We start from the raw sequence: 53,921 nt of genomic DNA on the forward strand, positions 1-53,921 counted from the left end.
TCGTGGTCCAGCGCGGGGTGTCCCGCGGGCTGAGCTTCGACACGCTGTACGCCCAGCCGGGGGACCGGCCCAGCCGGTTGCTCACGGCCGCGTTCTCGGTCATGAAGAAGCTGCGCCTGCCGTAGCGGCGTCGCACCGGCCGACACCCACGGCAGAGCGCCCGTCCCGTCTCCGGGACGGGCGCTCTGCCGTGGGTGTCAGGGCGTCGCGGAGCGCGACTCCAGGGCGTCGGAGACCGCGGTCTCCTTCGCGCCCAGGTGCACCGGCTCGCGGTGCGTGACGGCGTCCCAGGCCGCCTTGAGCGATGCGGGCACCTCGCGGACGCGGTACATCACGGCCTTCGCGGGCTCGACGCTCGTCGAGGAGACGCCCACACCCACGGCATCGATCCCCGCCCGCGAGCACGAGAACAGGGCGCGCGGCAGGTGGTAGTCCTGCGTCACGACCACGGCCTCGGTGACCCCGAAGATCTCGCGCGCCCGCACGCACGTGTCGTGGGTGTCGAACCCGGCGAAGTCGCGGACGACGTGCTCGGCCGGGACACCCTGCTCCACGAGCCAGTCGAGCATCGCGGTCGGCTCGTCGTACCCCTCGCGGGAGTTGTCGCCGCTCACGAGGACGACCTGGACCTTCCCCTGCTCGTAGAGCTCGCGTGCCGCGTCGAGGCGGCGACGCAGGAAGGTCGACGGCGACCCGTCGGGTCGCAGGCCCGCGCCGAGCACGAGGGCCACGGGGCGGTCGGGCGTCGAGGCGACGCCGGGGCTGACCCGGGACTGACCGCTGACCTGCACCCAGGCGAGCGGAGCCGCGACCACGAGCACGAGCGCGGCAGCGCCGAGCGCGAGCGCGCGCCGACGCCGTCGAGAGGTCGGGACGGGCGGGGCTGTCTGTTCCGTCGACTCCGTCGGTGCCGTGCTCCCCTGCAGTTCGCTCACGCGGGCGAGCCTAGCGGCCGGCCTCGGCTCCGGGGCCTTGCCACCGCGCGCCGCGCGGTCGAGGCCGGGCGGCCCCGAGAGGTCCCGAGATCCCGGGCGGGCGGTCAGACGGCTCCCGGGGCCCCGAGGAGACCCGCGAGCTCGGTCCGGAGGTTCTCCTCGGCGCGCGCGGCCCAGCGTTCGCGCCCGAGCGGCGTCCGGAAGAGCTCCGGCAACGCGAGGAGCTGCTCGAGCACCGCGGCGCGCCCCGTGCGGAAGAGGTCGTCGGGGACGTGCGCGTACTCCGCACGGACCTGGCGCACGTAGCGGGCGTAGCGGTCGGGCATGGCGCCGAGGATCGCGAGGTCCGCGTCGCACACGAGCGCGCCCGCGGTGTCACCGGGGGAGGGGTCGTGGCCCGCGGTGAGCCGGACGAGCCGCGCGACCTCCGCCACGTCGTCGGCCGTGAGGTGCGTGCTGCCTGCGGCGGGGTCCGCGCCCGGGCCGGGCGTCGTCGTCGGGCCGGTGACCAGCGGGCCGAGGCTCGCCACCGCGAGCGCGGCGGACGCCTCCTCGTCGTCGCCCGCGACGCCCTCGTGGACCGCGTCGTGGAACCACAGCGCGAGCTGTGCACGCAGCGACGTGCCCGACGGCGCAGGCTCGCCCGGCGTCGGCACGCCCGGTGAGCGTTCCTCGAGGACCGCGAGCGAGTCGAGCACGTGCACCAGGTGCGAGGGGCCGTGGTAGGCGCGGTGCGGCTCGTGCCACCGGCGCACGAGGTCCGCGCCGACCTCGCGCGCGCCCGGGACGCCCGGCAGGAGCGCGTCCCAGCGGGCCCCGAGCGCGGCGGCCTTCGCGGCCCCGCGCTCGCGCGCAGGGACGCGCAGGCCCGAGGCGCGCAGCCGCACGATGAGCTCGCGGCCCGAGACGTCGTGCGCCCCTGCGGCGACGCAGTCGGCGTGCCGGTCTGCCGGGACGTCGTAGTGGTCGAGGTCGAACGCGCGCCGCCCCAGCCCCAGGCGCTCGGCGAACGCGTGCAGCTCGTCGAGCGAGGAGTCGGACACGAGGTGGGACCAGAGGGTCCCGTGGGCCGGCCAGGTCGGCGGGTCGATGAGAAGAGCCACGCCTCGACCCTAGAGGGTCGAGGCGTGGCTCGGGTCGTGCGCCGGCAGTGCCGTGCCGGCGCACCGTCGTCGTCGGGTGGTGCTCCCTGCCCGACGGCGTCAGCGGGGTGGTGAGGTCAGCTCTCCTCGGCGAGGGTCGGCTCGGACGGGTCGTCGGACGGGACCTCGGGGGCCACCGCCTCGGAGGTTAGCGCAGCCGGCGGGAACGTGACAGGGCGACCCGCCTTCTCGGTCTCCTCGACGACCTCCACGCTCAGGCGGGCGATCGCGAGCTCCTCCATGGTGGGGACGACCATGACGAGCGTGCTCGTCCAGTCGGGCGAGATGACGCGCGGCTCCTTGCTGCGGACCGCGTTGCGCTCGGGGTCGACCGCGATGCCCAGACCTGCGAGCCCCTCGACGACCTGGGCGCGCACGATGTCGTCGTTCTCGCCCACGCCCGCCGTGAAGGCGATCACGTCGATGCGCCCCAGCACGGCCATGTACGCGCCGATATACTTGCGCAGGCGGTGGATGTAGACGTCCAGAGCCAGCCTGGCGTCCTCGTCGCCCGCCGCGATGAGCTCGTGCAGCGCACGGAAGTCGTTCTCCCCCGCGAGGCCCTTGATGCCCGAACGCTTGTTGAACAGGTCGTCGAGCTCGTCGATCGACATGCCCGCGTTGCGCGCGAGGTGGAAGATGACCGCGGGGTCGATGTCCCCGGTGCGGGTCCCCATGACCAGACCCTCGAGCGGCGTCAGGCCCATCGAGGTGTCGACCGCGATCCCGCCGCGCACGGCCGAGGCCGACGCGCCGTTGCCGAGGTGCAGGACGATGATGTTGAGGTCCTGCAGGCGGCGGCCCAGGACGCGCGCGACCTTGCCCGACACGTAGTGGTGGCTCGTGCCGTGGAAGCCGTACCGGCGCACGCCGTACTTCTCCGCGGTCTCCTTCTCGAGCGCGTAGGTCGAGGCGGCCTTCGGCAGCGACGAGAAGAACGCGGTGTCGAACACCGCGACGTGCGGGACGTCGGGCAGGAGCCGGCGCGCGACCGAGATGCCCGTGACGTTGGCCGGGTTGTGCAGCGGTGCGAGGGGCGCCAGGTCGAGGATCTGGCGCTCCACGTCGTCGTCGACCAGGACCGGACGCGAGAACGTCGCGCCGCCGTGCACCACACGGTGCCCCACGGCGTAGACGTTGGCGTCCGCGAGCCGCGGCCCGACCTCGTCGAAGAGCGAGAGCGCGATGCGCAACGCGTCGCCGTGGTCCGCGACGTGCTCCTCGCGCGTCGTCGTGTTCCCCGCGAAGCGGTGCTTGATGACCCCGCTCGACTCGCCGATGCGCTCGATCGTCCCGGCGGCGATGGCCTCGCCGCCCACCGGGTTGACCAGCTGATACTTGAGCGAGGACGAGCCCGAGTTCATCACGAGCACCGAGCCGTGCGCGCCGTACGCCGAGTACGGGTTGGTGCGCTCGTGCTCCGGGAGGACGGTCATGCGGATGCTCCGTTCGTGCTGGACAGGGCGGTCGACCCTGCCTGTGCCTGGATGGCCGTGATGGCCACGGTGTTGACGATGTCCTGGACCAGGGCACCGCGCGAGAGGTCGTTCACGGGCTTGTTGAGGCCCTGCAGGACCGGTCCCACGGCCACCGCGCCGGCCGAGCGCTGCACGGCCTTGTAGGTGTTGTTGCCCGTGTTGAGGTCCGGGAAGATGAAGACGGTCGCCTTGCCGGCCACGTCCGAGCCCGGCATCTTGGAGGCCGCCACCGAGGCGTCCACCGCGGCGTCGTACTGGATGGGGCCCTCGACGAACAGGTCGGGGCGACGGCTGCGGACCAGCTCGGTCGCCGAGCGCACCTTGTCGACGTCGACGCCCGAGCCGGACTCGCCCGTCGAGTAGGACAGCATCGCGACGCGCTGGTCGATCCCGAACTGCAGCGCCGTGGCCGCGGACGAGATGGCGATGTCCGCGAGCTGCGTGTCGGTCGGGTCGGGGTTCACGGCGCAGTCGCCGTAGACCAGGACCCGGTCCTCGAGGCACATGAGGAACACCGACGAGACGACCGAGACGCCCGGGACGGTCTTGATGATCTCGAACGACGGCTTGATGGTGTGCGCCGTGGTGTGCCGGGCGCCCGAGACCATGCCGTCTGCCAGGCCGAGGTGGACCATCATGGTGCCGAAGTAGGACACGTCCGGCACGATCTCGCGTGCCCGCTCGACCGTCATGCCCTTGTGGGCGCGCAGCCGCGTGTACTCCTCGGCGAACCGCTCGACGAGCTCGGGGTCGTGCGGGTCGATCACGGTCGCGGCGTCGATGTCGAGGCCCAGCTCGGTCGCGCGCGCCCGGATCGACTGCTCGTCGCCCAGGATCGTGAGGTCCGCGACCTGACGGCCCAGGAGCGTCGAGGCCGCGCGCAGGATGCGGTCGTCCTCGCCCTCGGGGAGCACGATGTTCTTGCGGTCCGCGCGGGCCCGGGACAGGAGCTCGTACTCGAACATGAGCGGCGTGACGACCTCCGGTCGCGGGACGTCGAGCCCCGCGAGGAGCGCCGCGCCGTCGACGTTCTGCTCGAACAGCGCGAGCGCGGTGTCGACCTTGCGCTGCGACTCCTTGGACACCCGGCCTCGCGCGCGCGACGCGGCGCTCGCCGAGCGGAACGTCCCCAGGTCCGTGCGGATGATCGGCAGGCTCGGGTCGAGGGCCTCCACGAGGCGCCCGGTCGAGTCGGGCGGGTAGAACCCGCCGTTGAGGATGATGCCCGCGAGCGACGGGAAGTTGCGCGCCTGCTGGGCGGCGAGCAGCCCGATGAGGATGTCGCTGCGGTCGCCGGGCGTGATGACCACGGCACCGTCGACCAGCTTGTCGAGCAGGTGCTCGAGCGACATGGCGCCCACGAGCACGTCGAGCACCTCGCGGCCGAGCAGCTCGGGGTCGCCCAGGGCGAGCTCGCCGCCCACGGCCTCCATGAGCGCGGCCACGGTGGGCGCGTTGAGGAACGGGTCCTCGGGGATGGCCCAGCCGGGCAGCGTGCCCGACGACAGCGTGGCCAGCTGGGCGCGCACGTCCTCGATGCTGGCCGGCAGGCAGCGGTTCGCGATGACCGCGATGGGCTGGGCGTGGTTCGAGCGCAGCTCGGACACGCTGACCTCGATGAGGTTCGCGATGGCCTCGGGGGAGCGCTCGCGGCCCGAGACGACCAGGAGCACGGGTGCTCCCAGGTTGGCGGCGATCCGCGCGTTGAACGCGAGCTCGGTCGGTCCCGCGACGTCGGTGTAGTCCGTCCCGACGACGACCACGAAGTCGCACTGCTTGGCGACCTCGTGGTAGCGCGAGACGATCTGCGCGAGCGCGGCCTCGGGGTCGGCGTGGACGTCGTCGTACGTGACGCCCATGGCCTCCTCGTAGGTGAGGTCGACGCCGTCGTGCGCGAGCAGGAGCTCGAGCACGTAGTCGCGGTCCTGCTCGCGTGCGCCGGCGTCGGCCGGAGCGGACCCACCCGGGGCGCCCGCGCCCTCCACGGGGGCCGTGGCCCCCGTGACGGCGCTGGGCGAGGTCCTGGTCACGGGGCGGAAGACCCCGACCCGCTGGACCCTGCGGGTCAGCAGGTCGAGGACTCCCAGGGCGATCGTCGACTTCCCCGTCTCACCCTCGGGTGAGGCGAGGTAGATGGATCGGGCGGTGCTGGTCACTCGTTGTCGCCTCCGGTAGCGGCGGCCGCGTCGTACGCCGGCCCGCCTTCTGCAGTTGCGGTGTCGCCCGCGTCGGGCCACACCCAGTCACGGACCGAGGGGATGTCCTCGCCGTGCTCCCTCGTGTACTGACGAGCCTCGAGACGCGCGTCCACCATCTTCTGGCGCAGCCCGGCCGCCTTCGACCGCAGCGAGGGCACGCGGTCGATCACGTCGATCACCAGGTGGAACCGGTCGAGGTCGTTGAGCATGACCATGTCGAACGGCGTGGTGGTGGTGCCCTCCTCCTTGTAGCCGCGCACGTGGATGTTCTCGTGCCCGTTGCGGCGGTAGGTCAGGCGGTGGATGAGCCACGGGTAGCCGTGGTACGCGAACACGACCGGCTTGTCCGTGGTGAACAGCGTGTCGAAGTCGCGGTCGGAGAGACCGTGCGGGTGCTCCTTCTCGTCCTGCAGGCGCATGAGGTCCACGACGTTGACCACGCGGACCTTGAGCTCGGGCAGGTGCTGGCGCAGCAGGTCTGCCGCGGCCAGGGTCTCGAGCGTGGGGACGTCCCCGGCGCAGCCGAGCACCACGTCGGGGTCCTCGCCCGGGACCTCGGTGCCCGCCCACTCCCAGATGCCCAGGCCGCGCGTGCAGTGCGCCACGGCCTGGTCCATGGTCAGGAAGTTCGGCGCCGGCTGCTTGCCCGCGACCACGACGTTCACGTACTGGCGCGAGCGCAGGCAGTGGTCGTAGGTCGAGAGCAGCGTGTTGGCGTCCGGCGGCAGGTAGACGCGGACGATCTCGGCCTTCTTGTTGACCACGTGGTCGATGAAGCCGGGGTCCTGGTGGCTGAACCCGTTGTGGTCCTGGCGCCACACGTGGCTCGAGAGCAGGTAGTTGAGGCTTGCGATGGGCCGGCGCCACGGGATGTCGTTGGTGACCTTGAGCCACTTGGCGTGCTGGTTGAACATCGAGTCGATGATGTGGATGAAGGCCTCGTAGCACGAGAAGAGCCCGTGGCGCCCCGTGAGGAGGTACCCCTCGAGCCAGCCCTGGCACTGGTGCTCGGAGAGCATCTCCATGACGCGACCCGCGCGCGCGAGGTGCTCGTCGACGTCGGGCCCGAAGAACTCGGCGTTCCACTGCTTGTCCGTGACCTCGTAGACCGCCTGGAGGCGGTTGGACGCGGTCTCGTCGGGTCCGAAGATCCGGAAGTTGTCCGGGTTGAGGCGGACCACGTCGGTGAGCCACTGCCCCAGGACCCTGGTCGCCTCGGAGAGGCCCGCGCCGGGGGCCGTGACCTCGACGCCGTAGTCGCGGAAGTCGGGCAGCCGCAGGTCCTTGAGGAGCAGGCCACCGTTGGTGTGCGGGTTGTCGCTCATGCGCAGCGTGCCGCGCGGGGCGAGCTGCGCGATGTCCGCGTCGAGCCGGCCCTTGTCGTCGAACAGCTCGTGGACCCGGTAGGAGTCGAGCCAGTCCTTGAGGTCCTGGAGGTGCTCGGGGGTGTCGCGCGCGCTCGCGAGCGGCACCTGGTGCGAGCGCCAGGAGTCCTCGGTCTTCTTGCCGTCGATGGACCTGGGTCCCGTCCAGCCCTTGGGCGTGCGGAACACGATCATGGGCCAGAACGGGCGCTCGTCGTTGCCCGCCGCGGCGTCGGCCTTGATCCGCGCGATGTGGTTGAGCACCTCGTCGAGCAGGGTCGCGAACCGGCGGTGCACCTCGTAGTGGTCCTCGCCGTCGAACCCGCCCGAGAAGAAGTAGGGCGTGTGCCCGTAGCCGACCATGAGGTCGTGCAGCTCGTCGTCGCTGATGCGGCCGAGGATCGTCGGGTTCGCGATCTTGTACCCGTTGAGGTGCAGGATCGGCAGCACGACGCCGTCGTTGACCGGGTTGACGAACTTGTTCGAGTGCCAGCTCGTGGCCAGCGGGCCGGTCTCGGCCTCGCCGTCACCCACGACGGCCGCGACCAGGAGGTCCGGGTTGTCGAACGCCGCGCCGTACGCGTGCGAGAGCGCGTAGCCGAGCTCGCCGCCCTCGTGGATCGAGCCGGGCGTCTCCGGGGCCACGTGCGAGGGGATGCCGCCGGGGAACGAGAACTGCCGGAACAGGCGGCGCAGCCCCTCGGTGTCCTGCGTGATGTCGGAGTACACCTCGGAGTACGTGCCCTCGAGGTAGGAGTTCGCGACGAGGCCGGGGCCGCCATGGCCGGGCCCGGTGACGTAGATCGTGGACTGCTCGCGCTCGACGATCGCCCGGTTGAGGTGCGCGTAGAGGAAGTTGAGACCGGGCGTCGTGCCCCAGTGGCCCAGGAGACGGGGCTTCACGTCGTCCCGGTCGAGCGGCTCGCGCAGCAGGGGGTTCGCGAGCAGGTAGATCTGCCCCACCGAGAGGTAGTTGGCCGCCCTCCACCAGCCGTCGACGCGGGCGAGGGTCTCCTCGGAGAGGGGGACGACCTCACCGGATCGCCAAGGTGTTCCTTCTGTCGGACGCGAGGTGGTCGTAGTCATCGCACGCTCCAGCTGTACCGGGGGATGGTGGCCCCTTCATACAACCCCATCGGCTGGGGCGACGCATGGTTTCGGTGGTCCCACGGAGTGTGAGGTGCGCCCGAAACGGCAGAAAAGGACGAAGGTCCCCGACCGGCTGGTCAGGAAGTCCCGATCGGGTCGTCGACGCGGCCGGCAGTGGTGTGGGTCACGTCTCCCCGCACGGATTCTCCGGGGCAACTCGCGCCCGGTTACCGTGGGGGCGTGTCCGACCAGGCCTCCCCTCGCCCAGGCTTCTGGGCCGTCGCCCGCAGCCCCCGCATGATCGGCTTCCTGCTGCTCTTCCTCCTCGCGGCGGGTGTGTGCGGACGGCTCGGGATGTGGCAGCTCGACCGCGCCTACGAGCGTGCCGAGCTCGCCGAGCAGCACGCCCTCGCCGAGGCCGAGGCCGAGGCGGAGGCTCAGGGGCCGGACGGGCTCGGTGAGCTCCTCCGCCCGCAGTCGACGTTCCCGGGCGAGCTCGTGGGGCGCAAGGTCTGGGTCGAGGGCGAGTACGAGGCCGAGGGGCAGCTCCTGGTCGCGGGCCGCGCGCTCGACGGCGAGACGGGCTTCCTCGTCCTGACGCCCCTGCGCGTGTCCGACGACGGGACGGGCGGCGAGTCCTGGGCCGACCTGTCCGGCCCGCCCGTCGTCCCGGTCGTCCGCGGCTGGGTCCCGACGGCGGACGCTGAGGACGACGTGGCCCTCGCCGTACCCTCCGGCCAGGTGCGCGTCACCGCGTACCTCCAGGCCTCCGAGGCCGACGGGATCGGAGGGCTGCCCGAGGGGCAGACCGACTCGATCTCGTCCGCGGCGCTCGCGAACGTGTGGGGCAACCCCATCTACGGCGGCTACCTCGTCCTGATCGACTCCGACCCGTCCCAGCTCGCGGCGTCCGCGGGCGGCCCGCAGGTGCTGCCCCGGCCCACGATCGAGGGCGGCACGGGCGTCAACGTCCAGAACGCGTTCTACGCGCTCCAGTGGTGGATCTTCGGGGCGTTCGCGGTCCTGCTGTGGGTCCGCCTGGTTCGCGACGAGGCGGCCGGTGGTCGCAAGCGCGGCGACGGCGTCTCGAGCGGGATCGCGGGGCTGCCCGACCTGCCGGCCGCGCCGCGGGGGACAGGCGAGGGGCCGGGGGAGACGGCAGGCGAGGCGGCCGGCGAGGCCCCGGACGGCCCCGTCAGGAACCAGAGGGCGTGAGCTCGAGCAGCAGCTCGACGGTCCCGGCGTCCTCGACCGTGACGAAGCCGAGGTTCGGCGCGCTCACGTCGTAGTCGGAGAACGTCACGGGGATGGACCCGCTGACCTGCGCCCCGCCGCCCACGGTCTGGGCGTCGAGGGTCACGGTGACCTCGTGCGAGACGCCCTTGATCGTGAGCGTCCCGGTCGCCTGGACGGTCGCGGTGCCGCTCGACAGGCCCGACAGGTCGACGGGCGAGGTGAGGACGAACGTCGCGGTCGGGTGCGCCGAGGTGTCGAGGATCCCGAGGAACTGTCGGTCGCGGCCCGAGTCGTCGGTCTCGATGGTCGTCATGTCGACCTCGATGCTGGCCGCCGTGAGCGTGCCGGCCTCGATCGTCGCCCCGCCGCGCACGTCGCTCGTGCGACCGACCACGGTCACGTCCTGTCCCGAGAGGACCTCGTCGACGCGGTAGCCGGCCTGCGACCCGGTGTCGACGGCGTAGGTGCCGTCGGCGACGGGGCCCGCGGTGCCTCCGGAGTCGTCCGCGGAGTCCGACGACGCGCTGGGCGCGACCGACGTCAGGGCGAGCGGGGCGGCCTCGGTCCCGGCCTGTGAGCGGGCGTAGACCCAGGTCCCGCCCAGGAGCAGGGCGCCGCAGAGCAGCACGATCCCGATGGTCAGCGCGACGGTCTTCTTCATGGCAGCCCTACTCCCTAGTTGAACGATCAACTAAGCCTTGTCGGGTTACCTGGGGATTGCCTGGGAGCAGGACGTCGCGAGCGCTGTGAACCTGGGTGCGTGCCGTGCCGTGCAGTCAGCGGCGGATGCTGACCACGGTCGTGTTCAGCTTGATGTTCATGGCGCGCTTCTTGACCATCTGGTCCCAGACGTCCTCCCAGCCCTTCTGCCAGGCCGTGACGCCGCTCGCCTCGCCGTCGGGCAGCGCCATGTCCGGCATGACCCACACGAGGCCGTAGTACGCGGGGATCTTGTCGAGATCGCCATAACCCTGCACCTGATAGGCGTACATCAGATAGCCCTTCAATGCGCCCATCTTGTTGTCGTCGAGATACTGCGCGAAGCTCTTCGAGAAGACGCCGTGCGGGTCGCCGACGGGCTTCGAGATCGGCATGACGCCGTCGAAGCTGCCGAAGATCTCGAAGCGCAGAGCGACGTAGATCGCGGCGGCCGCCGCGAGCTCGGCGTAGGCAAGGTCCTGTTCCACCTTGCTGCACGGCCACCCGAAACCAAGATATTGACAGGCGACCATGAGTCCGTAGTCGCTGAAAGCCATGACCGTCTCGTTCGGCGGCGTGCCGACGACAATGCCTCGTTCGGACCCGTGCGCGACGGCCACGCGCGCGTTGCCGACGGTGAACTCGGAGAGCGCCTGCACCATCTCGTCGTATGCCGGCGACAGGTAGCACGTGCCGAGCTCGGCGATCGACGTACCGCCCTGGTCCGGCACCTGCAACGAATGCGTCTTGCCGGCAAATCGATTCGTCTTCTCCAGCAGGGTGATGTTGGTGAAACCCGCGTCGATGAAGCGCTGCGCGAAGAGCAGTCCGCTCACTCCCGCACCGATGACGACGATGGCACTGTCCTTGGCTACCGACAGCAGTGCGGGCTTCGCGTCGAGCAGGAGGTTCAGATACGACCAGCAGTGCAGGACGGACTCGAAGCACGTCGACGCGTGGACGTACACCGTGTCGTTCGCGCCCTGCAGGTCGAGCCATCGCCACGGAGCTCCGGCCTCGAGCGCGCCGGAGAAGAACTGGTTGAAGTATGGCGTCTGCAACGGATTCACGGCGGGGTGGATCTCGCCGTTCTGATTCTCGTCGACCTGCACGATCTCGTACTGGCCGGGCCGGAACGGCCACCAGGAAGGCGGGTCGTCCAGGAATGCCTTTCGCTGGGCGGCGAGGGTGCCGGGACTGGAGTCGCCGTTGATCCCTACCATCTGATATATCGTGACGACGTTGGTCGCGGCGCGGTTCGCGGCAGGAAGGCCCCACTTTTTTGCTGTCTCGTTGCGATACCCCTGCACCAGGCCGGTCTGGGACTCGACGATGTCGGGAGCGAGGATGACGACCCGATCTTGCGCCCTGCGCGGAGAGACGCGCAGACAGGTCGTGTAGAAGGTGAAGCTGCGGAGCGAATTCAGCAGCGCTCGCTCTTGGCGCGTGTAGTCCATGACCGGCTCGAGCTCGCGCGGATCGCAGGCGATCACGAGAAGCGCCGGATTGACGACGACGTGGTTTCCGCCGGTCTGATAGACCAGTTCCATTGACCCCACCTCCGCGCTCACGGTATCACCGGGCTGGGTCCTTGGCGCGAGAAAGCATTCCGGTCAGGTCATGACGGCGACGGTCTTTCGACAGGCCGCAGAATGCTGTCCGTCATGGCGGGCCCAGGTGTTCGGGTCGCTGATGAAATGGACCATTTCCGGCACGCCGGCGTGCAGGGTTGAGCGCGCAGCACAAAGGGGATCAGCCTGAGGCCCCGTGAGTTGCTCGTCCGCCCCGCGAGCTGCCGTCGCGGTGGGAGGCGACTCAGCGCGCTCGCGCGGCTACTCCTGCTGCCAGGAGTGCCAGAGGCGCGCGTAGTCGCCCCCTGCGGCGACGAGCTCCTCGTGCGGCCCGATCTCGGTGATGCGGCCCCCGTCGACGACCGCGACCCGATCGGCGTCGTGCGCGGTGTGCAGGCGGTGCGCGATCGCCACGACCGTACGCCCCTCGAGCACCGCGTTGAGCGAGCGCTCGAGGTGCCGGGCCGCCCGCGGGTCGAGCAGCGAGGTCGCCTCGTCGAGGATCAGCGTGTGCGGGTCGAGCAGCACGAGCCGGGCGAGCGCGACCTGCTGGGCCTGCGCCGGGGTCAGGACGTGGCCGCCCGAGCCGACCTCGGTCGCGAGGCCCTCGGGGAGGGACTCGACCCAGCCGCGGGCGTCGACCGCGGCCAGCGCGGCGAGCAGCTGCTCGTCGTCCGCACCCTCGTCGGCCAGGCGGAGGTTGTCCGCGAGCGAGCCCACGAACACGTGGTGCTCCTGGGTGACCAGGGCGACGTGGCGGCGCAGGTCGTCGAGCGGCAGGTCGACCAGGTCGACACCGCCCACCTGCACCGATCCACCCGTGGGTGGGTGGATGCCCGCGAGCATGCGACCCAGGGTCGACTTGCCCGCGCCCGAGGGGCCGACCACGGCCAGGCGCTCACCGACGCGAAGGTCCAGGTCGATCCCGTGCAGCACGTTGTGCCCCGCGCGGTACGCGTACTCGACGTCTCGCGCCACGACGTGCTCGTCGGTGGGGACCCGGTCCCCGGCCTCGCGGTCGCTGTCGACGAGCTTGACGCCCACGATGCGGGCGAGCGAGGTCGCCGCGACCTGGATCTCGTCGAGCCAGAAGATGAGCTCCCACACGGGCCCCGCGAGCTGGAACGCGTACATCGCGATGGTCGTCACGGCGCCGAGAGTCGCGTGCCCCGTGGAGATCATGTAGCCGCCCCACACGATGACCGCGACGGGCGCGAGGACGAACGTGAAGTCGACCGCGGGGAACAGCACGGTCCGCAGGTTCAGCGTGTACCTCTCGGCGGCGAAGGCCTCGCGCAGGTCCGCCTGGACCCGTGCCCGACGGCGTGCGCCCAGCCGCAGGGCGTCGACCGTCCGGGCGCCCTCGACCGACTCGGTGATGGTGCCGTTGAGTGCCGCGTACGCGGCCGACTCGCGCTGGTACCCGGGCGAGGCCCGGCGCAGGTACCAGCGGGAGACGACGACCATCAGCGGCACGCCGACGAACAGCGAGACCGCGACGAGCGGCGACGTGAGCAGGCTCGCGACGACCGTGAGCAGGATGGTCACGACCGCGACGATCAGGCGCGGGACGCCGAACCGGACGGCGTGCTGGATGCGGTTGACGTCGTTCGTGGTGCGCGCGACGAGGTCGCCCGTGCCCGCGCGCTCGACGGTCGACAGCGGCAGGGTCGTGACGGTCTCGAGGAAGTCCTCGCGGAGCTCGGCGAAGACGGCCTCACCGAAGATCATCGAGGCCTTCTGGGCGTAGCGGATCAGCACGGCCTGGACGATGACCGCGACCACGCCGATCGCGATGACCTGGTTCACGTAGGTGGCCGTGGTGCCCTGGGTGACCGCGTCGACGAGCCGGCCCAGGATCCACGGGCCCGCGAGCCCGGCGACCGCCGCGACGGTGTGCAGGACCGCGAGCCCGATCAGCGTCCCGCGGTGCTCGCGGACCAGGTAGGCGGTGTGCTTGCGGACGGTGGGGCCGTCGGCGATGGGCAGCTTCATGACACGCCCTTCGAGGCGTCGGAGAGCTCGGGGGAGCTCGAGGTCAGGTGGTCGGTCCCGTGCGCGTCCTCGGTGACCTCGCCGGGCGGCGTGGCCGCGGGCTCGTCCATCGAGCGCCCGACGACGGCGCGGTAGCGCGCGGCCTGCTCACCCTGGTGCGCGCCGCGCGGGCGGTGCAGGAGCTCGCGGTGCGTCCCGTGGGTCACGACGCGGCCGTCCTCGACGAACAGGACGTCGTCCACGTGGTCGAGCACGAGCGGGCTCGCGGTCACGACGAGCGTGGTGCGACCGCGCCGGACCTCGGCGAGGCGCTCGGCGATGCGGGCCTCGGTGTGGGCGTCGACCGCGCTCGTAGGCTCGATGAGGATCAGGATCTCCGGGTCGGTGAGGATCGCGCGGGCCAGCGCCACGCGCTGACGCTGGCCGCCGGACAGGGACCGGCCCTTCTCCGGGAGGTCGCCCGCGAGGCCGTCCGGGACCGAGTCCAGGACGTCGTGCGCGTCGGCGATCATGATGGCGCGCATCAGCTCGGCCTCGAGGTTCCCCCCGCGCACGTCGAGCTCCTCGCCGAGCACGCCCGAGAACAGGTGCGGCGTGGCCTCGGCGACGACGATGCGCTCGCGCACCACGTCCTTGTCGAGGTCCGCGAGCCGGACCCCGCCCAGGTGCACGGGCGTGCCCGCCTCCGCGACGTCGTCGAACCGGCCCATGCGCGTGGCGATGCGCGCCGACTCGTCCGGGTCCACGCTCACGAGCGCGACGACCCGGCCGGGTGCGAGCTCGACGCCGCTCGCGTCGTCGACCAGCACCGAGCCCACGGGCGGCGTCGTGGCCGTGCCGGGCGTCGCGCCCGTCGCGGGGACGACCGAGAGGACCTTGATGAGCTTCTTCGCGGCGACGTGCGCGCGCGTCGTGGCCTGGAGCGTCTGGGTCGCGATCTGCAAGGGCCACGACAGGAACGCCGCGTAGCCGTAGAACGCCACGAGCTGCCCCGGGCTGATCTCACCGCGCACCGCGGCGTGCGCGCCCAGGTACAGGACCAGGGCCACGAACAGCCCGGGCAGCAGGACCTGGAGCGCGTCGAGGTAGGACTGCGTCGTCGCGACGCGCACGCCCGTGCGGCGCACGTCCTGCGACTGGGTCCGGTACCGGTCCGTGAAGACCTTCTCGCCGCCGATGCCGCGCAGGATCCGCAGGCCCGAGACGGTGTCCGCGCCGAGCGTCGTGAGCCGGCCCGAGGCCTCGCGCTGGGCGGCCTGGCGCTGCTGGAGCGGCTTGACGAGGAACGCGAGGATGCCCGCGACGACCGGCAGGCCCAGGACGACGACGAGCCCCAGCTGGAACGAGGTGCTCAGCATGATGCCCGCGACGACCGCGTACGCCATGAGCGAGCCCGCGAACCGCGCCGCGATCGCGTAGACCTCGCCCACGCGCAGGGCGTCCGACGCGACGGCCGAGACGACCTCTCCCGTGGGGAGCTCGTCGGTGATGGTGTGCCCCGAACGGGCCACGGTGTCCCCGACGAGCTGCGACGTGGTGAAGGCCGAGCGCAGCCAGTTCTCGATGTCGAAGCGGTGCCCCACCGCGGCGGCGGCCACCTGGACCACGCCGATCCCGAGCATGACCGCGGCCCAGCCCAGCAGGACCGCGCCGAAGCCCTCGCTCAGTCCTTCGTCGAGGGCTCGGCCGAGCACGTAGGGCATGACGGCCTGGCACCCGAACGTGACCATGCCGAGCAGGACGGCGATCGTGAGGATGCCCCACTGGCGGCGGGCGAGCCACCAGAGGAGGGCGCCAGGGCCGGTGAGCGGAGGGGTGCCCGGGTCGGGGAGGGGGAGGGGTCGCACGGTCACTAACATTAGGTGTGGCCACCGACACCGAGCCACGGATTTTCGCACAGCGTAAGGAAACCTTCCCATGACCACGCCCGACCCCGCCGGCACGCAGCAGACCTCCGACGCCGTGGCGCAGGCCCCCACGCAGGAGGTCGTCGACACCGCGGTCCGCAAGGCCCGCGGCGCGCTCGCGCGCTACCGCGTGATGGCTCTCATCACCGGTGTGATGCTCCTGATCCTGTGCGTCGAGATGATCGTCAAGTACGGCGTGGGCGCGTTCGTCGACGTCGACGGCGTGATGCGCTTCGTCGGCTGGATCCCGTTCGCGCACGGGTGGATCTACGTGGTCTACCTCGTCACGGTCCTCGACCTGTGGTCCAAGATGCGCTGGAGCTGGGGCCGCCTGACCAGCATGGTGTTCGCCGGTGTCGTGCCGGTCATGTCCTTCGTCCTGGAGAAGAAGGTCCACCGCGAGGCCGAGGCCAAGCTCGACGCGCTCGTGGAGCAGTACGCACGATGACCTCGCTGCCGCCGCTGGTCGCGCCCTCGACCGAGCCGCTCAGCCCTGAGGAGCTCGCCCGGTACTCGCGGCACCTCGCGCTGCCGGGCATCGGGATCGAGGGCCAGCAGCGGCTGCGCGCCGCGCGCGTCCTGGTCGTGGGCGCGGGCGGGCTGGGCAGCCCCGCGCTGCTCTACCTCGCGGCGGCGGGGGTCGGCACGATCGGGATCGTCGACGACGACCGCGTCGAGGTCTCCAACCTCCAGCGCCAGGTGATCCACGGCGGCTCGGACGTGGGACGGCCCAAGGTCGCCTCCGCGCGGGCCGCGATCGCCGAGGTCAACCCCCACGTGACCGTCCGCCTGCACGAGCAGCGCCTCGACGCGGGCAACGTCCTGGACGTCCTGGCCGGCTACGACCTGGTCCTCGACGGGACCGACAACTTCGCGACCCGCTACCTCGTGGGGGACGCCGCGGAGATCGCGGGCATCCCGTGCGTGTGGGGATCGATCTTCCGGTTCCAGGGCCAGGTGAGCGTCTTCTGGGCGACGCCCCCCGGGGGCGAGGGCGTGGTCTACCGCGACGTGTTCCCCGAGCCGCCGCCCCCCGGCACGGTCCCCGACTGCGCCACGGGCGGTGTGCTCGGCGCCATGTGCGGGACGATCGGCTCGGTCATGGCGACCGAGGCCGTCAAGCTCGTCACGGGCGCGGGTCGTACGCTCCTGGGACGCCTCGCGGTCTACGACTCGCTCGAGCTCACGTGGCGCCACCTCACGGTCCGTGCCGACCCGCAGCGCGAGCCGGTCACGGGCCTGCTGTCCGGGGACCAGGCCTATGAGGCGTTCTGCGGGCTGGCGCCGGTTCCCGCGGGCGCCGGCGCGGCGCGTCCTGCGGTCGCGGGGGGCCTCTTCGAGAGTCTCTCCGGCCCGACGGCGGAGGGGCGCCTCGCGGTCGACCTCGCCGGGGTCCCGGGGGAGTCGGGCGTGCGCGGGCTGCCCGGGGCGGGCACGGTCCTCGGTGCGCCGGTCCGCGGGCCGGGCGTGGCGTCGTCGGGCGCCGTCGGCGCTCCGGCCGGAGCCGGCCCGGCGCCGACGAGCCTGACCCCCCGCGAGCTCGCCGCCCGCCTCGCCGACCCCGACGACGACCTGCTGCTGCTCGACGTGCGCGAGGACTGGGAGACGCAGATCGTCGGGATCGACGGCGCCCGCGTCGTGCCGAGCGGGGTCTACGCCGGGCCGGACGCGCGGGCTGCGCTCGCGGACCTTCCCCGGGACCGGACGGTCGCGGTGCTGTGCAAGGTCGGGGGCCGGTCGGACCGGGTCGCGGGGCTCGCACGAGCGGTGGGCGTGGACGCGCGCAACGTCGAGGGCGGGGTCCTGGCGTGGGTGCGGGACGTCGAGCCGGGGCGCCCGACGTACTGACCGCTCCGCCGAGGTAGAGGCCTGCCGTCGAGGTAGAGGGCCAGAAGCCTCTACCTCGACGAGAAGCCTCTACCTCGGTGAACCGGTCACAGCGCCAGGTCGAGGTTCCCGCCGCCCAGCACCCCGGCCCCCGTGAGACCGGCCGCCGGCCCGGCGCCGCCCGACCCGGTCCGGCCCACCATCCCGTCGACCGGTGAGCTCGCGAGCGCCTGCTCGCGTCGCGGGATGCGGCCCGCGAGCGCGGCGAGACGCCCGGCCTCGACCGCGAGCCGCATGGCCGTGGCCATCCGCACGGGGTCGGCGGCGCGGGTGACCGCGGTCGCCAGGAGAACCCCGTCGCACCCGAGCTCGAGGGCGTGCGCGGCCTCGGACGCGGTCCCGATCCCCGCGTCCAGGATCACGGGCACCCGGGCGGCCGACGCGATGGCCGCGATGTTGCGCGGGTTGAGGATGCCGAGCCCCGACCCGATGGGCGCACCGAGCGGCATGACGGCCGCGCACCCCACGTCCTCGAGGCGGCGCGCGAGGATGGGGTCGTCGTTGGTGTACGGCAGCACCGTGAAGCCGTCGCGGACCAGGGTCTCGGCGGCCTGGACGAGCCCGATCGGGTCGGGCAGGAGCGTCACGTCGTCGGCGATCACCTCGAGCTTGACCCAGTCCGTGCCGCAGGCCTCGCGCGCGAGGTGGGCCGTGAGGACTGCCTCCTTGGCCGAGAAGCAGCCCGCGGTATTGGGCAGGGCGCGGATGCCGAGGCGGTCGAGCAGGCCCCAGATGCCGGTCTCGCCCGCACCCCCGTCGCCGCCCGCGCCACCCGACGGACGCACCCGCGCGACGCGGCGCATCGCGACGGTCGTGAGCGCGGTCCCGGACGCCACGAGGGCGTCCTCGAGCGTCAGCAGGTTGGCCGCGCCGCCCGTGCCCATGACCAGGCGGGAGCCGAGGGGGACGCCCGCGACGACCAGGGAGTCGTCGGGTGCGCGGTCCGTGTCCTGCCTGGTGTCAACCACCCTGCACCGCCGTGACGACCTCGACGCGGTCGCCGTCGCGCAGGGTCGTGGACGACCACGTGCTGCGGGGGAGCACGGCGTCGTCGATCGCGACCGCGACGCCGCGGGGGACGTCCCCGGTGTCCCCGACGAGCTCGGGCAGGAGCGCGGCGACCAGCGCTGCGACGGTCGTGGGGGCGGTGAGCGGGTAGGGCTCGCCGTTGACGAGGGGGCTCGCGGTCGAGCGCGGGTGCACGGTGGTGCCCGCGGGAGGGTTCGTCGGCCGCGCGCCGGTCGTCGTGGACGAGGGAGTCGGGTGGGTCATGTGGTCCTCCGGGAGGTGGGAGCCGAGGTAGAGGTCTGCCGTCGGGGTAGAGGGCCCCACCCCGCTACCTCGACGCGAGCCCTCTATCTCGCGGGGGTAGGGGTGGGCGAGAAGCGCAGGGGGTCGATCGCCGCGACCGCGGGCGGCAGCGGCTGGCCGGTCAGGACCGCGTCGATCGCTGCTCCCGTCACGGGGGCGAGCAGCACGCCGTTGCGGTAGTGGCCCGTGGCGAGGACCAGGCCGGGGACGGTGGTGGGCCCCAGGAACGGCAGGTTGTCGGGCGTGCCCGGGCGCACGCGCGGGGTGACCTCGACGAGGGCCAGCTCGTCGAGCCCGGGCAGCAGGGCGCGCGCGTCGCGCAGGAGCGCGAAGACGCCGCCCGCGGTCGCGCGCCGGTCGTCGGGGTGCTCCTCGCTCGTCGCGCCGACGACGACCTCGCGGTGCCCGTCGGGCCCGGGCGTACGCGGTACGACGTACACCGGACGCCCTTGCACGATCCCGCGCACCACGTGGTCGAGCGTGAACCACGAGGGGGCGTCGAGCCGCAGCGTCTGCCCCTTCACCGGACGGGTCGGGGCGCACACCTCGGGGACGTCCGCGAGCAGGTCCCCCGAGTTCGCACCCGCCGCGAGGACCACGGTCCCCGCGCGGTGCTCGACGCCCGTGTCGTCGAGCGCCCCGGTCACGGGAGAGCCGGGTCCGGACGCGCGCAGCAGCCGGACCGCCCGGCGGCGCACGACGGCGGCGCGCGGGTCCCGCGCGAGGGCCGCGGTCAGCGCGCGGTGCACCGCGCGGGGATCGACCTGATGGTCGCCCGGTGCCCAGAACGCACCGGCCACGCGCGGCCCGACGAGCGGTTCGCGCTCGCGCGCCGCCGCGACCGAGATCTCGGTCGAGTCGAGCCCCCAGGCCTCCTGGAGCGCGCGCACGCGGCGCCCGAGCGCGAGGTCGTCGCCGTCGTAGGCCAGCGTGAGCGTGCCGGTGGGGCGCAGCCCGACGTCGAGCCCCGCGTCCGCCTCGAGCTCGGCCGCGAACGCAGGCCACCGTGCTGCCGAGTCGGCGCCCAGGCGCAGTGCGGTCTCCTCGCCGAAGTCGGCCTCGGTCACGGGCGCGAGCATCCCGGCCGCGGCGTGCGTCGCGCCGTCTCCGGGCGCCGGGTCCAGGACGGTGACGCGCCGACCCGCGCGAGAGGCCCGCCAGGCCGCGGTGAGCCCCACGATGCCGCCGCCCACGACGAGGACGTCCGTGGCGCCGTCGGGCGTGGTGATCGTCCGGTCGCCGGGCGCGGCACGCCCCACGAGGCCCGACGGCGCCGCGCCCCCCGGGCTCCCCTCGCGCCCGGGCGGACGCGCGGGCAGGGCGGGGCGGTCGGTGGACAGGGCTGCGCACATGCGCTCGCTCCCTTCGCTGGCATGACCCAGATCAGGTTCGACGGTCGGCTCTCGCCCTCTCAGCCCCGTGCGGGGCTCCCGTGCTTCGCGGCCACCCTACAACGCACGCCGGCCACGCTCGGGGCGTGCCCACGGGCTGCGCCGCGACCGTGTCCCGGACGGGCCGCGCCTATCCTGGGCGCCGTGACCACTGCTCCGACCGGCGACGCCGAGCCCCGACAGCACACCTCGCCCCAGCGCACCAGCCCCACGGCTCCTGCCGGGCGGGCCCGCCAGGCGGCCGTCGAGCGCCTGCGGGCGGCCCGGCTGTACCTGTGCACCGACGCCCGCGAGGAGCGCGGCGACCTCGAGGACTTCCTGCACGCGGCGCTCGCGGGCGGGGTCGACGTGGTCCAGCTCCGCGACAAGGGGCTCGACGTCGCGCGCGAGGTCGAGCTGCAGGAGGTCGTCGCGCGCGTCGCGACCGAGCACGGGGCGCTGTGGGCGGTCAACGACCGGGCCGACGTCGCCCTCCTGACGGGAGCCCCGGTGGTGCACATGGGTCAGGGCGACCTGCCCGTGCCCGCGGTCCGGTCGCTCCTGGGCGAGAGCCCGCTGCTGGGCCGCTCGACGCACTCGCTCGCCCAGGCCACGGCCGCCGAGGCGGATCCCGAGGTCGACTACTTCTGCGTGGGACCGCTCTGGGCGACGCCGACCAAGCCGGGGCGCGACGCCGTCGGGCTCGACCTGCTGCGACAGGTCGCCGCGACGGCGCCGACCACGCCGTGGTTCGCGATCGGCGGTGTCGACGCCGCGCGGCTCGACGAGGTGCTCGACGCGGGGGCCGAGCGCATCGTCGTGGTGCGTGCGATCACGGGCGCGGCCGACCCCGAGCGGGCCGCTCGCGAGCTGCGCGGACGGCTGCCCGCCTGACGCGCGCAGTGATCCCCGTCGCACGTCGTGGACCGATGCCGGGGATCGGCGCCGAGCCAACTATCCTGGGCTGGTGACACCCACCCCCTCAGCCCCCCGGCCCGTATTGGTCGTCGACTTCGGCGCACAGTACGCCCAGCTGATCGCGCGTCGCGTGCGTGAGGCCAAGGTGTACTCGGAGATCGTCCCCCACACCTTCACCGTCGAGCAGATGCTCGCCAAGAACCCGGCAGCGATCATCCTGTCCGGTGGTCCCTCGTCCGTGTACGCGCAGGGTGCGCCCTTCGTGGACCCCGCGCTGTTCGACGCCGGCGTGCCCGTCCTGGGCATCTGCTACGGCTTCCAGGCCATGGCCAAGGCGCTCGGTGGCACGGTCGCGCAGACCGGCCTCAGCGAGTACGGCGGCACGGCCGTCGAGGTCTGCCAGGCCGGTGCGCTGCTCGCGGGCTCGCCCGACCAGCAGACCGCCTGGATGAGCCACGGCGACGCCGTCCACGCGGCCCCCGAGGGCTTCGAGGTCCTCGCGACCTCGGCCGGCTCCCCGGTCGCAGCGTTCGAGGACACCGGGCGCCGCCTCTACGGCGTGCAGTGGCACCCCGAGGTCAAGCACTCCCCGCTGGGCCAGAAGGCTCTCGAGAACTTCCTGTACCAGGGCGCGGGCCTCGCCGGCGACTGGACCCCGGGCAACGTCATCGCCGACCAGATCGCGCTCATCCGCGAGCAGGTCGGCGACGCGCGCGTCATCTGCGGCCTGTCCGGAGGCGTCGACTCCTCGGTCGCCGCGGCACTCGTCCAGCAGGCCGTGGGCGACCAGCTCACGTGCGTGTTCGTCGACCACGGCCTGCTGCGCGCGGGCGAGGTCGAGCAGGTCGAGCGCGACTTCGTCGCGGCCACGGGCGTCAAGCTCGTCGTCATGGACGAGAAGCAGCGCTTCCTCGCCGCGCTCGCGGGCCACTCGGACCCCGAGACCAAGCGCAAGATCATCGGCCGCGAGTTCATCCGCGCGTTCGAGCAGGCGGCGCGCGACATCGTCGCGGACGCGGGCGATCACGGTGGTGAGGTCAAGTTCCTCGTCCAGGGCACCCTGTACCCGGACGTCGTCGAGTCCGGCGGCGGCGAGGGCACGGCCAACATCAAGAGCCACCACAACGTGGGCGGCCTGCCCGACGACCTGCAGTTCTCGCTCGTCGAGCCGTTGCGGGCCCTGTTCAAGGACGAGGTGCGCGCCGTGGGCCGCGAGCTCGGCGTGCCCGAGGTCATCGTGGCCCGTCAGCCGTTCCCCGGCCCCGGGCTCGGCATCCGCATCGTCGGCGAGGTCACGGCCGAGCGCCTGGAGATCCTGCGCGCAGCGGACGCGATCGCGCGCGAGGAGCTCACGAAGGCCGGCCTGGACGACGAGATCTGGCAGTGCCCCGTGGTGCTCCTGGCCGACGTCCGCTCGGTCGGCGTCCAGGGCGACGGCCGCACCTACGGTCACCCGATCGTGCTGCGCCCCGTCTCCTCGGAGGACGCCATGACCGCGGACTGGACGCGCCTGCCGTACGACGTCCTCGCGATCATCTCGACGCGCATCACGAACGAGGTCAAGGACGTCAACCGCGTCGTGCTCGACGTGACGAGCAAGCCGCCGGGCACCATCGAGTGGGAGTGACCTCCCGCTGAGCCGCGAAGGGCCGGCCGCGCAGAGGAATCTGCGGGGCCGGCCCTTCGGCGTCCCCGAAGGCCTGCGACCGAGGTGACCCTCCACCCACCCGGTACGTTCGTGCGGTACCTTGCCCGTCATGGAACCGCACGCGACTCGTCAGCGCTTCGTCGGAGAGCCCTGATGTTCGGTCGGTCCCGGCGGCCTCAGGTCCCCGCTCCTGACGATCTCGTGGTCTCGAGCGTCGAGGTCCTGGAGAGCGGCCTCGCCGTGACACGGGTCGTCCGGTGGCCGGACGGGTGGACCTACCTCTCCGCGGTCGAGTCCGACGAGTCCCAGCCTGTGGTCGCGCACTTCCACGACGTGCTGGCGATCGATCCTGGGCTCGCGAGGCTCCCGCTCCGCCGAGCACAGCTGGCGATCCGGGCTGCGAGTCACGACAGGGTGGGGCCGTGGACCCTCCTCGGGCCGTACAACACTCGAATCCTGGAGCAGATGCTCGGCGACGGGACGCTCGACCGGAAGCAGGAAGGGATGCTGCGAGACCTTCCGGAGCACGACCGCGGAGGCCATCGACCGGAGCCCGAACGGTGGTCGCTCCGCGACGTCGTCGAGTGGAACGCGCAGCACCCGCAGACCTATCCCGTCCCCGGGGACACGTCGGGGGTGGTCCCGGGACGTCTCGTCAAGCTCGTCTTCGTCCCCGACGCGGGGATCGGCGAGCGCATGTGGGTGCTCGTGACCGAGGTCGAGGGCGATCGCATGGTGGGTCTGCTCGACAACGACCCGGCGGGTATCGCCGGCCTGCTCGCCGGAGACCGCGTCGAGTTCGAGCGTCGACACGTGCTGGAGCTGGAGACCCTGTCCCAGGACTGAGCCTCGGTCGGCCGTGCGGCCGGGAGCTTTCGGCCCCGGTTCTACCCCCGCGCGGCCTTCTCCTCGCGGTACGCCGCCGCCTTCTCGTACGCCTTCTCGACGTCGGCGAGCACGCTCGGCCAGCCGCTCGACGGCCGGACCTCGCGGTTGTGCGCGACGATCCGGTCGAGCAGGCCGTCCTGCGTCACGAGCCGCACGATCTGGTCCGTCATCTCGGCGTCGTCGGCGGCGAGCAGCCCGTCGACGCCGTCCGTGAGCCGCTCGGCCACACCCGACTCCTTGCGGGTCACCACGGCGAGCCCCGCCGCCTGCGCCTCGAGCGCCGCGATGCCGAACGACTCCTGGACCGCCGGTGCCAGGAACACGTCGGCGCGCGAGTAGAGGCGCTTGAGCTCGTGCGCGCCGAGGCGCCCCGGGAGGCTGACCGTCGACGAGAGCCCGTGCTCCTTGACGAACCGTCGGGCCGCGTCGAGCTCGGGTCCCTCGCCCGCGATCGTCGCGAAGAGCGCGTCCTGGGGGAGGCGCTCGACGGCCTGCCGGATCGACTCGAGCAGGGGGAGCACCCGCTTGCGCGGCGCGAACCGGGTCGCGGCGACGACGTGCACGGCCTTGCCCTCGCCGCGCGCGCCCCGCTCGACGCGCGGTACTGCCCACTCGTCGAGGTCGAGCCCGTTGTGCAGGATCTCGACGGGCACGCCCGGCCCCGCGATGCGTCGCAGCGGGGCCGCGGTCAGCTCGCTCACGGCCGACAGCAGGATCGGGAGACGCGACCAGTGCGTGACGCGGTCGAGCGCCGCGAACCAGCGTTCGGCCGAGCCCCACACGCTGTGCACGGTCAGGACCGCGGGCAGGCCGAGGCGCGCGACGGGCTTCAGCGACGCCTGCACGGACGGCGTCAGGACGCCCATGTGCAGGTGCACGACGTCGGGCCGTGACGCGCGCAGGCGGCGCGTCACGTGGTGGGCAGCGCGAGGGTGCACGGGATAGCCACCCGGGATCCGGGCCGCGACGCGGTGGATCGTGACGCCGTCGTGCACCTCGGTGCTCACCCCGTGCTCGCCGCGCGCCGAGGGCGTCGTGGTGATCACCTCGACGACGTGGCCCGCCGCGGCCTGCTGGGCCGCGAGGCGGCTCACCTGGGTCTCGATGCCGCCGAGAAGGGGCAGGTAGCAGTCCGTCACATGGGTGATCCTCACCCCCGGATTCTCCCATCGACTGAGTGTCCGACCTGCCCGTGCGTGCGCCGTTTCGACGTCGAACAGACCTTTCGTCCGGCGGAAACGACGAAACGTCGCTACGTTGACACCAAAGATCCGGCTCGGGGAGGGATACCGCAATGTCCAGCACTGTCACGGTTCGGCCCGCGAAGGGCGTAGGAGTCATCGGACTCCTCAGCGTCATCGCAGGGATCGTCATGATCATCGCGGGTGGTGTCACCTGGGGTGTCGTGTCCTCGCAGCTGTCGGCCGAGGACATCACGGTGTCCGACGACGCGTCGTTCCTCGCGGGGGCCCACGTCAGCGGTCCGTTCTCCGCCTATGCGCAGGCCGAGGTCATCAACAAGCACGCGCTCGAGATGAGCGACGGCCAGACCTACGCCGAGCTCCCGCAGGACGACGAGCGCCGCGCCACGGTCATGAACGCGTCGTTCCTGCGTGCCTCGCTCTTCACGTCGGTCGTCGCGTTCGGCGTCGCTGCCCTCGTGATCGGCCTGGGCATCATGTTCATCCTCATCGGGATCGCGCTCCGCAAGATCGCGAGCGGTCCGGCGGTCGCGGTCGAGACGCCGGGCGGCTACACCTCGGGCGGCGGTCTCTCGTCCGCGGCACCCCCCGCGCACACCCCTGCGCACGCGGCGCCGGCAGCGCCCGTGACGCCCGCCCCGACGACGCCCACGACGCCGGCACCCACGACGCCGGCACCCACGACGCCGCCGGTCACGCCGCCCACCCGCACGTCGACCCACACGGCTCCCGTCGAGGAGCCCAAGAGCCCGGGCGTACCGCCGACCGGTACCGACACGCCTCCCGCAACACCCCCGACGGAGGGCACGCCCCCGCGCTGAGGCACTCTCGCACGGAAGCACGACGGCGGCGCACCGGTCCTTCGACCGGTGCGCCGCCGTCGTGCTCACCTCTTCCGGTGCCGAGTGCATGGTTCGGCTGCGACACGCCGGGCGTGTCGCAGCCGAACCATGCACTCACGCGAGGACGGTCACCGGTGGGCTCGTTCACGGGCGCTGCGCCGGCTGCTCGACACGATCGAGCCGACCACGAGCACCAGGCCCGCGACGCTCAGCAGGGCGATGAGCGCGACGTCCAGGTCGTACGTCGCGCCGAGGGCCAGGGCGAGGATGCCCGCGCCCACCGCGACGATGATGAAGCCCCACACGACCGTGCCCACGCGCAGGCCCCGGTTGCGCGGGTCCTCGCCGGGGACCGCGCTGCTGGGGGCGAGGTTCGCCTTCTGCTGCGCCGTGGTGTTCCACTGCGCGGCCGGGTCGACCGCAGGGGCGGGTGCCGGGGCCGCGGCGGGAGCTGCTGCCGGGACGACCGGCTCGGGCGCAACCGGCGCGTCCTGCACCGGGTAGGCCTGCGTGTGCGTCGGCGCAGCCTCCCAGACGGGCAGTGCCTGAGTCGGGGGAGTCACGGGGAGAGCCTGGGTGGGCTCGGCGGCGGGCAGCGCCTGGGTCGCCTCGGTCCGGAACAGCTCGTCGGCCAGGTCGGCCTCGGACGGAGCGGCCGCCTCCAGGACCTGCGTCGCGTCGGGGTCACCGTCGGCTTCGTCGGCCCCGGCTCGCGCCTCCTCGGTGGCCTCGCTCGGCGTGACCGCGAGCTCGATCGTCGGGTCGACCGGGGGGAGGGCCTGAGTCTCGTCGCTGTCGTCGGACTCGTAGGGGGTCTTCTCGGTGGTCATGATTCCTCCCGGATGGTGACGTCTCCCGCGGCGACGTCGACCTCGAGCAGGAGCACGGGGTCGGCGCCGTCGGAGACGGAGTCGGTGGTGAAGGTGTACGGGCGGGTGTTGACGCCGTTGACGCTGCGGCGCTCGCCGTCGACGGTCCAGGTCGCGTTGCCAGCGAGGACGCGGACCTCGGCCTCGACCGGGACGCCCGAGGGGACGATCACGGTCAGGTCCCCGGCCCGCAGGTCGACGGGGACGACGACGGGGTCCTCGCCGACCGCGCTCAGGTCGAGCCGGCTCAGGTCGACGACGGGGTCGCCGAACGTGAAGGCGAACCCGTTCTCCGCGTCCTCGACCGAGGTGACCGTGTAGGTCGAGTCCGACGCGCGGCCCTGGAGGTTCACGTCGAAGCGGTCGACCGAGCTCCAGCCGGCGATCGGGAGCGCGATGATCGTCGCGACGATCGCGAGGCCACCCAGGGCTCCGCTCGTGCGGCCACGCAGGCCCGAGATCACGACGCCGAGGCCGAGGAGGATGATCGTCGCGCCGATCCACGTGTAGAAGAACGGCACGTCGATCACGTCGCGACGCTCGAGCAGCATGAGGACCGCTGCGCCGAGCAGGCTCACGCCGAGCGTGATCCCGACGATCGCGGTGCCCGGGCCGCGCGGGCGCCGGGCGGCGCGGGCGCGCTGCTCCTCGAGGCGGCGCAGCCGGTCGGCCTCGCGCTGGGCCTGGCGTCGGGCCTGCTCCTGGGCGCGCGCGGCCTGCTGGGCTGCGGCCTGCTGGGCGGCGTAGGCCTGGGGCGGGACGGGCGGGGTGGGGCGCTGGCCCGCATAGCCCTGCGGGGGCAGGGGAGCGGAGGCGGTGTACGCGTGGCCCGACGGCGCCGCGGGGGTCGCGGGGTACGTCACCCCGGGTGCGGCGCCCGGGGCGGGAGCTCCGTACGGGGGGCGTGCCTGCGTGGGCTGGCCGGGGCGGCCGTGCTGCCAGGCGTTCCCCTGGTGGCCCTGCTGGGAGGGCGCGACGCCCGGTCCGAACGGCTGAGCGGGGTAGGGCTGGCCGGGCTGGGCGACCGGCGGGGCCTGCTGCTGCGTGTGCTGGGCCGCGGTGTAGGCGGCGCGCTTGTCGTTGCGACGGTTGACGACCAGCACGATCACGACGACGACCGCGGCGGTCCAGAACAGTCCGTTGAGCCACTCGAGCCCTGCGAAGTGCCACCAGGACGACCAGCCGGTGCTCCAGCTCAGGCCGACGATGGTCGTCGCGGCCGCCCCGAGCATCGCGACGTCGAAGTCGCCGCGGATCGTCTGCTGCAGGTGGATGCGGCCGTCCCGGGACTCGGGGAGAAGGGCCCAAGCGACGCCGTACAGGACGAGGCCGGCTCCCGAGAGGAAGACCGAGACGACGAGGAGACCACGCACGATGAGGGGGTCGATCCCGAACCGGTCGGCGATCCCGCCCGCGACGCCACCGATCCAGCGGTCGTCCGAGCGGGAGATGCCGAGACGTCGGACGGCGTCGAAGAAGCTGTCCATCCCGGTGGACTGGGCCGGCGGGTTCGCGGGCGGACCGTCGGGACCCGCGGGCGCCGGACCGTTCGTCGGGTAGGGCGTCCCGGCGGTCTGCTGGGACGCCCCGGTCGGTGCGGAGCTCCCGGCCGGGGGTTCTGGGGAGGTGTCCTCGGTGTTCATGGCTCCAGCCTGCCGCGCACCTCCGCCGGACGGTATCGGGTGTTCCCCTGAGCCGACCCTGAATCGTGCGCCGCGGGACCCTGATCTTCCGGTCAGGGATGGGACCAAGGGGGCGTTTCGCCCGGTGGGGTCGCCGGGACGTGTGACCATCAGAGGGTGACACAGACCGCGCAACCAGCCAGGCGACTCCCGCTCCGGCGCCCCGAGCAGGGACGCTGGGTCGGTGGTGTGTGCCGAGGGCTGTCGCTGCACCTCGACCTGCCCGTGGGCGCGATGCGCCTCGTGATGGTCCTGCTCGCCCTCGCGGGCGGCGCGGGGATCGTCCTGTACGTCTTCCTCTGGGTCACGGTGCCCGTGGGCGACCCTGCGCAGGCCGCCGACGAAGAGCGCCCCGCCTCGCTCCGACGGATCGCGCCCCGTCTGCAGGGGCGCGTGCGCAAGCTCCCGGTGCGTGACGTCGCGATCGGCGTGGTCCTGCTGAGCGGGGCCGCTGTCCTGCTGGCGGCCCGTGCCGGGGTCGACGTCGAGGTCTCCTGGGTCCTGCCCGTGCTCATCGCGCTCGCGGGGACGGCCCTCGCGTGGTCGCAGCTCGACGCCGCGCAGCGGGGCCGCTGGCTCTCGCGCGCGGGGGGCAGGACGCCCGCCGGGGTCCTGCGGCTCGCGGGCGGTCTGGTCCTCGTCCTGGTCGGGGTCCTGCTCCTGGTGGGTCAGGACTCGACGGCCTCGGACATGGTCCGGGCGACCGTGGCGTCGCTCGCCGTGCTCGCGGGCGCTGCGATCGTGCTCGCCCCGTGGTGGCTGCGGCTCGTGCGCGAGCTCGGCGACGAGCGCGCGGCCCGGGCACGCGAGGCCGAGCGGGCGGACATCGCGGCCCACCTGCACGACTCGGTCCTGCAGACGCTCGCGCTCATCCGGGCCAGCGCCGCCGACGCGGACACCGTCGCGCGCCTCGCGCGGGCCCAGGAGCGCGAGCTGCGCGAGTGGTTGTACAACGACCGACCGGCTCCTGGTACGTCGCTCGCGGCCGAGCTCCGGACGCTCGTGGGCGAGGTCGAGGACCGCCAGAGCTGGCGGCTCGCGGCCGGCGCCGCGAGCACCGCGGGCATGAGCGCTGCGGGGACGGTCGGCGACGGCGGGTCGGCCGGGACGGCCGCGGTCGTGGTCGACGTCGTCGTCGTGGGGGACTGCGTGCCGACCGACGAGACCACGGCGCTCCTCCAGGCCACGCGCGAGGCGCTCGTCAACGCCGTCGCGCACGGGCGTCCGCCCGTCTCGGTCTACCTCGAGGTGTCCGACGACATGGTCGAGGTGTTCGTGCGCGACCGCGGCGACGGGTTCGAGATGAAGGACATCGCCCAGGACCGGTTCGGCGTGCGCGAGTCGATCATCGGGCGAGTGACGCGGCGCGGAGGGCAGGCCGAGGTCGTGTCGCGGCCGGGGTGGGGGACCGAGGTGCGGCTCAAGGTGCCCCGGGCGGCCGAGGCCGAGGGCGAGTCGACGGCCTCGACGGCCGCCACGGGTGCGACCGCACCTAGGATGCCGGGGGAGCCCGACGCGGGCACGACGCCCGTCGGACCGGCCCGGAACGGGGCGCGGCCTGCGCCGACGCCCTTCACGGGACCCGCGCCGCAGCCCGAGCCCATCGCCCGCACGACCCAGGAGCGCACGTGACCACCATCCCGAACCCCGAACCGGCCACGCTCCCGGGCGCGCCCGTCCCGGTCGTGCTCGTCGACGACCACCACATGTTCCGCGCGGGGGTCCGTGCGAGCCTCGACGGGCGCGTGGACATCGTGGGCGAGGCCGACAGCGTCGACGGCGCCGTCGAGGCCATCCGCGCCCTGCGGCCACCGGTCGTCCTGCTCGACGTGCACCTCCCGGGCGGCAACGGCGGAGGCGGGGCCGAGGTCATCACCCGCTGCTCCGACCTCCTGGGCTCCACGCGGTTCCTCGCCCTGTCCGTGTCCGACGCGGCCGAGGACGTCGTGGCGGTCATCCGGGCGGGAGCCCGCGGCTACGTGACCAAGGCGATCTCGGGTCCGGACCTGGCGGGCGCGGTCGTCCAGGTCGCGAGCGGCGACGCGGTCTTCTCGCCGCGGCTCGCGGGGTTCGTGCTCGACGCGTTCGGCACCGGGCAGGCCGACGTCGCGGTCGCCGACGACGAGCTCGACCGGCTCTCGGCCCGCGAGCAGGAGGTCATGCGGCTCATCGCGCGCGGCTACGCCTACCGCGAGGTCGCCTCGGAGCTCTTCATCTCGGTCAAGACGGTCGAGACCCACGTGTCGTCGGTGCTGCGCAAGCTCCAGCTCTCCTCGCGCCACGAGCTCACGCGGTGGGCCGCCGCCCGGCGCCTCCTCTGAGCCCGTCGGTCCGCTCCGGGGACACGCGACGAACCGCGAGATCTGGGCGTATTAGCAGGTGAGAAGCGGTTCGCCGCAGCCAGGTGGGGCGATAGCCTGGAGGGAGCCGGGTGAAGCCCTCCGGCCCGACGAAAAGGACCTCCGACGTGACGTACGTGATTGCTCAGCCTTGTGTGGACGTGAAGGACAAGGCGTGCATCGAGGAGTGTCCGGTGGACTGCATCTACGAGGGCAAGCGGTCGTTGTACATCCATCCTGACGAGTGTGTGGACTGTGGTGCGTGCGAGCCGGTGTGTCCGGTGGAGGCGATCTACTACGAGGACGACGTGCCCTCGGAGTGGAGCGACTACTACCGGGCGAACGTGGAGTTCTTCGATGACCTGGGGTCGCCGGGTGGTGCGGCGAAGATGGGCATGATCGAGAAGGACGACCCGATGATCGCTGCCCTGGCCCCCCAGGCCTGAGCGCAGCCACTCCCGAACCCCGAGGGGCCCGTCATCCTGCGGATGACGGGCCCCTCGACGTTCTCGCGTTCTCCGGGCGACCCGGCCTGCTCGAGCGGGTCCCCGGCCGACCGCGGGCCTCAGTCCAGCCCGGCCGCCCGCCAAGCGGGGCTGACGCGGACCACGTCCCCGATCACGGTCACGGCCGGGGCGCGGACCCCGGCGGCCGCGGCGACGTCGGCGATGGTCTCGAGCGTGCCGACGGTCGAGCGCTGGCGCGGGCCGTAGCCGTCCTCGACCACGGCGACCGGCGTCCGCGGTGACCGCCCGGAGGCCACGAGGGCCGCGGCCGAGTCGCGCAGCCGCGAGACACCCATGAGGAGGATCACGGTGTGGTCGGCCGCCGCCGGGACCTTGCCGATGTCCTCGTGCCCGGTCAGCACCGTGAACCCGCGCGACCAGCCGCGGTGCGTGACCGGGATCCCGACCGCAGCGGGCACCGAGACCGCGCTCGTGACGCCCGGCACGACCTCGACGGGGATGCCGTGCTCCTCGCACGCGATGAGCTCCTCGCCCCCGCGCCCGAACACGTACGGGTCGCCGCCCTTGAGTCGTACGACGCGGCGCCCGGCGAGCGCGTGCTCGACCAGCAGCGCGTTGATCTCGTCCTGCGGGACCGGGTGGAACCCCGGCGTCTTGCCGACGTCGACGATCACGACGTCGTCCCCGAGCTCGTCGAGCAGGGCACGCGGGCCCAGCCGGTCGGTGACCACGACGTCGGCCTGCGCGAGCAGCCGCCGCCCGCGCGCCGTGATGAGCCCGGCGTCGCCGGGGCCGCCGCCGACCAGGGCGACCGTCCCGACGCCGCCCGCGCCCGGGCGGACCTGACGCAGGGGGAGCTCGCCCGTCGCGAGCAGGGCGTCGATCGCGTCACGGATGCGCTGCGCCCGTCGCGGGTCGCGCCCCGCGTTGACGGCCACGGTGATCTTGGTGCTGTTGGTGCTGTTGGTGCTGTCGGTGCTCGGCGCGTCTGCCGCGGCCGACGTACCGGCCGACGAGCCGCCCACCGTGACCCGTGCGACCGCGGGCACCCAGGCGGTCCCGGCCTCGGCGTCGCCCGCGTTCACGCAGAAGATGCGCAGCGCCTCGGCCTCGGCCGCGACCTGCGCGTCGACCTCGGGCGATCCCGTCGCGGTGTGCACGAGCCACGCGCCCTCGAGGTCGCCCGGGCGGAACGCACGCGCGTCCCACCCGACCACGGGCCCGGGCGCGCCGGACCCGTCGAGGGGACGCGCGCCGTCGGGCAGGCGAGCCGCGCTGCCGGGCCCGGGGAGGGCGACCAGCGCCGCCAGGTCCTCGCAGACCTCGGGAGCCACGACGCGCACGTGCGCGCCCGCACCCACGAGGGACCGCGCGCGCCTCGCGGCCACGGGCCCACCGCCCACGACGACGACCGGACGGCCCGCGATCCGCAGGCCGAGAGGGTAGAGCTCAGAGTTCATGCGCCCATCATCGCCCGAGAGCGGCCGAAGCCAGCTCACGCCGGCGCAGCAGCCACCCCGAGCCCTTGCTCGTGGACGTCTCGGGAGCCAGGCCGCGGCGACGCAGCATGGTCTTCTCGACCGGAGCGAAGAACAGCAGCTCGATGACCATGCCGACCACGAGGATCAGCAGGATCGCGGTGAAGACGAGCGCCATGTCGGACAGCTCGCGCCCCTGCTGGAGGAACGCGCCCAGGCCGAACCCGATCCCCCCGCCGACCGCGATGATCTCCGCGGCCATGAGCGAGCGCCACGAGAACGCCCAGCCCTGCTTGAGGCCCGCGAGGTAGCCGGGGAACGCCGCGGGCAGGATCACGTCCTTGATCATCTGGAAGCGGCCCGCGCCCAGGACCTGGCCCACGCGCCGGTACAGCGGCGGCACCTGGTCCACGCCGGACACGATCCCGTTGATGATCGACGGGACCGCGCCCATGAGGATCACGAAGTACACCGTGGCGTCCGACAGCCCGAACCAGATGATGCCCGCGGGCACCCAGGCGACCGACGGCAGCACCTGCAGGCCCGTGATGATGGGCCCGAACGACACCCGCACCCAGCGCACGCGCGCCACGAGGATGCCCAGCGGGGTACCGATCGCGACGGCTGCGAGGAAGCCCAGGACACCGCGCGAGAGGCTCGTGCCGAGCGCTTGCCAGAGCGTGCCGCTCGCGGCGGCCCGGGTCACGGCCTCCCAGACCTGGGTGGGGCCGGGCAGGTTGTAGATGGGCTGGACCTCGAGCCACACCAGCACCTGCCAGACCGCGAGCAGGATCGCGATCGCGAGCACGGGCGGGTACACGGCCTGGAAGACCGTGGACCACCGGCTCGCGGTGGGCGCGACGCTCGTCTGGAGGGCGTCGAGCCCCGCCTCGATGTCGCCCACGTCCTTGGCGTGCCCGACGGCGGCGCTCGCCTCGCGGGGCGTGCTCACCTCGTCCTGGGGCCGGGTGGTGGGACTCTCGGCCGGGCCGGCGCCGGAGCGGGCCTCGTCGCGCGGGGTCAGGGTCTCAGACGGCATGGCGGCGGATCTCCTCACGGAGGTCGTTGGTGATCTCGGTCGCGAGGCGCGACGCGGCGGCGGCCTCGATGCTGCGTTGCTCGTTCGCGCCGTACACGTCGACGTCCCACTCGCGCACGATGCGTCCGGGGCGTGACGACATGAGCAGCACGCGCTGCCCGAGCCGTACGGCCTCGCGGACGTTGTGCGTGATGAAGACGATGGTGCGCCCGGTCTGCTCCCAGACGCGCTCGAGCTCGTCGTGGAGCAGGTCGCGCGTGATCGCGTCGAGCGCGGCGAAGGGCTCGTCCATGAGCAGGACGTCCCGTTCCTGGGCGAGCGAGCGGGCGAGCGCGACGCGCTGGCGCATGCCGCCCGAGAGCTCGTGGACGCGCTTGTCGCCCGAGCCGTCGAGCCGGACGAGCGAGAGCAGCTCGGCGGCCCGCTCACGGCGCTCCGCGCGCGGGACGCCGCGGAACTTCAGCGCGAGCTCGATGTTGCGGCTCGCGGTGAGCCAGGGGAACAGCGCGGACTCCTGGAACATCAGGGCCGCGCCGCCCCCGGCGACCTCCACGTCCCCCGTGGTCGGGCGCTCCAGACCCGCGACGATGTTGAGCAGCGTCGACTTGCCGCAGCCCGAGGCTCCGAGCAGGCAGACGAACTCGCCCTGCGCGATGTCCAGGTCGATCCCCTCGAGCACCGGGGCGCCCGCCGGGGAGAACCGCTTGGACACGCCGCGCAGGCGGACGCCGGTCGTGGGGCCGGTGCCCTCGTCGAGAGGGGTGCCGGCCGGGGAGCCCGTGCGGGCGGGGGACGTGGTGGTCATGGTGCTACTCCTTGCCGAGACCGGCGGCAGAGACGGTCGGCTGACCGGCCTCCGTCAGCACCTTGTTGAGGAGGCTCAGGTCGTAGATGCCGTTCAGGTCCGCCTCGGTGGTGGTCCCGGCGGTCACGCCGTCCTCGAGCAAGGTGTTGAGCGTGCCCGCGAGCGGGTCCGTCGTGAAGGTGATGTTGGTGAAGGCGCGGTCCAGGACGGCGTCCGACAGGGGCTTGCCGGCGATCTTCTCGATCTCGCCGTTGACGAGCGTCTTGGCCTCGTCGGGGTTGGCGTCGAGCCAGTCGATCGCCGCGACCTCGCCGCGCAGGAGCGCCTCGACCGTCTCCGGGTGCTCCTCGAGGAAGTCGGTGCGGACGATCAGGTGCGTGGTGAGGAACTGGCCGTCGTCCCACAGGTCCTTCTCGTCGACCAGGACGTGCGCACCGGCGTCGAGCACGAGGCGCGAGGCCCAGGGCTCGGGCAGCCAGCCGCCGTCGAGCTCGCCGTTCTGGAACAGCGTGAGGGTCTGGGCGTTCTCGGTCGGGGTGACCGCGACGTCCCCGCCGCCCTGGATGTCGTTCTCCAGGCCGTTCTCGGTGAGCCAGGCGCGCAGCGCGACGTCCTGGGTCCCGCCGAGCTGGGGCGAGGCGATCTTGGTGCCCTTGAGGTCGGCGGCCGTGTCGATCCCGTCGCGCACGACGAGCTGCGCGCCGCCCGACGTGGAGCCCGCGATGATGCGCACGGCCTCGCCGTTCGACTTCACGAAGTTGTTGATCGCGGGGTTGGGGCCGATGAACGTGGCGTCGATGGCCCCCGCGTTGAGGGCCTCGATCGCGGCGGGGCCGGCGTTGAAGACCTGGGTCGTGAGCGTGGTGTCACCCAGCGCCTCCTCGAACTGGCCCCCCGCGACCCCGACGAGCGCGGGGGCGTGGGTGACGTTCGCGAAGTAGCCGAGGCGCAGCTCGTCGGCCGGGCCGGAGGACGCGGCGGGGCTGTCGGCGGCGTCGGACGTGCCCGTCGAGCAGGCGGCGAGCAGGAGCAGGGGCGCGACGGCGAGCGCCGCGACCGCGGAGCGGGTGCGGGCGAAGCGGTGTCGTGACGTGCCGGCTCGGGTGAGGCGGGTCGGGCGGGACGACGTGTTCATGGAGTTTCCTTCGGGATGGTCGGTGGTTGCCTGGCGGTGGACGTGTCGTGTCCCGGCAGCGCCGATCCATGCAGTACGCGATCCGAGGGCCCGGTGGTCCGGGCCCGACCTGCGGTGGTCGGGGGACCTCAGATCGCGTACTGCACGGGACGCTGCGAAGGACATCGCACGGCCGCCAGAGCGTCTCCGACCATTCCTGCTGCGAGGGTGCCGCCGTCCTGACCGTCGATCAGGAGGAAGGCACCGGTGCGACGCGAGGTGATGTACTCCTCGGCCGCGACGGGGGAGGCCAGGCGCAGCGTGACGCGCCCGATGTCGTTGAGGTCGAGCGCCTCGGCGGGCTCGAGCTCGGCCGTGTCGAGGTTCAGGCGCCCGACGACGTCGCGCACCACGGCCTGCACGGTGCGGGTCGTGTGCTTGAGCAGGACGCGGGTGCCGGGGCGCAGCGTCTTGTCGCTGAGCCACGCGACGGTGCCCTCGACGTCCTGCGTGACCTGCGGGGCGTCGGCCGCGGCCGCGATGAGGTCACCGCGGGCGATGTCGATCTCGTCCGCGAGGCGGATCGTGACCGACTGGGGGGCGAAGGCCTCGGCGAGCGTGCCGTCGGCCGTGTCGATGCCCTCGACCGTGCTCCTCTTCCCGCTGGGCAGGACCACGATCTCGTCGCCCACGCGGACGACGCCCGAGGCGATCTGACCGGCGTACCCGCGGTAGTCGCGGAACCGCTCCTCGAGCGCCGCACCCTGGGGGCGCAGGACGACCTGGACGGGGAACCGGAACGCCTCGGTGTCCGGGGTCTCGGCCGGGGGGAGCTCCTCGAGCAGGTCGAGCAGGCTCGGTCCGTCGTACCAGGGGGTCTTGCCCTCGGGGCCGCCCGAGCGGTCGACGACGTTGACGCCCTCGAGCGCCGAGACGGGCAGCGTGAGGATGTGGGCGACGCCGAGCGAGGCCGCGGCCTCGCGGATCTGGTCGGCGAGCTCCTCGTAGCGCTCCTGGCTGTAGTCGACGAGGTCGATCTTGTTGACGGCCACGATCACGTGCGGGACGCGCAGGAGGCTCGCGACCGCGAGGTGGCGGCGCGTCTGCTCGAGCAGGCCCTTGCGGGCGTCGATGAGCAGCACGACGACGTCGGCCGTCGAGGCGCCCGTGACGGTGTTGCGCGTGTACTGCACGTGCCCGGGGCAGTCGGCCAGGATGAACGAGCGCTTGGCGGTCGCGAAGTAGCGGTAGGCGACGTCGATCGTGATGCCCTGCTCGCGCTCGGCGCGCAGGCCGTCGGTCAGCAGCGCGAGGTCGGCCGTCGCGAGGCCGCGGTCGCGCGAGACGCGTTCGACGGCGTCGAGCTGGTCCGCGAGCACGGACTTGGAGTCGAACAGCAGGCGGCCGACGAGCGTCGACTTCCCGTCGTCGACGGATCCGGCGGTCGCGAGGCGCAGCAGCGTGCTCGTGGGGAGCACGGGCGACTCGTCCGTGGTCTCGGTGGGCGAGGCGCCCTCGGCGGGCAGCGGGTGCGTGGTGGCGGCGCTCACTAGAAGTACCCCTCCTTCTTGCGGTCTTCCATGGCGGCTTCGGAGATCCGGTCGTCGGCGCGCGTCGCGCCGCGCTCGGTGATGCGGGTCGCAGCGACCTCGGTGATGACGTCGTCGACCGTGTAGGAGTCGGACTCGACCGCGCCCGTGCACGACATGTCGCCCACGGTCCGGTAGCGCACGGTCTCGGTACGCACGTCCGCGGCCTCGGCGTCGTTGCGGGGCTGGGAGTACGGCCCGACGGCGAGCAGCATGCCGTCGCGCTCGAAGACCTCTCGCTCGTGCGCGTAGTACAGGCTGGGCAGGTCGATCTTCTCGGCGGCGATGTAGCGCCAGATGTCGAGCTCGGTCCAGTTGCTCAGGGGGAACGCGCGGACGTGCTCGCCCGGGCGGTGGCGGCCGTTGTACAGGTTCCACAGCTCGGGGCGCTGGTTGCGCGGGTCCCACTGCCCGAACTCGTCGCGCAGCGAGATGACGCGCTCCTTGGCGCGCGCCTTCTCCTCGTCGCGGCGGCCGCCACCGAACACGGCGTCGAACTTGTGCCCCGTGATGGCGTCGAGCAGGGGCTGGGTCTGGAGCGGGTTGCGTGTGCCGTCGGCACGTTCGAGCAGGCGGCCGTCGTCGAGGTAGTCCTGGACGCTCGCGACCTCGAGGCGGGCGCCGAGGCGGGCGACCGTCGCGTCGCGGTAGGCGAGCACCTCGGGGAAGTTGTGGCCCGTGTCGACGTGCAGCAGCGGGAACGGCACGGGGGCGGGCCAGAACGCCTTGGTCGCCAGGTGCAGCATGACGACCGAGTCCTTGCCGCCGCTGAAGAGCAGCACGGGGCGCTCGAACTCCGCGACGACCTCGCGGATGATGTGGATGGCCTCGGACTCGAGGGACTCGAGCTGGGTCAGGCGGTACGTCTGGGCGGTATCCGCTGGGGAAGCCACTGGGGCGGTCACGGCGTCGCTCTTCTCGTCGGTGTGCGTGGGGGGTGCGGTCGCGGTGGTCGGTGCGGTCGGCAGGGACGCCGCCGTGGTCGTGGTGGGCGCGCTCATACGTGGAGCCCGCACTCGGTCTTGTCGAGCCCCGACCAGCGGCCCGCGCGCGGGTCCTCGCCGGGGGCGACCCGCCGCGTGCAGGGCGCGCAGCCGATCGAGGGGTACCCGTCGTTGAGAAGCGGGTTGAGGACCACCTGGTGGTCGGCCGCGTAGCCGAGCAGGTCGTCGAACGACCACGCGGCGAGCGGGTTGATCTTGACCAGCCCGTTCTTCTCGTCCCAGGTCACGAGCGGGGTGCTCGTGCGGGTCGGTGCCTCGTCGCGGCGCACGCCCGTGACCCAGACCTCGTACCCGCCGAGCGTGCGGGTCAGGGGCTCGACCTTGCGCATCGCGCAGCACGCGGCGGGGTCGCGCGACCAGAGGTCCTTGCCGTGCGCCTCGTCCTGCTGGGCCACGGTGAGCTGCGGCAGGACGTCGACGATCGTGACCTCCATCTGCTGCTCGACGGCGTCGCGCGTCCCCGTGGTCTCGGGGAAGTGGTAGCCGGTCTCGAGGAACAGGACGTCGACCCAGGGTGCCTGCTGCGCGACGACGTGCGGCAGGACCGCGTCGGCCATGGAGCACGCGACGGCGATCGAGTCCCCGAACTCGCGCACGGCCCACGCGACGACCTGCTCGGCGGTCGCCTCGGGGTGGTCGCTGTCGACGACGCCGGGCGTACCGCGCCCGTGGAGCTCGGCCTGGCCGCGCTCGACGATCGCGCGCAGCTCGTCGGCAGACCGCTTGGGGCGGGCGTCCTGTGCCCGGCGGGCCGCGTGCGCGGCCTTGGACGCCGTGCGCGCCTCGGCGCGCGCCTTGGCGGCGGCTCGCAGCGCGGCGAGCGGGTCGTTGCCCGTCGTGGCGACCGGGACGCCCGACGGCGTCGCGCCCGTCGCGTCGAGGGCGCCGCTCGGGGTCGTGGTCGTCCCGCTCATCGCAGCGACTCCTCGTCCGCACGGTGCGCCCACTGGGCGAAGGTCTCGGTGCCGTCCTTCTCCTTCTCGAACTGGCGCACGACGCGCTCGACGTACTCGGGCAGGTCGTCGTTGGTGACCTTGAGGCCACGGACCGTGCGACCCATGCCCGCCTCGGCTCGGTCGTCGGAGGCGAGCCCGCCACCGAGGTGCACCTGGAAGCCGGGGACCTGGTTGCCCTCGTCGTCCAGCACGAGCTGACCCTTGAGACCGATGTCCGCGGTCTGGATGCGGGCGCACGAGTTGGGGCAGCCGTTGATGTGCAGCGAGAGCGGCTTCATCGCGGAGAGGTCGCCCAGGCGCTTCTCGAGGTCGTCGATCGCGCGGCTCGCCGAGGCCTTGGTCTCGACGATCGCGAGCTTGCAGTACTCGATGCCCGTGCACGCGATGGTGCTGCGGCGGAAGGGGCTCGGGTTCGCGTCGAGGCCCTGCTCCTTGAGCCCCGAGACGACGCGCTCGAGGTGCTCGTCGGGGACGTCGAGCACGAGCAGCTTCTGGTGGGGAGTGAACCGCACGCGCTGCGATCCGGCCGACTCGGCGAGGTCCGCGACGGCCGCGAGGATGCTGCCCGAGACCCGACCCACGTACGGGGCCGCGCCGACGTAGTTGAGGCCGTCCTTCTGCTTGTGCACGCCCACGTGGTCGCCCGGCTGGTTGGGCTGCGGGGCGGGCGGGCCGTCCGGGAGCGCGTAGCCCAGGTACTCGGTCTCGAGGACCTCGCGGAACTTCGCGGGCCCCCAGTCCGCGAGCAGGAACTTCAGGCGCGCCTTGTTGCGCAGCCGGCGGTACCCGTAGTCGCGGAAGATCTGGACCACTCCGTGCCACACGTCGGCGACCTGCTCCTCGGTCACGAACGCGCCGAGGCGCTCGCCCAGGCGGGGGTTCGCGGACAGGCCTCCGCCGACCCACAGGTCGAACCCGACGCCCAGCTCGGGGTGCTCGAGCGCGACGAACCCGACGTCGTTGATCTCGTGGACCACGTCCTGGGACGGGTGGCCCGTGACGGCGGTCTTGAACTTGCGGGGAAGGTTCGCGAGCTCGGGGACGCCGATGTACTTGTCGGTGATCTCCTTGATGACGCGGGCGGGGTCGATCAGCTCGTCGGCCGCGATCCCGGCCACGGGGCTGCCGAGCACGACGCGCGGCACGTCGCCGCAGGCCTCGGTGGTCTGCAGCCCCACGGACTCGAGCCGGCGCCAGATCTCCGGGACGTTCTCGACCTCGACCCAGTGGAGCTGGATGTTCTGGCGGTCGGTGATGTCGGCGCTGTCGCGGCCGAAGTCGCGCGAGATGTCCGCGATGACCCGGAGCTGCTCGGTGCTGACCGCGCCGCCGTCGATGCGCACGCGGAGCATGAAGTACTTGTCCTCGAGCTCGTGCGGCTCGAGCTGGGCCGTGCGCCCGCCGTCGATCCCGGGCTTGCGCTGCGTGTAGAGGCCCCACCAGCGGAAGCGGCCGTGCAGGTCGTCCCCCGAGATCGAGTCGAAGCCCTCGCGCGAGTAGACCTCCTCGATGCGTTGCCGCACCGAGAGCCCGCCGTCCTCCTGCTTCCACTTCTCGTTGCCGTTGAGCGGCTCCTTGCCGTCGACGGCCCACTGGCCGTTGGGCCTGGCGACGCGTGCGGGGCGGGCCGGGCGCGCGGGGGGAGCGGCGCCGTCGGGCGTCTGCGCGGTGGTTCCAGCGGCCGTTCCGGCGGGGGCGTCCGCCGGGGTGGCCGGGCTGCTGCCGGCCGACCGGTCGGCGACGGGGGTCGCCTCGGTGGTGGTGTGCGGCGGCGTCATCGTGCTCCTCATGGGGGGACATGGGCACACGGGGCCAGAGGTCTCAGCGCGACGAGGGGAGTGGCTGAGGGCCGACCACGCGCGCCCTCGGCTCAGAAAGATGGCGAGCGGTCGGCGAGGACGGCTCGGGCTGAGTCAGGCGCGGGTCAACAACAACAGCAGAAGCTGTTGCGGGCGCACGCCGTCGACTCGTGACGTGCCGTCACGAGGAGGAGGTGCGCTGCCGTGGTCATGGCGGGAACGCTACAGAGGCCGCGACCGTATGGGTAGCCCCTGTCCGCATGGTGGATGGGTGTCTCAGACTTCGGCCCCCGGGGCCGAGCAGGGCCGGGGTGCCGACGGCCCTGCTCGGTGCGCGCGTCAGGTGGTCGGCGGCGGCCCGGCGAGGCCGGACCGCCTATCGCGCACGGACGCCGCCGCGGATGCCGCCGTGGTCGCCGCGCGCGGCGTCCGGACGCCGGACGGCACGCCAGAGCGTGACCCACTGATCGGCGGTGAGGTCTCGGGGGAGGGCGGTCGCGGCCCGGTGCGAGGCGAGCCAGGCGCGCACCGCGTCGTCCAGCAGGCCGCGTCGCCGCAGGACGTCGCACAGGCCCCTCCCTCGGCCCGTGAAGACCTCTGCCACGAACCGCTGGTAGGCGGCGCGCTCGCTCGCGGGCAGGGAGCTGCGGCGGGAGATGCTCAGCAGGCCCCCGTCGGTCGACGGTGCCGGGCGGAACGCTCGCGCCGGGACGCGGGCGCACAGGTCGAACGAGTACCAGGGCCACCACTGCGCGGTCAGCATGGTCGCACCGCCGACGCCTGCGCGTCGTCGGGCCACCTCCCACTGCACGAGCAGCACGGCCCGGGACCAGGCGGGCTCGTCGAGGAGCCTGCGCAGGATCGCGGTCGTCAGGTGGAACGGGACGTTGCCGACCACCACGTGGGGCTCGGCAGGATGGGGGGACCGGAGGTAGTCGGCGTGCCGGACCTCGACCGTCCGTGGCAGCCGACGACGCAGGCGTCGCACCTGGCGCTCGTCGATCTCGACCGCGACGACCGGGCGGCCGAGGCGCGCGAGCGGGACGGTGATCGCTCCGTCCCCCGCGCCGATCTCGAGGATCGGGCCCGAGGTCCGGGCGACGAGGTCGACCATCTGCCGCGGGACGCGGGGGTCGGTGAGAAAGTTCTGGCCGTTCTCGTGCCGGCCGTCGGACGGGAGGTGCTCAAGATGGCGCAACGTGGGGCTCCGCAGGGCGTGGAGGGCGCCGGGCAGCACGAGGTGACCGCTCCGGCAGGGACCGGGCGGCGGAGCCGAGGGGAGAGGGTCCGCCGCTAGGAGCGGCGAAGGCGGGCGTAGAACGCGCAGGACGCGCCGAAGGCTGACATAGGGCGACCGTACGGCGGTCCCGCGCTGAGCTGCCAGGGTTTTTTGGGGGCGCGTCTTGGCGTGCGGCGACACGCGGAGATTTTTCCGACAGTCGCGTCAGCAAACTAGGATGGAGCCATGGAAATCGTCTACAACGTGTTCGCGGTCCTGCACTTCGTCGGCTGGGCCATCGTCCTCGGCGGCTACTTCGTGTCGCTCAGGTCCGCGGCGCTCAACAAGGGCGTCTTCCACGGTGCTGCGACGGCTGCCGTCGCGGGCATCCTCATGGTCGGCGTGGCCGAGATGAGCGGCATGTGGGACGACGGCGGGCCGAGCATGGTCAAGATCGGCATCAAGCTGGTCATCGCCGTGATCATCGCCGTCCTCGCGTTCGTCGGCGTGCGCCAGGGTGACAAGATCTCGCCTGCGCTCAAGCACTCGATCGGCGGCCTCACGCTCGTCAACATCATCGTGGCCGTCTTCGTCTGACGTCTTGCGGCGCGCACGGCGCGCCGGCACGGGACCAGGCCTCCGGCGGATCGACCGCCGGGGGCCTTCGTCGTGCGAAGGTTGGCCCCGTGAGCATCGCTGGAGAGATCGTCGTCGGGCTGGTGATCCTGGTCGGGCTGGCCGGGATCGTCGTGCAGGTGCTGCCGGGGAACACGCTCGTGGGTGGGGCGATCCTCGTCTGGGCGATCATGACGGGCGGCACCACGGCCTGGGTGTGCTTCGCGGTCGCTGCCACGTTCATCGTGGCGGCCGAGGGCGGGCAGCTCCTGCTCGCGGGACGGCACATGCGCCGGGCGGACGTGCCCTGGTCGACGCTCGCCTGGGGCGGGCTCCTGGGCGTCGTCGGCTTCTTCGTGATCCCCGTGGTCGGACTGTTCATCGGGTTCGTGCTCGCGGTGTTCGTCGCCGAGCTGCTGCGCCGTCGCGACCGCCGGGCGGCCTGGCGGGCCACGGTCGCCGCGCTCCAGGCGACCGGCATCACGATCGTGGTCCAGCTCCTGGGCGGACTGCTCGCGACGGCGGCGTGGGGTGTGGGGCTCGCGCTGACGTGAGCCGCGGGGGCCTCGCGGTGCCGAGCACGAGGTTGCGGTCGCAATGAGCTGCAGGACGACCGCAACGTCGTTCTCGGCAACTCCTCGGCAGGTTCGCGTCGGCCCCCAGAGGCTCAGGCCTCGAGCCGCGCCCGCAGCCGGTACTCCAGGCCCACGCGCACGGTCGGCCACTCGGCGGCCGTGACGGAGTAGACGGCCGTGTCCCGCAGCGTGCCGTCGTACCCGATCTGGTGGCTGCGCAGCACGCCGTCGAGCTTGGCACCCAGGCGCTCGATCGCGGAGCGGGACTCCCGGTTGTGGAAGTGCGTGCGGAACTCGACCGCGATCGCGTCGAGGTCGTCGAACGCGTGCGCGAGCAGCAGGAGCTTGGCGGCGGGGTTCGCGCCCGTGCCCTGGGCGCCCGCCCGCTGCCAGGTCGCGCCGATCTCGACCCGGCGGTTGAGCGGGTCGATCCCGAGGAACGTCGTGACGCCCAGCACCTGGTCGTCGGCGTTGCGGACCACGACCCAGGGGTTCGCCGTCCCCGCCTCGCGGGCCGCGACCTTGTCCTGGATGTACACCGCCATCTCCTCGGGGGTCGGGACCGAGGTGTACCAGCGGTTCCACAGCTCGCCGTCGCGCACGGCCTCGACCAGCGCGTCGTGGTGGTCCGGGCGCAGCGGGACGAGGCGCACGAGGGGGCCGGTCAGGGTCACTGGTTCGGTGAAGGCGTTCACGCCTCGGACACTATCGGGCGGGGGGCCCGGCTGGTCCCGGGGACCTGATCGTGGTCGGCGGGTGGTCGCGTGCCGAGAAGGGGCCGCGGTCGCCCTCAGCGCTGCAACGGCCCCGATCTCGCGCCCGGGCCGCCTCGCCGGGCCGGTCGACCTCGCTCCCTCTCAGCCGACCGAGATCTCCGTCACGTAGAGCACGTTGCCGTCGAGGTCGCGCATCGAGAACATGGGCGGCACGCCGTCCCAGCGGAGCAGCTCCTCGACGCGCACGCCGCGGGCGCCGAGCGTCGCGTGGTCGGCCGCGGCGTCCGAGGTCGCGAGGCGGATACCCGTGTCGACGCCAGCGGTCTGGTCCGGGCCGGCCGCGACGAGCGCGACCGAGACCGCTGCGCCCGGTGGGGCGACCTCGATCCAGCGGAAGCCCTCCTGCAGGTCGCCGTCCATGCGGACCTCGAAGCCCAGGGTGTCGCGGTAGAACGCGAGCGCGGCGTCCTGGTCGTCGACCGGGACCGCGACCGTGTGCAGTCCTGTGAAGTGGGTCGTCGTCATGATTTCCTCCCTCGCTGCGGTGCGCCTTCGGGCGAGGGCGTCGTCGGTAGGACCGCGTGGCCGCCGCGAAGTCATCGGTCGTGGGCCCGCGGCGTCGGGGGGAGGCGGACGCGCGAGTCCTGGTGCCGGTGGCGGCACGGACCTCGATGCCGGAAGTGTCGGTGCCCGCGCCTACCCTTGGAGGGCTATGACATCGCTCTTCGAGAACCTGCCGCTGCCCGGATTCGACCTCGCGTCCCTCGGGGACTCGTCGCGCCTGCCGTCCACCGCGCCGCGGTGGGACGAGGCGCCCGACGGCGGAGGTTCCGCCCGCGCGGGCACGCGCCCCGCGCGCGGCTCGTCGGGGTCGGGCGGCGCTGGTGCGCACGACGAGGACGGGCACCGCTCGGGCGGGTTCTCGCACATCGATCCCGAGTCGCTCCTCGACGGGCTCAACCCGGAGCAGCGCGAGGCCGTCGTGCACTCGGGCAGCCCTCTGCTCATCGTCGCGGGGGCCGGCTCGGGCAAGACGCGCGTGCTCACGCACCGCATCGCCTACCTGCTCGCGACGGGGCGTGCCCGGCCGGGCGAGATCCTCGCGATCACCTTCACCAACAAGGCTGCGGCGGAGATGCGCGAGCGCGTCGAGTCGCTCATCGGCCCGGCGGCCAAGTACATGTGGGTCTCGACGTTCCACTCGGCGTGCGTGCGGATCCTGCGCAAGGAGGCCTCGGCGCTCGGGCTCAAGTCGAGCTTCTCGATCTACGACGCGGCGGACTCCCAGCGACTCATCACGCTGGTCAGCCGCGAGCTCAACCTGGACGTGAAGAAGTACCCCGCGCGGACGCTGTCCAACAAGATCTCGGACCTCAAGAACGAGCTGATCGACCCCGAGCGCTACGCGCGGGAGAGCGGCGCGTCGGCTGCCGACGGCGCTCCCGGTGATCACGCCCCCGCCAACGCGTTCGACCAGGTCCTGTCCGACGTCTACACGCGTTACCAGGCCCGCCTCGCGCAGGCCCACGCGCTCGACTTCGACGACATCATCATGACCACGGTCAACCTCCTCCAGGCGTTCCCTGCGGTCGCGGAGCACTACCGCCGCCGGTTCCGGCACGTGCTGGTCGACGAGTACCAGGACACCAACCACGCGCAGTACGTGCTGGTGCGCGAGCTCGCGGGGGCCTCGGCCCCCGCGCCGGAGGACGGCGAGGGCACGTGGGCGCCGGGCACCGTCCCCCCCGGGGAGCTCACGGTCGTCGGTGACGCCGACCAGTCGATCTACGCGTTCCGCGGTGCGACCATCCGCAACATCCTCGAGTTCGAGGCCGACTACCCGAACGCGCGCACCATCCTGCTCGAGCAGAACTACCGCTCGACGCAGAACATCCTCTCGGCCGCGAACGCCGTGATCTCGCGCAACATCGACCGCAAGCCCAAGCGCCTGTGGACCGACGCGGGGGCGGGCGTCAAGATCATCGGTTACGTCGCGGACAACGAGCACGAGGAAGCGCGCTTCATCGCCGAGGAGATCGACCGCCTCGGCGACTCGGACGGCGTGCGCCCGGGCGACGTCGCGATCTTCTACCGGACCAACGCCCAGTCCCGTGCGCTCGAGGAGGTGCTCATCCGCGTCGGCCTGCCGTACAAGGTCGTCGGTGGCACGCGCTTCTACGAGCGGCGTGAGATCAAGGACGCGATCGCCTACCTGCGCGCCATCGCGAACCCCGACGACGACGTGAACCTGCGACGCATCCTCAACGTGCCCAAGCGCGGGCTCGGCGACCGCGCAGAGGCGCTCGTCGCGGCGTTCGCCGAGCGCGAGCGCATCTCGTTCGCCGCGTCGCTCGACCGCGCCGAGGAGATCCCGGGCATGACGACCCGGACCCTCAACCCGCTGCGCACCTTCCGCGAGCTGTTCCACGGGCTCCTCGACCTGTACGCCACCGGGGCGACGCCCGCGGAGATCCTCGGTGCGGTCCTCGACCGCTCGGGCTACCTCGCCGAGCTCCGTGCGAGCGAGGACCCGCAGGACGGTTCGCGCGTCGAGAACCTCGCCGAGCTGCACGCGGTGGCCAGCGAGTTCACCGAGCTCGAGCCCGAGGGCGACCTCACGGACTTCCTGGAGCGGGTCTCGCTCGTCGCGGACTCGGACCAGATCCCGTCGAGCGACGACGAGGGGCACGAGGGCAAGCCCGTCGTGGACCCCGGCGTCGTGACCCTCATGACGCTCCACACGGCCAAGGGCCTCGAGTTCCCCGTCGTGTTCCTCAGCGGCATGGAGGACGGCACGTTCCCGCACATGCGCTCGCTGCACGACGACAGCGAGCTCGCCGAGGAGCGCCGGCTCGCGTACGTGGGCATCACGCGCGCCCGGGAGCGGCTCTACATCTCGCGCTCCGCGGTGCGTTCGGCGTGGGGCATGGCCAACGAGTTCCCGCCCAGCCGCTTCCTGGACGAGATCCCCGAGGACCTGTGGGACTGGCGCCGCAGGGAGTCGTCCATGGCGACCCTGCGCGGGCCTGGCGGGTACACGGGCGGGTGGGGCTCGTCGTCGGGCGGTTCGCGAGGCGGCTCGGGCACCGGCTACGGCTCCGGGGGTTCGGGCTCGCGCAACGGCGCGGTGCGCATGCGCTCGGTCACGCCCAACCCGGACGGCCCCAAGTTCGGCTCGGCGACGCCGCGCAAGGAGGGGGACATCCCCTCGCTCGCGATCGGCGACAAGGTCACGCACGACGCCTACGGGCTCGGCACGGTCGTCGCGGTCGAGGGCGCGGGCACCAACGCGGTCGCCAAGATCGACTTCGGCGCGGACGGCACCAAGCGGCTCCTGCTGCGGTTCTCGCCCGTCACCAAGCTGTAGGCACCCGCCCGTCTCCGTGCCCGACGGCGTCGCTCACCTTCCGGGGTGAGCGACGCCGTCGGGCATCACCTCCCTGCGCCCGGCACTGGGCGCGCCGCGCGCTGCCCCGGGACGCCCGAGGTGTGGCCAAGGAGACAGCGCCACGGTCGCGGTTCGGACTGCCTCGTCTAGGTCCCCGCGTGTCGCCGGGCTACCCTGTGATGGGATGTCTCGATGTCGAGACATCGGTAGGCCGGTCAGGCAGTCAGATGGAAGGACGACACAGGGTGGACCTGTTCGAATACCAGGCGCGCGACATCTTCGAGAAGCACGGGGTTCCCGTGCTGGGCGGCGTGGTTGCCACGACCCCCGAAGAGGCTCGCGAGGGCGCTGAGAAGCTCGGTGGCGGGACCGTGGTCGTCAAGGCCCAGGTCAAGGTCGGCGGTCGCGGCAAGGCGGGCGGCGTCAAGCTCGCCCACTCGCCCGAGGAGACGGCCGAGAAGGCGTCCGAGATCCTCGGCATGGACATCAAGGGCCACACGGTCCACCGCGTCATGATCGCGGAGGGCGCGAAGATCGCCGAGGAGTTCTACTTCTCGGTGCTCCTCGACCGGGCCAACCGCTCGTACCTCGCCATGGCGAGCGTCGAGGGCGGCATGGAGATCGAGGTCCTCGCGGTCGAGCGCCCCGAGGCGCTCGCCAAGGTCGCGGTGGACCCGACCGTCGGCATCGACCAGGCCAAGGCCGACGAGATCGTCGCCGCCGCCGGGTTCGCCGACGACATCAAGGCGCAGGTCGCCGACGTCATCCAGAAGCTGTGGACCGTCTACAAGGAGGAGGACGCGACCCTGGTCGAGGTCAACCCCCTGGTCCGCACCGAGGACGGCTCGATCGTCGCTCTCGACGGCAAGGTGACCCTCGACGAGAACGCGGGCTTCCGCCACGCCGACCACGAGGCGCTCGAGGACAAGGACGCGGCCGACCCTCTCGAGGCCAAGGCCAAGGAGAACGACCTCAACTACGTCAAGCTCGATGGCCAGGTCGGCATCATCGGCAACGGTGCGGGGCTCGTCATGAGCACGCTCGACGTCGTCGCCTACGCGGGTGAGCAGCACGGCGGGGTCAAGCCCGCCAACTTCCTCGACATCGGCGGCGGCGCGTCCGCGGCCGTCATGGCCGCGGGCCTGGACGTCATCCTCAACGACGAGCAGGTCAAGAGCGTGTTCGTGAACGTCTTCGGTGGCATCACGGCGTGCGACGAGGTCGCCAACGGCATCGTCCAGGCGCTCGCGATCCTCGGTGACGAGGCGAACAAGCCGCTCGTCGTCCGCCTGGACGGCAACAACGTCGAGGAGGGGCGCGCGATCCTCGCTGAGGCGAACCACCCGCTCGTCACCCTGGCCGAGACGATGGACGGCGGCGCCGACAAGGCTGCCGAGCTGGCCAACGCCGCTTCCTGACCCGAGACCCGAGAGAGAAAACAGACAGACATGGCAATCTTCATCAACGAGGACTCCAAGGTCATCGTCCAGGGCATGACGGGTTCGGAGGGCCAGAAGCACACGACGCGCATGCTGGCCTCCGGCACCAACATCGTGGGTGGCGTGAACCCGCGCAAGGCCGGCACCTCGGTCGCCTTCCCGAAGGGCGACGGAACGGTTGACGTCCCCGTCTTCGGGTCCGTCGCCGAGGCGATCGCCGCCACGGGCGCCGACGTCTCCGTGATCTTCGTGCCCCCGGCGTTCACCAAGTCGGCGGTCGTCGAGTCCATCGAGGCCGGCATGCCGCTGACCGTCATCATCACCGAGGGCGTCCCGGTCGCGGACTCCGCGGAGTTCTTCACCCTGGCCGAGGCCAAGGGCGTCCGCCTCATCGGCCCCAACTGCCCGGGCATCATCAGCCCCGGGAAGTCGAACGTCGGGATCATCCCGGCCGACATCACGGGCCCCGGCAAGATCGGGCTCGTCTCGAAGTCCGGCACGCTGACCTACCAGATGATGTACGAGCTGCGTGACTTCGGGTTCTCGACCGCGATCGGCATCGGCGGCGACCCCATCATCGGCACCACGCACATCGACGCCCTCGCGGCGTTCGAGGCGGACCCCGACACCGAGGCGATCGTCATGATCGGCGAGATCGGTGGCGACGCCGAGGAGCGTGCCGCGGCGTACATCCAGGCGCACGTGACCAAGCCGGTCGTCGGCTACGTCGCGGGCTTCACGGCTCCCGAGGGCAAGACGATGGGCCACGCAGGCGCCATCGTCTCGGGCTCGTCGGGCACCGCACAGGCCAAGAAGGAGGCCCTCGAGGCCGCGGGCGTCAAGGTCGGCAAGACGCCGTCCGAGACCGCCGCTCTCATGCGCGAGATCCTCTCCTGACCTCGCACGCCTGAGCAGCACCATCCGACGGCGTCCGGCCTTGAGGCCGGGCGCCGTCGGCGTACCCTGAGGGCCCCGCTCCTGGGCGGGTCTCGGGCGCGCCGCACGACGTGCCCCACGACGCCCGACCGATCGACGACGATGGAGACCATGACCACGCCGACCCAGTCCGCCGCTGCCCGGCGCGGGACGCCCCGCACGCTCGAGGAGCCCGTCGGGGGCCCACGGCGCCCGCTCGAGGCCCCTCGGCGCTGGGTCTCCGGTCTCGTCGCAGCGCTCCAGGCGCTCGCGCTCTCGCTCGCCGTCGTGATCCTGCCGGCCGTCGCGGCGTTCCTCGCGTCCTCGGCAGGTCCGGCCGACGACGGCACGGGCTGGGGGCAGTCGGTGTCGGTCGCGGCCGGGCTGTGGCTGCTCGCGCACGGGGTCCCGCTGGCCGCCGCGGGGACGACGGTGACGCTCGTCCCGCTGGGGCTCACGGCCCTGGCGCTCTTCACGTGCTACGCCTCGGCGCGGCGCTCGGCGCACACCGCCTGGTCCGCGTGGGCCGTGGGCGTGGGCGTGTACGCGCTCATGACCCTGGGGATCGCGCTGCTGTCCGGCTCGGCGCCGGGCTGGGACGTCCTGTTCGCCCCGCTGGGTGGTGCGGTCGTCGCCGCCCTCGGGCTGGGAGCCGGGATCCTCGCGCGCCCCGACGCGCCCCGGATCGGCGAGCTGACCGCGGTCCTGGACCCCTACGTCCCGCCGGTCGTCCGGCTGGGCGCGCGCGCGGGCCTGCTGGGCGTCGCCCTGCTCGTGGGGCTCTCGAGCGTCGTGCTGGGCGTCTGGGTCGTGGCCGGGCGTGCGACCGCAGCCGACATCATCACGGGGCTCGCCCCCGGTGCGGTGGGCGGCCTGATCCTCGCCGTCGCCCAGCTCATGGTCGTGCCGAACCTGGTGCTGTGGGTGAGCTCGTGGCTCGCCGGTCCCGGCTTCGTGGTCGGCGACGGCAGCAGCTTCACGACCGCGGCCTCCGACCCCGGCGCGCTGCCCGCGGTCCCGCTCCTGGGGGCGCTGCCGGGAGCCGAGTGGACGACGGTCCTCGCCTCGTTCTCCCCGGTGCTCGTGGTGGTCATGGGCCTGGTCGCCGGGGCGTTCGTGTGGCGCCGGTGCGGAGGGCTCGACGCCCGCTGGACCGACCTGGGGCTCGCAGTCCTGGGTGTCGCCCTGGCCTCAGGACTGCTCGTGGTGACGCTGCAGGTCGCGGCGGGTGGCGCCGTCGGGCCCGGACGCATGGCGCACGTGGGGGCGCCGCCCCTGCTCTCCGGCGGGCTCGTCGCGGCGGAGATCGCCGGGGGAGCGGCGCTCGCCCTGGTCTGGGGCAAGGCGGCCGTGACCGAGCGGGTGCGCCACCGCCACGACGAGGAGCCCGAAGACGGGGCGCACCCCGGCGACTGAGATCGCCCGGGGCGCGGCGTCGAGGGTCTACCGGGTACGGCCTACCGGCCGAGCTGGTCCTTGGTCCACTGCTCGCGCGCCTGCTCGTACTGGACCGCGCACTCCTGTTGCGCCGCGACCGTGATCGCGCCGTCGAGGCAGGCCTGGTTGTCCATCTCGATGTCCCACATCGCGAGGCCGCCGATCATCGACAGCGACATGGTCACCGTCAGGCCCAGGCCGACGGCGACCGCGGGCAGCAGCGCCCCGCCGAGCCGGGCACGCCAGACCGCACGCAGCGCGCGCACGCCGAACACGATGGTCACGACCGCGAAGAACAGGCTCGCGACCCGCCAGGGGAAGGCCAGCGAGCTCGTGACGAGGGTGACGAGCATGAGCAGCCCGAAGTGCAGCACCTGGCGCGTCGTGGCGCGCAGCTGCTCGGGGTCGACCTGTGCGAGCGGGTCGGGCTTGCCCGGACCGCCGGGGCCCTGAGGAGCGCCGGGTCCGCCGGGTCCGCCCGGGCGGCCTTGACCGGGAGGCGGGCCCTGCTGCGGGCCCCGAGGGGCGCCGGGAGGTCCCTGCACCGGGGGAGGGGTGGGCTGTCGCGCCTCGTCGGTCGGCTTCTGGGCGCCGGGACGTGGGGGCGCGTACGGGTTGCCCATGGGCAGCTCCTCGGTGCTTCGCGGATGGCACGGGAGGGGGCCGGTGCTCGTCCCGGGGCCCGGAGGACGCGGAGCAGACCGGCGCCTCTCCGGCGCGGACTAGGGTGGTGCCTGGCTATTCTCCCGCATTCTCCCCCCACCGCAGACGCCCTTGAGGAGCACCGTGCGCACACCTTCCGGTCAGCCCATCGACACGACGAGCGCGGCGCGCGTCGTCGTCCTGGTCTCAGGGGCGGGGAGCAACCTCGCGGCGCTGCTCGCGGCGCACGAGGACCCCGCCTACGGGGCGCGGGTCGTGGGCGTCGTCACGGACAAGCCGGGTGCAGGGGCGCTCGACCTGGCGCGCGAGGCGGGGGTCGCGTCGGTCGTGGTCGCACCGGGTGACTTCGCGGACCGCGACGCGTGGAACGACGGCGTCGCGGAGGCCGTGGCGGTCTTCTCGCCCGGCCTGGTGGTCCTCGCGGGCTTCATGCGCATCCTCAGCCCGGCGTTCGTGGACCGGTTCGCGGGCCGGACCATCAACACGCACCCCGCGCTGCTGCCCTCGTTCCCCGGCGCGCACGGCGTGCGCGACGCGCTCGCGTACGGCGTCAAGGTCACGGGCTGCACGGTCCACGTGGTCGACAACGGTGTGGACACGGGGCCGATCATCGCGCAGGCGACCGTGGCGGTCGAGGACGCCGACGACGAGTCCACGCTGCACGAGCGCATCAAGGTCGCCGAGCGGGCGCTGCTGGTCGAGACGGTTGGTCGCGCGGCGCGCGAGGGCTTGCGGGTCGAGGGGCGCCGGGCGCTGCTGGGCTGAGGGCCTCCACGGGGCTGCGCCGCTAGTGAGCGACCCGGGGGTTTGAAGAGCGCGCCTGCCGAGAGTTCGTCGTGCCGAGCTCAGCTGACGGGGCCCGGGCGCGCCCGCTGCACCGGGCGCTTCTTCCTCGATCCCGACGGCGCGGTACGCAACGGGTCCACCGGATCTGAAGCTCGGACCCTTGACTTGCCTCGTGATCAACGAGTACGTTGATCAACGTAACCGTTGATCACGACGAGCAGGCCGACATGACCCTCCTGGACGACCCGCACGACGACACCGACGCCGCCCTCGACCGCGCGTTCCTCGCGCTGGCCGACCCGGTCCGCCGGAGCATCGTCGCCACGCTGTCCAGGGGACCGGCCACGGTCAACGAGCTCGCCGCACCCTTCCCCATCACGAAGCAGGCCGTGTCCCGGCACATCCAGGTCCTCGAGACCGCGGGTCTCATCACCCGTACCCGGGACGGCCAACGACGACCCTGCCACCTCGACCCCGCCGCGCTCGAACGGCTCACGGCATGGATCGACGAGTACCGGCTCACCGCGGAGCGGCAGTACCGCCGGCTCGACGCCCTCCTCGGGCGACTCCAGGCGACGTCGTCGGACCCATCGAAGGAGCAGTCATGAGCAGCAAGCACCCCACGACCGTCACAGCCCCTCCGGGGACGCCCTTCATCGAGATCGTCCGCGACGTCGACGCACCGCGCCCCCTCGTGTTCCGGGCCTACACCGACCCCGCCCTGGTCACGCAGTGGCTCGGTCCGCGCCGCTACGAGATGGTCCTCGACCACTGGGACGCCCGGACGGGCGGCTCGTGGGCCTACGTGCACCGCGCAGGCGAGGAGGAGTACGGGTTCTTCGGCGCGTTCCACTCGGTCGTCCCGGACACGAGCGCCGTCCAGACGTTCGAGTTCGCGGGCGCACCCGGTCACGTGAGCCTCGACACCGTCTCGTTCGAGGACCTTCCCAACGGCGGGACCAGGATCGTCACGCGCTCGGTCCACCAGTCGGTCGAGGCCCGCGACGCCATGGTCGGCTCGGGCATGGCCGACGGCATGAGCGAGGGCTTCGAACGTCTCGACGAGCTGCTGGCCTCGGACGCCGTCGCCTGAGACCCGGCGGTCGCCGGTCTCCGTCCGTCGAGACTGTGGGGTGACCCGCTGGTCGCTGGGGCCGCCGGCGCTGGCCGTGCCTGACATGTGGCGGTCGTCGGCCACCGCCCGTCGGTTGCCGGGATCGCTGAGAACCGTCCGGGAATCGGGCGCCTCCGCGAGATGCGGCCAGTGGGGGTCGAAATGCGGTTTCCGGCCCCCATGAGCCGCATCTCGCGGGCGGAGACCGTGGGGGACCCGGATGCCCGAGGCGG

At 72.7% G+C, this 53,921-nt stretch carries 47 protein-coding genes (1 of these 47 running past the window's edge); 20 read left to right on the top strand and 27 right to left on the bottom strand.

Annotated elements, in window-relative coordinates; translation table 11 throughout:
• Window positions 1-125: the end of a succinic semialdehyde dehydrogenase gene (locus ACIPWA_RS01745; protein ID WP_056762733.1), read on the top strand. It extends 1,513 nt beyond the left edge of the window; the window shows 125 of its 1,638 coding nt (coding positions 1,514-1,638); its start codon lies off the left edge, out of view; it ends in the stop codon at window positions 123-125.
• Window positions 126-197: 72 nt separating this feature from the next.
• Here ACIPWA_RS01745 and ACIPWA_RS01750 read toward each other — a convergent pair whose 3' ends face one another.
• The 5 genes from ACIPWA_RS01750 to ACIPWA_RS01770 form a co-directional block, all read right to left on the bottom strand.
• Complete coding sequence (locus ACIPWA_RS01750) at window positions 198-935, bottom strand: SanA/YdcF family protein (protein WP_400287843.1); 738 nt, start codon at window positions 933-935, stop codon at window positions 198-200.
• Between the two features lie 104 nt (window positions 936-1,039).
• Window positions 1,040-2,038, bottom strand: coding sequence for a DUF4031 domain-containing protein (locus ACIPWA_RS01755; protein ID WP_400287844.1), 999 nt, complete (start codon window positions 2,036-2,038; stop codon window positions 1,040-1,042).
• A 116-nt stretch (window positions 2,039-2,154) separates the two neighbouring features.
• Window positions 2,155-3,513, bottom strand: a complete 1,359-nt coding sequence (locus ACIPWA_RS01760; protein WP_400287845.1) for an acetate/propionate family kinase — start codon at window positions 3,511-3,513, stop codon at window positions 2,155-2,157.
• Window positions 3,510-5,711: a phosphate acetyltransferase gene (pta, locus tag ACIPWA_RS01765; RefSeq protein WP_400287846.1), complete on the bottom strand. Its 2,202-nt coding sequence runs from the start codon at window positions 5,709-5,711 to the stop codon at window positions 3,510-3,512. The genes ACIPWA_RS01760 and pta overlap by 4 nt, the downstream gene beginning before the upstream one ends.
• Window positions 5,708-8,203: a phosphoketolase family protein gene (locus ACIPWA_RS01770; RefSeq protein ID WP_056653910.1), complete on the bottom strand. Its 2,496-nt coding sequence runs from the start codon at window positions 8,201-8,203 to the stop codon at window positions 5,708-5,710. Before ACIPWA_RS01770 ends, pta begins: the two co-directional genes overlap by 4 nt.
• 243 nt (window positions 8,204-8,446) lie before the next feature.
• On the opposite strand from ACIPWA_RS01770, the gene ACIPWA_RS01775 reads away from it, so the two are divergent.
• A complete protein-coding gene (locus tag ACIPWA_RS01775) occupies window positions 8,447-9,421 on the top strand; it encodes an SURF1 family protein (protein ID WP_400287847.1) in 975 nt (324 codons plus the stop codon).
• Here ACIPWA_RS01775 and ACIPWA_RS01780 read toward each other — a convergent pair.
• From ACIPWA_RS01780 to ACIPWA_RS01795, 4 genes are all read right to left on the bottom strand, one after another.
• On the bottom strand, window positions 9,402-10,103 hold the full coding sequence (locus tag ACIPWA_RS01780; protein WP_400287848.1) for a YceI family protein: 702 nt from the start codon (window positions 10,101-10,103) through the stop codon (window positions 9,402-9,404). The two genes, ACIPWA_RS01775 and ACIPWA_RS01780, sit on opposite strands and share 20 nt — an antisense overlap.
• Before the next feature lie 115 nt (window positions 10,104-10,218).
• Window positions 10,219-11,691 (bottom strand): NAD(P)-binding protein, encoded by a 1,473-nt coding sequence (locus ACIPWA_RS01785; protein WP_400287849.1) that lies wholly within the window; start codon window positions 11,689-11,691, stop codon window positions 10,219-10,221.
• Window positions 11,692-11,973: 282 nt separating this feature from the next.
• Complete coding sequence (locus tag ACIPWA_RS01790; protein WP_068624713.1) at window positions 11,974-13,707, bottom strand: ABC transporter ATP-binding protein; 1,734 nt, start codon at window positions 13,705-13,707, stop codon at window positions 11,974-11,976.
• Complete coding sequence (locus tag ACIPWA_RS01795; RefSeq protein ID WP_400287850.1) at window positions 13,704-15,566, bottom strand: ABC transporter ATP-binding protein; 1,863 nt, start codon at window positions 15,564-15,566, stop codon at window positions 13,704-13,706. The genes ACIPWA_RS01790 and ACIPWA_RS01795 overlap by 4 nt, the downstream gene beginning before the upstream one ends.
• A gap of 58 nt (window positions 15,567-15,624) precedes the next feature.
• Here ACIPWA_RS01795 and ACIPWA_RS01800 point away from each other — a divergent pair, with 58 nt between their 5' ends.
• Window positions 15,625-16,062, top strand: coding sequence for a DUF3817 domain-containing protein (locus ACIPWA_RS01800; RefSeq protein ID WP_056653922.1), 438 nt, complete (start codon window positions 15,625-15,627; stop codon window positions 16,060-16,062).
• Entirely contained in the window at window positions 16,059-17,462 is a 1,404-nt protein-coding gene (moeB, locus tag ACIPWA_RS01805; RefSeq protein ID WP_400287851.1) for a molybdopterin-synthase adenylyltransferase MoeB, read from the top strand. The genes ACIPWA_RS01800 and moeB overlap by 4 nt, the downstream gene beginning before the upstream one ends.
• Window positions 17,463-17,548: 86 nt before the next feature.
• Here moeB and ACIPWA_RS01810 read toward each other — a convergent pair whose 3' ends face one another.
• The 3 genes from ACIPWA_RS01810 to thiO all read right to left on the bottom strand — a co-directional run bounded on the left by ACIPWA_RS01810 (window position 17,549) and on the right by thiO (window position 20,164).
• Window positions 17,549-18,385, bottom strand: a complete 837-nt coding sequence (locus tag ACIPWA_RS01810; RefSeq protein ID WP_400288445.1) for a thiazole synthase — start codon at window positions 18,383-18,385, stop codon at window positions 17,549-17,551.
• Window positions 18,386-18,461: 76 nt separating this feature from the next.
• Window positions 18,462-18,773 carry a sulfur carrier protein ThiS gene (gene thiS / locus ACIPWA_RS01815; protein ID WP_400287852.1) on the bottom strand — a complete coding sequence of 104 codons (312 nt, stop codon included), beginning with the start codon at window positions 18,771-18,773 and terminating at the stop codon, window positions 18,462-18,464.
• An 83-nt stretch (window positions 18,774-18,856) separates the two neighbouring features.
• Window positions 18,857-20,164 (bottom strand): glycine oxidase ThiO, encoded by a 1,308-nt coding sequence (gene thiO, locus ACIPWA_RS01820; protein WP_400287853.1) that lies wholly within the window; start codon window positions 20,162-20,164, stop codon window positions 18,857-18,859.
• A 291-nt stretch (window positions 20,165-20,455) separates the two neighbouring features.
• Here thiO and thiE point away from each other — a divergent pair, with 291 nt between their 5' ends.
• From thiE to ACIPWA_RS01835, 3 genes are all read left to right on the top strand, one after another.
• Window positions 20,456-21,076 (top strand): thiamine phosphate synthase, encoded by a 621-nt coding sequence (gene thiE, locus ACIPWA_RS01825; protein ID WP_400288448.1) that lies wholly within the window; start codon window positions 20,456-20,458, stop codon window positions 21,074-21,076.
• 73 nt (window positions 21,077-21,149) lie between these two features.
• Window positions 21,150-22,727 carry a glutamine-hydrolyzing GMP synthase gene (guaA, locus tag ACIPWA_RS01830; protein WP_056653929.1) on the top strand — a complete coding sequence of 526 codons (1,578 nt, stop codon included), beginning with the start codon at window positions 21,150-21,152 and terminating at the stop codon, window positions 22,725-22,727.
• 174 nt (window positions 22,728-22,901) lie between these two features.
• The gene (locus ACIPWA_RS01835; RefSeq protein WP_400287854.1) at window positions 22,902-23,594 is read left to right on the top strand and encodes a hypothetical protein; all 693 of its coding nucleotides are present in this window, start codon (window positions 22,902-22,904) and stop codon (window positions 23,592-23,594) included.
• Window positions 23,595-23,635: 41 nt separating this feature from the next.
• Here ACIPWA_RS01835 and ACIPWA_RS01840 read toward each other — a convergent pair whose 3' ends face one another.
• Window positions 23,636-24,790: a glycosyltransferase family 4 protein gene (locus ACIPWA_RS01840; RefSeq protein WP_400287855.1), complete on the bottom strand. Its 1,155-nt coding sequence runs from the start codon at window positions 24,788-24,790 to the stop codon at window positions 23,636-23,638.
• A gap of 140 nt (window positions 24,791-24,930) precedes the next feature.
• Between ACIPWA_RS01840 and ACIPWA_RS01845 the strand changes: the two genes are divergently transcribed.
• Window positions 24,931-25,659: a hypothetical protein gene (locus ACIPWA_RS01845; RefSeq protein WP_400287856.1), complete on the top strand. Its 729-nt coding sequence runs from the start codon at window positions 24,931-24,933 to the stop codon at window positions 25,657-25,659.
• 149 nt (window positions 25,660-25,808) lie between these two features.
• On the opposite strand, the gene ACIPWA_RS01850 is transcribed toward ACIPWA_RS01845, so the two are convergent.
• Window positions 25,809-26,510, bottom strand: coding sequence for a hypothetical protein (locus ACIPWA_RS01850; RefSeq protein ID WP_400287857.1), 702 nt, complete (start codon window positions 26,508-26,510; stop codon window positions 25,809-25,811).
• Complete coding sequence (locus ACIPWA_RS01855) at window positions 26,507-28,192, bottom strand: PspC domain-containing protein (protein WP_400287858.1); 1,686 nt, start codon at window positions 28,190-28,192, stop codon at window positions 26,507-26,509. Before ACIPWA_RS01855 ends, ACIPWA_RS01850 begins: the two co-directional genes overlap by 4 nt.
• 156 nt (window positions 28,193-28,348) lie before the next feature.
• Here ACIPWA_RS01855 and ACIPWA_RS01860 point away from each other — a divergent pair, with 156 nt between their 5' ends.
• The 3 genes from ACIPWA_RS01860 (at window position 28,349) to fdxA (ending at window position 31,016) form a co-directional block, all read left to right on the top strand.
• Window positions 28,349-29,863, top strand: a complete 1,515-nt coding sequence (locus ACIPWA_RS01860; RefSeq protein WP_400287859.1) for a PspC domain-containing protein — start codon at window positions 28,349-28,351, stop codon at window positions 29,861-29,863.
• Window positions 29,864-29,868: 5 nt separating this feature from the next.
• Complete coding sequence (locus ACIPWA_RS01865) at window positions 29,869-30,552, top strand: LuxR C-terminal-related transcriptional regulator (RefSeq protein WP_056654010.1); 684 nt, start codon at window positions 29,869-29,871, stop codon at window positions 30,550-30,552.
• A gap of 146 nt (window positions 30,553-30,698) precedes the next feature.
• A complete protein-coding gene (gene fdxA / locus ACIPWA_RS01870) occupies window positions 30,699-31,016 on the top strand; it encodes a ferredoxin (RefSeq protein WP_056764260.1) in 318 nt (105 codons plus the stop codon).
• A gap of 119 nt (window positions 31,017-31,135) precedes the next feature.
• Here fdxA and cobA read toward each other — a convergent pair whose 3' ends face one another.
• The 9 genes from cobA to erm all read right to left on the bottom strand — a co-directional run bounded on the left by cobA (window position 31,136) and on the right by erm (window position 42,019).
• Window positions 31,136-32,497: a uroporphyrinogen-III C-methyltransferase gene (gene cobA, locus ACIPWA_RS01875; RefSeq protein ID WP_400287860.1), complete on the bottom strand. Its 1,362-nt coding sequence runs from the start codon at window positions 32,495-32,497 to the stop codon at window positions 31,136-31,138.
• A gap of 7 nt (window positions 32,498-32,504) precedes the next feature.
• Window positions 32,505-33,554, bottom strand: coding sequence for an ABC transporter permease (locus ACIPWA_RS01880; RefSeq protein WP_400287861.1), 1,050 nt, complete (start codon window positions 33,552-33,554; stop codon window positions 32,505-32,507).
• A complete protein-coding gene (locus ACIPWA_RS01885) occupies window positions 33,544-34,359 on the bottom strand; it encodes an ABC transporter ATP-binding protein (RefSeq protein ID WP_400287862.1) in 816 nt (271 codons plus the stop codon). Before ACIPWA_RS01885 ends, ACIPWA_RS01880 begins: the two co-directional genes overlap by 11 nt.
• 4 nt (window positions 34,360-34,363) lie before the next feature.
• Complete coding sequence (locus ACIPWA_RS01890; RefSeq protein WP_068627330.1) at window positions 34,364-35,494, bottom strand: ABC transporter substrate-binding protein; 1,131 nt, start codon at window positions 35,492-35,494, stop codon at window positions 34,364-34,366.
• 128 nt (window positions 35,495-35,622) lie between these two features.
• On the bottom strand, window positions 35,623-36,951 hold the full coding sequence (locus tag ACIPWA_RS01895; protein ID WP_068706901.1) for a sulfate adenylyltransferase subunit 1: 1,329 nt from the start codon (window positions 36,949-36,951) through the stop codon (window positions 35,623-35,625).
• Window positions 36,952-37,022: 71 nt separating this feature from the next.
• Window positions 37,023-38,063 (bottom strand): sulfate adenylyltransferase subunit CysD, encoded by a 1,041-nt coding sequence (gene cysD, locus ACIPWA_RS01900; RefSeq protein ID WP_082848643.1) that lies wholly within the window; start codon window positions 38,061-38,063, stop codon window positions 37,023-37,025.
• Window positions 38,060-38,980 carry a phosphoadenylyl-sulfate reductase gene (locus tag ACIPWA_RS01905; RefSeq protein WP_400287863.1) on the bottom strand — a complete coding sequence of 307 codons (921 nt, stop codon included), beginning with the start codon at window positions 38,978-38,980 and terminating at the stop codon, window positions 38,060-38,062. The genes cysD and ACIPWA_RS01905 overlap by 4 nt, the downstream gene beginning before the upstream one ends.
• Window positions 38,977-40,800 carry a nitrite/sulfite reductase gene (locus tag ACIPWA_RS01910; RefSeq protein WP_400287864.1) on the bottom strand — a complete coding sequence of 608 codons (1,824 nt, stop codon included), beginning with the start codon at window positions 40,798-40,800 and terminating at the stop codon, window positions 38,977-38,979. Before ACIPWA_RS01910 ends, ACIPWA_RS01905 begins: the two co-directional genes overlap by 4 nt.
• Before the next feature lie 397 nt (window positions 40,801-41,197).
• The gene (erm, locus tag ACIPWA_RS01915; RefSeq protein ID WP_068706897.1) at window positions 41,198-42,019 is read right to left on the bottom strand and encodes a 23S ribosomal RNA methyltransferase Erm; all 822 of its coding nucleotides are present in this window, start codon (window positions 42,017-42,019) and stop codon (window positions 41,198-41,200) included.
• Between the two features lie 267 nt (window positions 42,020-42,286).
• On the opposite strand from erm, the gene ACIPWA_RS01920 reads away from it, so the two are divergent.
• Window positions 42,287-42,637, top strand: a complete 351-nt coding sequence (locus ACIPWA_RS01920; RefSeq protein ID WP_400287865.1) for a hypothetical protein — start codon at window positions 42,287-42,289, stop codon at window positions 42,635-42,637.
• A gap of 89 nt (window positions 42,638-42,726) precedes the next feature.
• On the top strand, window positions 42,727-43,209 hold the full coding sequence (locus tag ACIPWA_RS01925) for a DUF456 domain-containing protein (protein WP_056647576.1): 483 nt from the start codon (window positions 42,727-42,729) through the stop codon (window positions 43,207-43,209).
• 113 nt (window positions 43,210-43,322) lie between these two features.
• Here the strand turns inward: ACIPWA_RS01925 and ACIPWA_RS01930 are convergent, their stop codons facing one another.
• Both ACIPWA_RS01930 and ACIPWA_RS01935 read right to left on the bottom strand, forming a co-directional pair.
• Entirely contained in the window at window positions 43,323-43,925 is a 603-nt protein-coding gene (locus tag ACIPWA_RS01930) for a GNAT family N-acetyltransferase (RefSeq protein ID WP_068706889.1), read from the bottom strand.
• A 162-nt stretch (window positions 43,926-44,087) separates the two neighbouring features.
• On the bottom strand, window positions 44,088-44,471 hold the full coding sequence (locus ACIPWA_RS01935) for a VOC family protein (RefSeq protein WP_068706887.1): 384 nt from the start codon (window positions 44,469-44,471) through the stop codon (window positions 44,088-44,090).
• A gap of 187 nt (window positions 44,472-44,658) precedes the next feature.
• On the opposite strand from ACIPWA_RS01935, the gene pcrA reads away from it, so the two are divergent.
• The 4 genes from pcrA (at window position 44,659) to ACIPWA_RS01955 (ending at window position 51,104) form a co-directional block, all read left to right on the top strand.
• Window positions 44,659-47,313, top strand: a complete 2,655-nt coding sequence (pcrA, locus tag ACIPWA_RS01940) for a DNA helicase PcrA (protein WP_400287866.1) — start codon at window positions 44,659-44,661, stop codon at window positions 47,311-47,313.
• A gap of 266 nt (window positions 47,314-47,579) precedes the next feature.
• Window positions 47,580-48,752: an ADP-forming succinate--CoA ligase subunit beta gene (gene sucC / locus ACIPWA_RS01945; protein WP_056647588.1), complete on the top strand. Its 1,173-nt coding sequence runs from the start codon at window positions 47,580-47,582 to the stop codon at window positions 48,750-48,752.
• 30 nt (window positions 48,753-48,782) lie between these two features.
• Window positions 48,783-49,670, top strand: coding sequence for a succinate--CoA ligase subunit alpha (gene sucD, locus ACIPWA_RS01950; protein WP_068627339.1), 888 nt, complete (start codon window positions 48,783-48,785; stop codon window positions 49,668-49,670).
• Window positions 49,671-49,820: 150 nt separating this feature from the next.
• Window positions 49,821-51,104, top strand: a complete 1,284-nt coding sequence (locus ACIPWA_RS01955; protein WP_400287867.1) for a cell division protein PerM — start codon at window positions 49,821-49,823, stop codon at window positions 51,102-51,104.
• Between the two features lie 41 nt (window positions 51,105-51,145).
• Here the strand turns inward: ACIPWA_RS01955 and ACIPWA_RS01960 are convergent, their stop codons facing one another.
• On the bottom strand, window positions 51,146-51,748 hold the full coding sequence (locus ACIPWA_RS01960) for a hypothetical protein (protein ID WP_400287868.1): 603 nt from the start codon (window positions 51,746-51,748) through the stop codon (window positions 51,146-51,148).
• 163 nt (window positions 51,749-51,911) lie between these two features.
• Between ACIPWA_RS01960 and purN the strand changes: the two genes are divergently transcribed.
• From purN to ACIPWA_RS01975, 3 genes are all read left to right on the top strand, one after another.
• A complete protein-coding gene (gene purN / locus ACIPWA_RS01965) occupies window positions 51,912-52,553 on the top strand; it encodes a phosphoribosylglycinamide formyltransferase (protein WP_400287869.1) in 642 nt (213 codons plus the stop codon).
• Between the two features lie 248 nt (window positions 52,554-52,801).
• Window positions 52,802-53,182 (top strand): ArsR/SmtB family transcription factor, encoded by a 381-nt coding sequence (locus ACIPWA_RS01970; protein ID WP_056647607.1) that lies wholly within the window; start codon window positions 52,802-52,804, stop codon window positions 53,180-53,182.
• Window positions 53,179-53,667, top strand: a complete 489-nt coding sequence (locus tag ACIPWA_RS01975) for an SRPBCC family protein (protein WP_056647609.1) — start codon at window positions 53,179-53,181, stop codon at window positions 53,665-53,667. Before ACIPWA_RS01970 ends, ACIPWA_RS01975 begins: the two co-directional genes overlap by 4 nt.
• Window positions 53,668-53,921: the final 254 nt, after the last annotated feature.

It is taken from the genome of Oerskovia enterophila (assembly GCF_044748475.1).
Lineage (GTDB): Bacteria > Actinomycetota > Actinomycetes > Actinomycetales > Cellulomonadaceae > Oerskovia > Oerskovia enterophila.

Coding starts and splice junctions, on each gene's coding strand:
- ACIPWA_RS01960 (WP_400287868.1), bottom strand. CDS start 51,748: ATGGGCAACCCGTACGCGCCCCCACGTCCCGGCGCCCAGAAGCCGACC.
- ACIPWA_RS01790 (WP_068624713.1), bottom strand. CDS start 13,707: ATGAAGCTGCCCATCGCCGACGGCCCCACCGTCCGCAAGCACACCGCC.
- moeB (WP_400287851.1), top strand. CDS start 16,059: ATGACCTCGCTGCCGCCGCTGGTCGCGCCCTCGACCGAGCCGCTCAGC.
- ACIPWA_RS01800 (WP_056653922.1), top strand. CDS start 15,625: ATGACCACGCCCGACCCCGCCGGCACGCAGCAGACCTCCGACGCCGTG.
- ACIPWA_RS01760 (WP_400287845.1), bottom strand. CDS start 3,513: ATGACCGTCCTCCCGGAGCACGAGCGCACCAACCCGTACTCGGCGTAC.
- ACIPWA_RS01780 (WP_400287848.1), bottom strand. CDS start 10,103: ATGAAGAAGACCGTCGCGCTGACCATCGGGATCGTGCTGCTCTGCGGC.
- ACIPWA_RS01855 (WP_400287858.1), bottom strand. CDS start 28,192: ATGAACACCGAGGACACCTCCCCAGAACCCCCGGCCGGGAGCTCCGCA.
- ACIPWA_RS01770 (WP_056653910.1), bottom strand. CDS start 8,203: ATGACTACGACCACCTCGCGTCCGACAGAAGGAACACCTTGGCGATCC.
- ACIPWA_RS01955 (WP_400287867.1), top strand. CDS start 49,821: ATGACCACGCCGACCCAGTCCGCCGCTGCCCGGCGCGGGACGCCCCGC.
- ACIPWA_RS01845 (WP_400287856.1), top strand. CDS start 24,931: ATGTCCAGCACTGTCACGGTTCGGCCCGCGAAGGGCGTAGGAGTCATC.
- ACIPWA_RS01920 (WP_400287865.1), top strand. CDS start 42,287: ATGGAAATCGTCTACAACGTGTTCGCGGTCCTGCACTTCGTCGGCTGG.
- ACIPWA_RS01795 (WP_400287850.1), bottom strand. CDS start 15,566: ATGTTAGTGACCGTGCGACCCCTCCCCCTCCCCGACCCGGGCACCCCT.
- ACIPWA_RS01785 (WP_400287849.1), bottom strand. CDS start 11,691: ATGGAACTGGTCTATCAGACCGGCGGAAACCACGTCGTCGTCAATCCG.
- ACIPWA_RS01970 (WP_056647607.1), top strand. CDS start 52,802: ATGACCCTCCTGGACGACCCGCACGACGACACCGACGCCGCCCTCGAC.
- sucD (WP_068627339.1), top strand. CDS start 48,783: ATGGCAATCTTCATCAACGAGGACTCCAAGGTCATCGTCCAGGGCATG.
- cysD (WP_082848643.1), bottom strand. CDS start 38,063: ATGAGCGCGCCCACCACGACCACGGCGGCGTCCCTGCCGACCGCACCG.
- ACIPWA_RS01910 (WP_400287864.1), bottom strand. CDS start 40,800: ATGACGCCGCCGCACACCACCACCGAGGCGACCCCCGTCGCCGACCGG.
- ACIPWA_RS01890 (WP_068627330.1), bottom strand. CDS start 35,494: ATGAACACGTCGTCCCGCCCGACCCGCCTCACCCGAGCCGGCACGTCA.
- pcrA (WP_400287866.1), top strand. CDS start 44,659: ATGACATCGCTCTTCGAGAACCTGCCGCTGCCCGGATTCGACCTCGCG.
- ACIPWA_RS01975 (WP_056647609.1), top strand. CDS start 53,179: ATGAGCAGCAAGCACCCCACGACCGTCACAGCCCCTCCGGGGACGCCC.
- ACIPWA_RS01835 (WP_400287854.1), top strand. CDS start 22,902: ATGTTCGGTCGGTCCCGGCGGCCTCAGGTCCCCGCTCCTGACGATCTC.
- ACIPWA_RS01935 (WP_068706887.1), bottom strand. CDS start 44,471: ATGACGACGACCCACTTCACAGGACTGCACACGGTCGCGGTCCCGGTC.
- cobA (WP_400287860.1), bottom strand. CDS start 32,497: ATGAACTCTGAGCTCTACCCTCTCGGCCTGCGGATCGCGGGCCGTCCG.
- ACIPWA_RS01850 (WP_400287857.1), bottom strand. CDS start 26,510: ATGACCACCGAGAAGACCCCCTACGAGTCCGACGACAGCGACGAGACT.
- ACIPWA_RS01885 (WP_400287862.1), bottom strand. CDS start 34,359: ATGACCACCACGTCCCCCGCCCGCACGGGCTCCCCGGCCGGCACCCCT.
- thiO (WP_400287853.1), bottom strand. CDS start 20,164: ATGTGCGCAGCCCTGTCCACCGACCGCCCCGCCCTGCCCGCGCGTCCG.
- ACIPWA_RS01810 (WP_400288445.1), bottom strand. CDS start 18,385: ATGGGCACGGGCGGCGCGGCCAACCTGCTGACGCTCGAGGACGCCCTC.
- ACIPWA_RS01880 (WP_400287861.1), bottom strand. CDS start 33,554: ATGCCGTCTGAGACCCTGACCCCGCGCGACGAGGCCCGCTCCGGCGCC.
- ACIPWA_RS01905 (WP_400287863.1), bottom strand. CDS start 38,980: ATGAGCGGGACGACCACGACCCCGAGCGGCGCCCTCGACGCGACGGGC.
- thiS (WP_400287852.1), bottom strand. CDS start 18,773: ATGACCCACCCGACTCCCTCGTCCACGACGACCGGCGCGCGGCCGACG.